The sequence below is a fragment of the Rhodobacter sp. NSM genome, from assembly GCF_052244495.1.
In the GTDB taxonomy this organism is placed as follows: domain Bacteria; phylum Pseudomonadota; class Alphaproteobacteria; order Rhodobacterales; family Rhodobacteraceae; genus Cereibacter_A.
Genome location: NZ_JBQPXH010000005.1, coordinates 277954 through 332473 on the forward strand (window position 1 = coordinate 277954; position 54520 = coordinate 332473).

Sequence of the window (54520 nt, forward strand, 5' to 3'; positions counted from 1 at the left end):
AGAGGACGAAGACGCCCGCCTCGGTCAGCGGCCCGGTGATCGCCATCTGCACGTTCGAATACATCGCGCCCACGACGACATCGACACCATGGGAGTCCACCAGTTCGCGCGCCCGATTCACGGCCACGTCGGGCTTCAGCTCGTCGTCCACCACCACGACCTCGGCCTCGAGGCCGCCGAGCTTGCCGCCGAGTTCCTCGAGCGCCAGAAGGAAGCCGTCGCGCCCCTGCTCGCCCAGAACCGCGGCCGAGCCCGAGAGCGTCACCATGACGCCCACCTTTATGCCCTCGGCCAGCGCCGGCGCCGCCGCGAGCGCCAGCCCCGCCGACAGGGCCGAAATCCTGGTGATCCGCTTCATTCCGTTTCTCCCTCGTTGGAACGGCCGCTTCTGGCGCCGCTCCGCGACGCAGGCCTTCCGCTTTTTCTGGGCGATCGGAACCCTTCGCGCAACATGGAAACGGAGAGGGCGACGGATCGCCCGGCCACAGAACGACCGGGACGCCCGAACAGATGGCAGGTGAGGCGGTTCACCCTCGGCAAAAGCTCTTCGGATGGAGGCACCGCCTGGAAACCCACATCGCCCTTTTCGTGCTCTTCGGCGCGATCACCCTGCTGACGGCCTGGCTACCCGTCATCCTCAAGGATGCTCCGCTCACGCTGCCGATCATCTGCATCGCCATTGGCGCGCTGATCGGCATGTCTCCCGCCCGCGACATCCTTCAGCGCAACCCGCTGGAGAACCTCAAGCTGACCGAGCGCCTGACGGAACTCGTCGTCATCGTGGCGCTGATGGGCGCCGGGCTGAAGCTGGACCGGCCCATCGGCTTGCGGAGCTGGATCCTGACGTGGAGGCTGCTTGGCATCGCCATGCCGCTGACCATCGCATCGGTCGCCTTCCTCGGGTGGCAGGTGCTTGGGCTTGCGCCTGCCGCGGCGCTCCTGCTCGGTGCCGTGCTGGCACCGACCGATCCGGTCCTGGCCAGCAACGTCCAGGTCGGCGCGCCGCGCGAGGGCGTCGAGGATGACGTCCGCTTCGCGCTTACCTCGGAAGCGGGCCTGAACGACGGCCTGGCCTTTCCCTTCGTCTATCTCGCCATCGCGCTGGCGGCGGGCGGCGGGCTCGCGGCGGAAGTCCGGGACTGGCTCCTGATCGACGTGGCCTGGCGCCTGCTTGCCGGGCTCGTCGTCGGCGGTGTGACCGGGGCGATGCTCGGCTATGTGACCTTCCGTCTGCCGGTTCAGGCCTCGCTTGCCGCGAGCCGGGACGGCTTCGTCGCGATCGGCGCCACCTTCCTCAGCTACGGGCTTGCCGAAAGTGTCGAGGGGTACGGCTTCATCGCGGTCTTCGTCGCGGCGCTCGTTCTTCGTGCGGTCGAGCGCGAGCACGAGTATCTGACGGAGCTGCATTCCTTCACCGAACAGATCGAGCGCCTGCTGATGATGGTGCTGCTGGTCTGCTTCGGCGCGGCCGTCGCCGAGGGTTCGGTCTTCGCGGCCATTGACGGCCGTGTCGTGACGGCGGCGCTCCTGATCCTCTTCGTGGCAAGGCCGGTCTGCGCCGGGCTGAGCCTCGTGGGCCACCGCTGTCCGTGGCGCGAGAAGATGGCCATCGCCTTCTTCGGCATACGCGGGTTGGGATCGTTCTACTATCTGGCCTACGCTATGGGAGCCGCAGAATTCGGTCAGGCAGGGTATCTCTGGATGACCGTCTGCCTCGTGGTGATCCTGTCCATCGTCATGCACGGCGTTCTGGTGACGCCCGTGATGCGGAGGCTCGACGACGTCCGGCAGCCGGGCGACCAGTAACGTCGAGGCCCTTCCGGAGCGAACCCGGACGCGCATCTGTAATCCCCTCGGCGCCTGACAGTTGCGCCCGGGCGAGCGCAATCAGGCTGTCAGGATCCGCCGGCCCGATCTCGCGTGTGAAGCGGCCAAGGCAGGGCTGGCCGACCAGGGAGGTGGGATCGTGCGACTCGATCGTGCCGGGCGGAAAGCGCCGGGCGTCGAGCAGCGGACCTGTGCCGCGGGGGGCACCGGTGAGCCAGAGCCAGTCACCACTGGCGCCGACCGTTTCCGCGGCCTCCGCCAGCGCGGCGGGGGTGTCGCGCTCTCCGTCGGTCGACACGGTGACGATCATCGCGGCCCGCCCGACACCCACGCCGAGGTCCGCACCCCCCTCGCCAAGGATCGCGCTGGAAATGTCACAGAGGCGCGCCGGTGTCATCGGCATCTTCGCAAAGGACGCGACGATCGTTCGCATCGTCGGGCCTCGACCGATGCGCGTCGAAGCTGCCGGCGCCCCGCTGCAGCGCGCCCGAAAGATCGGGAATCGCGCGAGCTTCGTATGCATTGGCTCAGCATGAGGCCATGACCCTCGGAGGAGTGCCCATGACCCGCCTTCAGGCTCGACCAAATCCCGCGACCGAACGGGCCGGCTGACTGGCTGAGGCCCGACCGCCAGACAGTTCAGACAACGGCCCGGGAACCAAGCGCCGGCTGGGCGAGAAGACCCGAGAGTTGCGCAAGCCCTTCCTCAAGCACGTCGCGATCGGGAGCTATGCCGAGCGAGATCCGCACGGCTTCGGCCGGTAGGGGCGAGACGGCAAAAGCAGAGGCCGGGACGATGGCGAGACCCGCGCGCTCGGCGTGGTCGGCGAACTCCGCCGCACGCCAGCGCTTGGGCAGGCGCAGCCAGAGATGGTGCCCTTCGGGATCGGCGGCAAAATCAAGCCCCACGAAGATCGACGCTGCCAGGTTCTGGCGCTCGCGATTTTCGGTGCGGATCGCAACGGCGAGGTCGTCCAGCGTCCCGTCGGTGATCCAGCGGGTGGCGAGGGCCGCCAGAAGCGGGGGAGCCATCAGCACGCTCGACCGCAGCACCGTCGCCAGCCGAACTGCCGCAATGGGGGTGGGAGCCAGGACGTAGGCCACGCGCAGCGCCGGGGTGGCGCATTTCGACAGGGTAGCGATGTGCCAAGTCAGCTCCGGCTCAAGCTCGGCCAGCGCAGGCAGGTGTTCGGTGCGAAGCGGCGCGTACGGGTCGTCTTCGATCAGCATGACGCCGTAGCGGCGGGCCACGGACGCGACCTCCCTGCGACGGTCGGCAGGCAATGTCGCTGTCGTCGGGTTGTCGATCGAGGGGATGAGGTAGAGCAGCTTCGGCGCCCGCTCGCGGCAAACCGCCTCGAACGCCTCGGGGAGGATTCCCCGCTCGTCCATCGCCACCGGCGCCAGGTCAAGTCCCTGCTGCGCCGCGACCGCCTTCAGGCCCGGATAGGTCACCGCGCCGGCCGCTACGAGATCGCCGGGCCCGAGCAGCAGCGCGCAGATGGCGAAGAGCGCGGCCTGAGCGCCGCTGGTCACCACGATCCTGTCGGCGGCGGCACCGGCCACGCGCCCGGCCAGCCAGGAGGCGGCGGCGGCGCGATCCGCCGGCGCGCCGGTGCTTTCCTGATAGTGCATGGCGAGAGTGCCGCGCGGGCTCGTCAGGATGGCCGCGATGCCCTGAGGCAGGATCCGCCTCAGATCGGGCTCGGCGGGTTGCGGCGGAATGTTCATGCTGAGATCGAGAGGGGTGCCGCCGCCCTCGTCGCCGGCGGGCTCGTCGCGCACGAAGGTTCCGCGGCCGACCTGTGCCGAGACGAGCCCGCGGCGCTGCGCCTCGTTGAGGGCTCTGGTCACCGTGGTCAGGTCAACGCCCAAGGCCTCGGCGATGGCGCGCTGGGGCGGAAGCCTCTCGCCGGGCGTGACCCGTCCGGCCCGGATGTCGGCCTCGAGCGCATCGACGATGCCCAGGTATTTCAGTCGCGCCGTGTCGACGAGATGCGGCCGCCACATGTGCCTCTCCTGTTGTGGGGTGATTGACCCTACGCCCGAAGCCGGATGTCGGGCAATCGGGCGCCAGGGTGCCGCAGCGCCGCACTGGGGCTGGACAGGCAGGACGGCCGCCCCCGGCGAGCGCGAGGCATCAGGACCCCGAGCCGTGAAACACCGCTTTCACTGCGGCGACCGAACCGCCCTTCGAACCCCCGGCGTCTTGCAGCCGGAACTCGATGTCGGTCAGGGCGCCGGCGGCCGGTTCCGAACCCGGCGCCGCGGTGAGGTAGAGGCGCACCAGCCCTGTGGCGTTGGCTGCGACAAGCACGTCCAGCCCCCCGCTGCCTTCGATGCTTGGCCGAAGCCCTGCGGGCCCGTCGACGGTCAGCCGGAACCGACGATCCTCGCCCCTCATGTTGCGCAGCCGCAGTTCGTATGCGTTGCGGATGCTTCCGTCGGACAGGGTCACGAACAAGGGATTGCGCACCGGAGCGACGGCCAGATCCACCGCGGGGCGCAGCAGCAGCGCCGCGATCAACATCACTCCGACACCTGCCCAGAGCGCGGCATAAAGCGACGTCCGCGGGCGGAAGAGCCGCTTCCAGACGGGTTTCGGGGCGTCACCCGCCCGCTCCAGATTCTCGTCGCTCAGGGCAAGATAGCCGATCAGCCCGCGGGGCCGCCCGATCCGGTCCATCGTGTCGTCGCAGGCGTCGATGCACAGGCCACAGGTGATGCAGGCCATCTGCTGACCCTCGCGGATGTCAATGCCCATGGGGCAGACGTTGACGCAGGCCATGCAGTCGATGCAGTCGCCGCTGGCCGTCTCGCTGCGCTTGCCTCTCGGTTCGCCCCGCCAGTCGCGGTAGGCCACGGTGATCGTTTCCTCGTCCATCAGGGCTGCCTGAATGCGCGGCCACGGACAGGCGTAGATGCAGATCTGCTCGCGCATGAAGCCGGCAAAGACAAACGTCGTGCTGGTCAGGACGAAGATCGTGATCCAGGCGACCGGGTGCGCCGTCAGGGTCACGAGCCCTTGCAGCAGGGTCGGTGCGTCCGCGAAGTAGAAGACCCAGGCGCCGCCGGTCAGCAGCGAGATCACGGCCCAGCCACTCCACTTCACAAGGCGCTTCCAGACCTTCTCGGCGGTCCACGCCTGCCGGTGCAGCCGGATCTGCGCGTTCCGGTCGCCCTCGATGCGGCGCTCGACGAGCAGGAAGAGGTCGGTCCATACCGTCTGCGGGCAGGCATATCCGCACCAGACGCGCCCGGCGGCCGAGGTGAAAAGGAACAGCCCGAGGCCGGCCATGATCAGCAGGCCGGCGACGAAGTAGAACTCGTGCGGCCAGATCTGGATCCCGAAGAGGAAGAAGCGTCGGCTGGCGATGTCGATCAGCACCGCCTGGTCGGGAAGGTTCGGGCCCCGGTCCCAGCGCAGCCAGGGCAAGAGGAGGTAGATCCCAAGGCTGACCGCCAGGATCCACCATTTGGCCGTTCGAAAGGCGCCGGAGACCTGGCGGGGAACGATGGGTGTTCGCGGGGCGTAGAGGGGCTCGCTCATGGTTCGCTTCTCGGTGCGGCCGGATCGTTCGGAACGCCGGCGGAGGATCGGGTGCCGCTTCCGGACGGATGGCGCACTGGGAACGCAGGCCGGACGCAAGGGCTGGGACCGCCAGTCGGATGCGTCAGGTTGAACAGAGACTCACGACACGGGCCATGCCTACACCCATACACAGCGCGGCGCAATGTATGGTTCCACCACTGCCCCCCCTTGACCGCAGGCTCGCGCAGAGACGAGTTTCTGCAACAGAAGCAGGTGGTTTATCGGCCATCAGCCGGGCATCGGTCGAAGTAGCGGCAAAATGTCCGTTGAAACAGCGGGTATTGTAGCCATACAAATAGCCGACGCGCGGCTGTCAGAACCATACAAGCCGCCATGCGTGTAACTCCAACATGAGGTGATCCACATGGAGTTCTCTCAGCACTTCCAGAAGCTGATCGACGATATGCGGCTGGACGGGCGGTACAGGACGTTCGCCGAACTCGAGCGCATTGCCGGGGAGTTCCCGACCGCGCTCTGGCATGGCCCGGACGGGCGGACCAAGCGCGTCACGGTCTGGTGCAGCAACGACTACCTTGGCATGGGACAGAACGCCGAGGTCCTTGCCGCGATGCACCGGTCGATCGACCTCTCGGGCGCCGGCACCGGAGGCACACGCAACATCTCGGGCACGAACCGGCAGCACGTCGCGCTTGAGGCGGAACTTGCGGATCTGCACGGCAAGGAGTCCGCGCTCATCTTCACCTCGGGGTGGATCTCCAACCTCGCCGCCTTGGGGACGCTGGGCAAGGTGCTGCCCGATTGTGCGATATTCTCGGATGCGCTGAACCACAACTCGATGATCGAGGGCATCCGCAGGTCGGGTGCCGAGCGCTTCATCTTCCGCCACAATGATCCCGGTCACCTCGACCAGTTGCTCTCGTCGATTGATCCGGCGCGCCCCAAGGTCGTGGCTTTTGAAAGCGTCTACAGCATGGACGGCGACATCGCCCCCATAGCCGAGATCTGCGACGTGGCCGAGCGGCATGGCGCGCTGACCTATCTCGACGAGGTTCACGCGGTCGGCCTCTACGGCCCGCGGGGCGGCGGCATCAGCGACCGCGACGGGCTGGCGGACCGGGTGACGATCATCGAGGGCACGCTCGCCAAGGCCTTCGGCGTGATGGGCGGCTATGTCAGCGGCCCGTCCCTGCTGATCGACGTGATCCGCAGCATGTCCGACAGTTTCATCTTCACCACCTCGATCTGCCCGCACCTCGCGGCTGGCGCCCTTGCGGCAGTCCGGCATGTGAAGGCCCACCCAGACGAGCGCCGCCGGCAGGCGGAGAACGCCGTCCGCCTCAAGGCCATGCTGCAGAAGGCCGGCATCCCGGTTCTCGACACGCCCAGCCACATCCTTCCCGTGATGGTGGGCGAGGCGCATCTCTGCCGTAGCATCAGCGAGGATCTGCTGGCGCGCCATGCGATCTACGTCCAGCCGATCAACTATCCGACCGTAGCTCGGGGTCAGGAGCGGCTTCGGCTGACACCGACCCCCTTCCATACCCAGTCCCACATGGAGGCGCTGGTCGAGGCGCTCCTCGCCGTCGGCAAGGATCTCGGGTGGATCCAGCCGAGGCGAGCCGCTTAGGCAGGACGGTCGAACGGCCGGTGGCGGCTCGGCCGCCACCTCTTTCACGCAACGCCAAGGCTCAGGCCGCAGCGCCATTACCTCGTCGACTGTCGTCATTGGGCAGCCGGCTTCGCAAATCGAGAGGATCCCGCCCCTCTGCCGGGGCAGGTGGACGACAGGTTTGCGAGAGTGTGCTGCCGGGTTAAATGGCGGCAAAAAAGTCTGCCTGAGTTTAGCGACGGATCTGCGGCACGCGCTCGCTCGGTTGCTTCGTAAGCGATGGGTTTCCCCATTGGGAACGCTGTTGCGGTGGCTCCCGGCGGGTCGGGCTGGCGATCGATTGCAGCTTAAGCTGAAGCTAGCCCGGCGGCCGTCGGTGAGGCGGTTGTAGCCCTGGTTGCCATCCACTTGCAGTATGCCACCGAAGCCCTTCAGCCTCTCTTCGGCGTGGATGCCGGCGCGGCCGGGGGCGTAGGCGAGTGAGGGATGCGCCGCCACTGGTTCGAGGGACATACCGAACGACGCCTGACAGATCCGATCCGCCCCATGGCCGGTCGTCCCGCAGCGTCGCCCAGATGAAGCCCTTCTTCGTCTTGCGAGCGCCGGGGTCCAGCGCCGGCATCGTGTCCTTCGGGCTTGCGCGGCGCCACTGGCGCCCCCTCGGCGCATCGGCGAAAAGCTGGCCCGAGAGCCTCAGGACCTCGGCCATCCGGGCGACGATCGGGGCGAGGTGGAAGCTGACCTTGACCATCCAGTCGGCGAGGGTCGAGCGATCGGTTCCGACGCCCCGCCGCGCGATGGTCTGCCTTTGGCGGTATAGCGGCAGGTGGTCGGCGAACCAGGCCACCGCCACATGCGCAAGCAGTGGTGAGCCATTGATGCACCATTGGTTCGAGCACAATGGCGAACGTCGCCAGGCCTCCCCCGATCAGCGCCGGTGCCGGCGGGGCCTGGCGGATGCCGACGCAGCCCTTCGGGCAGGCGTAAGCCAGGGGCGGATCGTGACGATCAGCCGGAACTGCGCTGGCGTCACATCGAGCCGCTCGGAGTGGTCTTCCCCGCCGCAGCTGCAGTGGCAGATGATGATGCCCGCCGCTTCAGGCCTGCAGATCCCGCCTCACGTCGGTCCTACCCGTTGCCGATGCCAGACATGGCGCCATGACGCTGACTTGCCTCCTCCCAGGCACAGCTTGGCAAGGAGGATCGCGCGGCTGTGGCGCATATCCGACCATTGCCGGTCTTGATCGGGACACGCGCCTGTTCCTAGGCTTGCGAGCGGCCAATGAGGGAGGGCGCCCTTGCGCGATATCGACCACGTTGCCGAGATAGATCGCGTTCTGAAGGGCATTGCGACCGGACGCGATGGCCTCGTGGCCGCGTCGTGGCGGCGCTGTGTCGAGACCTACGGCATGGACCCAACCCGCGCCGAGCCGGCCCACATCGTCACCGCGACCGAACTGCGTGAACACCGCGAAGAGGCCGAGCGGCTGATCGCCATCGCGCGCTCGGGACTTCAGGCGCTGTTCCGGCAGGTGGCGGGGCAGAACTACGTTCTGCTTCTGGCCAATGCCAAGGGCGTTACCGTCGATTTCTTCGGCGACCCGCGGTTCGAGGACGAGCTGCGCGCCGCGGGGCTCTATCTCGGCTCGCACTGGTCCGAGAACCTCGCCGGAACCTGCGGCGTGGGCGCCTGTATCGTGACCGGCGAGGCGGTGACCATCCACCAGACCGATCACTTCGGGCTGGCGCACACGCCCCTGTCCTGCACGGCGGCGCCAATCTACGACACCTGCGGGTCGCTGGCGGCGGTGCTCGACATTTCCCTGCTGCGCTCTCCGGCGCCCAAGGCCAGCCAGAACCTTGCGATGAACCTTGTCCGCGCCTCGGCACGGCGCGTCGAGATGGCGAACCTGATGGCGATGACGCGGCGCGACTGGGTGCTGCGGTTCTCGTCGACGCCAGAGTTCCTCGAGGTCGATCCCGAGGCGGCGGTGGCGCTGGACGGGTCGGGGCGGATCATCGGGGTGACGGGCGCGGCGCGCGGGTTCCTCGCGCCGGACGGGTCCAACCTGCCGCTGATCGGGCAGCGGATCGACGCTCTGATGGATCTGTCGGTCGACGACCTGCCCGATCTGATGCGCGGCCGCCCGACCGAGGAACGGGTGCTGCGGGTGAAGGACGGGCGGGGGCTCTTCGGCCATGCGATCGCGCCGCAGGCCGCGCACAAGCTAACCCGCCGGACCCTGCACGACCTTCCCGGCGCCCTGTCCAGCTTTGCCGGACCCGACCCCGCCCTGCAACGCCTGCTGGCCGAGGCCGCACGGCTGGCGCCCACGCGGGTGCCGCTGCTCATCGCGGGCGAGACCGGCACCGGCAAGGAACGGCTGGCCCGTGCGATCCATGTCTGCGCGGCGGGCGAGCGGCCGTTCCGGCATGTCGTCTGCGCGGGGCTCGATGCGGCGCGGCTGGCCGACACGCTTTCGGGGCTGGGCCGCCCCGCTACCCTGTTCCTCGACGGCCCCGAGGATCTGGGCTCCGAGGCGCAGGCGGCCCTGCTGTCGGCGCTGTCGGGAGCGGGGGAGCTGCGCGTGATCTCGGCCAGCCGTGGCGATCTTTCCGCGGCGTGCCGGCAGGGCGACTTTCGCGGCGATCTGTTCTTCCGGCTGGCAGGGGTGACGCTGCGCCTGCCTCCGCTGCGACACCGGCGGGATTTCGACTGGCTGCTGGATCGCCTGCTGGCCCGCCGGAACGCGGGCGACTGGCAGTTGTCGCCGGCCGCGCGCGCGGAACTGAAGGCGCGCCCCTGGCCGGGTAACATCCGCGAGCTGGAACATGCGCTGGATGTCGCGGTGGCGCTGGCCGAGGGGCGCGTCATCGACCTGTGCGAACTGCCGCCGCCCGCCCTGTCGCCCGCCGCGCGATCCGATCCCGACGACGACCTGCACGCGGTTCTTGCGGCCAGCGACTGGAACATGGCGCGCGCGGCCCGGCGGCTGGGCGTCAACCGCTCGACCGTGATGCGGCGGATGCGCCGGCTGGGGCTGACGCTACCGGACTAGGCGGCGCGTTGCGGGCCGTTGCGCGCGCAACGCCAGCGCCCGTTTCCGAAACCGGATGCGGCAGACTGTCGCGATTTTGCTGGCTGCCCTGCCCTGTCCTGCGTCAGCCTCATGATCGGGAGATTCATCAACGGGAGGAAAAGATGCTGGACACAACCGCTGCCGATCTCACGCGCGAGGTCCTGTCGGCCTTCGGCGATGCCCTGGAACAGGGCGACATCGAGCGCGCTGTCGCGATGTTCGCCGACGAGTGCTACTGGCGCGATCTCGTGACCTTCACCTGGAACATCAAGACCGTCGAGGGCCGCGAGCAGGTGGCCGACATGCTGCGCCACCAGCTTGCGACGACGAAGCCGCGGGGCTGGGACCTGGCGGAACACGAGATCCCCTCCGAAGAGGGCGGTGTCACCACCGCCTGGATCACCTTCGAAACCGATCTCGCGCGCGGCTATGGCCTGATGCGGCTGAAGGACGGCAAGATCTGGACGCTCTTGACCACGATGGCCGAGCTGAAGGGCCACGAGGAACCGAAGGGCTTTGCCCGGCCGCTCGGCGCCAAGCACGGCGCCGCCCGCAACCGCACCACCTGGAAGGAGGAGCGCGAGGCCGAGGAGCGCGAGCTGGGCTACACGAAGCAGCCCTATGTGCTCATCGTCGGCGGCGGACAGGGCGGCATCGCGCTCGGCGCGCGGCTGCGTCAGCTGGGCGTGCCGACCATCATCGTCGAGAAGAACGACCGCCCCGGCGACAGCTGGCGCAACCGCTACAAGTCGCTCTGCCTGCATGACCCGGTCTGGTACGACCACCTGCCCTACATCAAGTTCCCCGAGAACTGGCCCGTCTTCAGCCCCAAGGACAAGATCGGCGACTGGCTCGAGATGTACACGCGGGTGATGGAGCTGAACTACTGGACGCGCACCACCTGCCGGAAGGCGAGCTATGACGAGACCACGAAGGAATGGACGGTCGTCGTGGACCGCGACGGGCAGGAGGTCACGCTGAAGCCGAAGCAGCTGGTGCTGGCCACCGGCATGTCGGGCAAGGCGAACCTGCCCACCTTCCCCGGGATGGAGACGTTCCGGGGCGACCAGCACCATTCCTCGAAGCACCCCGGTCCCGATGCCTATGCCGGGAAGAAATGCGTGATCGTGGGTTCCAACAACTCGGCCCATGACATCGCCGCCGCGCTGTGGGAGCACGGGGCCGACGTGACCATGGTGCAGCGCACCTCGACACACATCGTGCGCTCGGACACGCTGATGGAGATCGGGCTGGGCGGGCTCTATTCCGAGCAGGCGGTGCAGAACGGCGTCACCACCGAAAAGGCCGACCTGATCTTCGCCTCGGTCCCCTATGCCATCCTGCACGAGTTCCAGATCCCGCTCTACGAGCAGATGAAGGAGCGCGACAAGGAGTTCTACGAGGGGCTGGAGCGGGCGGGCTTCTGGCTCGACTGGGGCGCCGACGGGTCCGGCCTGTTCATGAAGTACCTGCGCCGCGGATCGGGCTATTACATCGACATCGGCGCGAGCCAGCTGATCATCGACGGTGAGATCAAGCTGGCGCACGGCCAGGTCCGCGAGGTGGTCGAGGACGGGCTGATCCTCGAGGACGGCACGAAGCTCGAGGCCGACCTGATCGTCTATACCACCGGCTACGGCTCGATGAATGGCTGGGCGGCGGACCTGATCGGGCAGGACGTGGCCGACAAGGTGGGCAAGTGCTGGGGCCTCGGCTCGAACACGCCCAAGGACCCCGGCCCGTGGGAGGGCGAGCAGCGCAACATGTGGAAGCCGACGCAACAGGAAGGGCTGTGGTTCCACGGCGGCAACCTGCACCAGTCGCGGCACTACTCGCAGTTCCTCGCGCTGCAGCTGAAGGCCCGGATGGAGGGGCTGCCCGTTTCGGTCTACGGCCTGCAGGAGGTTCACCACCTCGGCTGACACCGCAGCACCCGGGCCGGTCCCGGCCCGGGTTCCCGCATCCACGAGGAGGCAGAGATGAGTGACAGCACCATGCGCGCAGCCGTCTGGCACAAGGCCCGCGATCTTCGCGTCGAGGACGTGCCGGTTCCGGAGCTGCGCGACCCGCATGACGTGCGGGTGAAGGTCGCCGCCTGCGGCATCTGCGGCAGTGACCTGCACGAATACGCCGCCGGGCCGATCTTCATTCCGGTCGAGGCCCCGCACCCGATCAGCGGCGACCGCGCGCCGATCGTGATGGGGCACGAATTCGCCGGAGAGGTGGTCGAGGTCGGCCCCAGGGTCACCCGCGTCAAGCCGGGCGACCGGGTGGCGATCGAGCCGATCCTGTCGCCCAACCGCGACGGCGCCTATCTGATGGAGCGCTACAACCTCAGCCCGCTGCTGGGCTTTCACGGCCTGTCGGGCGGCGGCGGCGGGTTCTCGCAGTTCACCGTGGTGGGCGAGCACATGCTGCACCGGATGCCGGATGACCTGTCATGGGAGCAGGGCGCGCTGGTCGAGCCGGCCGCCGTGGCGCTTCATGCGGTTCGCCAGAGCGGGCTGAAGGCGGGCGACACGGCCGCCGTCTTCGGCACCGGGCCCATCGGCCTCATGGTGATCGAGGCGCTGAAGGCCGCGGGCGCGGCCGCCATCCACGCGGTCGAAACCTCGGCCGTGCGCCGGGGCCGCGCGGAATCGCTGGGCGCGGCCGTTCACGATCCCGCGGCGGGCGACGTGGTCGAGGCGATCGCCGCGGCCTCGGGGGGCGGGGTCGATGTGGCCTTCGAGGTGGCGGGCGTGCCCTCGGTCCTGTCGCAGTGCATCGCTGCGACCCACCCCGGCGGCGAGATCGTCATCGTCAGCATCTGGGAGAGCACCGCCTCGTTCCAGCCCAACACGCTGGTGATCAAGGAACGCACGATGCGCGGGATCATCGCCTATCGCCATGTCTACCCGTCCGTCATGGCCTTGATGCAGCGCGGCTACTTCCGAGCCGAGGATCTGGTGACCGACCGGATTGCGCTTGACGACGTGGTCGAGAAGGGCTTCGAGAAGCTGCTGGCCGACAAGTCGCAGGTCAAGATCATGGTCACTCCCCCGGGATGAGCGGCCAAGCGCTCGGCTGGCCGGTCGTCTCGTGTGCGCGATGGCCGGCCAGCGTTCCGGGCATCTCCAGCAGCTTTCCCGCCAGCGTCGTCAAATCCTCCATCGGCAGGCCGCATTGGCCGTCGCCCATCCCCTTGGTCAGCGCGTAGGCGATGCCCGTACGGACGCGGACCTTCGCCGTGGGCTCGATCCCGAGCTTGCCCGCAATGATGTCGGCGGTGCGGAAGCCGATGCCGCGGATGTCCCCGGCCAGCCGATAGGGGTTTGCGGTCATCACCTCGACCGCCTCGCGGCTGCAGGTCTTGTAGATGCGGGCGGTGCCGACGCCGTGGTCGCGGAGGAAGACCATGATCTCGCGCGTGGCCTTCTGGTCCGCCCAGCCGGCGATGATCTTCGCCGCGCGCGGCGGGCCGATGCCGCCGACCTCGCGAAGGCGGTCGGGCGCGGCCTCGATGATGTCGAAGACCTCCTTGCCGAAGGCCTGCACGAGCCGCTTCACATAGACCGGGCCGATGCCACGGATCATGCCCGAGCCGAGAAACCTCTCGATGCCCGCCAGCGAGGACGGTGCCGCGGCCTTCAGGAACCGCGCCTTCAGCTGCAGCCCGTGGGTGCGGTCATTGATCCAGGTGCCGGCGGCGGTGATCCACGCGCCGGCCGAAACACCGCGCGGAGTGGACCATGTTACCTGTGGCACCAGGAGCGGCCGAGGGGCAGGGATGACAGGATACGAGCAGACAATCGTCAGCGTCGCGGGGACAGCCATGGGTCTCGTGATATGCCTCGTCGCCGCGCCACGCCGCGGAACCAGTCGATCGAACCGGATATGGAGCGAGTCGCGCGGTTCATCGCGTCCGCAGAGCGGTCGTGCGGCTCTGCCAGCAAGTCGGATCCGGATATTGAGATCGTGGCAAGGACCCTGCGAGGTGTTTACGCGGGATGCCCGGACCGCCGGGCTGGACCTGTCGACTGCAAGTGAGGCCGGTATACGGCACGCTCTGGAAGGTTGCCGTACCGCCATGAGAAAGTCGGAATCCTGGCGGTGCCAGCGCGGTAAAGGCGGACGAGGATCCGCACGGAAACCGCCGGCCAGCGCCTGATGCTCGATCACCTGACGCAGCCGCACGCGAGGTGCGGCAAATGTTGCGAGCAGCCTCGGGACGAAGCCGCTCGCGAACGTGCAGCGCTCAATACGTCCGCCGCACTCACCAGTGGTTGGTGCCCGGGCCGCCCTTGGGGATACCGTCGAGGTTGGGCGTAACCCAGCCGCCGTAGAAATCACCGGGCTGCGGCATGACGCGGGCGGTGCCGACGAAGCATGCGTCCATCAGGCGGCGGACGACAGAGCCAGCGGCGCATCGCGAGACATCGACGATCGCCAGGAACCTTCTTCTCGGCAACCGGCGCCCTCCGGTCCGTGCCATTTCATGTTCCCGCGTCGGTTGGGAAGAATGCCTCGATCGTCACCTCGGACAGGGCGATGTCGGTGGCGGTGCCGAAGACGGTGGTGGTGCTGAGATAGGACACCGGACCGGCCTCGGTCTGCAGCCGCAACGGGACGGCAATGCGGGCCTCCCGCGCCGGGGCGAAGTGCTCGGGGCCCTTGGCCGCCGGCATGGGCATCGCCGCCAGCTCCTCGCGCAGCGCCGCGAGCGCCGGATCGGCCGAGACCTCGATATCGTGGCTCAGCCGCGTCAGCAGATGGTGCCGCCATTCCCGCAGGTTCAGGATGCGCGGCGCCAGCCCCTCGGGATGCAGGCTGAGGCGCAGGACGTTCACCTCGCCCGCCAGCAGATGCGGCGCGACGCCGGCAAGCAGCGCCTGGACCGCAGCGTTCGCCGCGATCAGCGTCCAGTGCCGGTCAACGGCCAGCGCCGGATGCGGCATGTGGCCGTCGATCAGCCGCTGGATGAGGTCGCGGACCCTGCGCATCTCCGGGGCCGCAAGCGCGCTCTGCGGATAATAGGGTGCGAAGCCGGCCGCCGTCAGCATCACGTTGCGCTCGCGCAGCGGCACGCCGAGATGCTCGCCCAGATGCAGCACCATGTCCCGGCTCGGGCGCGACCGGCCGGATTCGACGAAGCTCAGATGCCGCTGCGAGATCGTCGCATTCGCGGCCAGCGCAAGCTGGCTCAACCCGCGGCGCTGACGCCACTGGCGGATGAGGTCCCCTGCGCTGTCGGTCATCCGGGCCATGATCGCAAAGCTAGCGCAGGCTCCCGGAGCGACAATTACCTGCAAGGTAATCGACCGATCCCGATGCGGTGCGGATGATCGAGGGGACGCTGCCGGAGTTGGCGACGATCCACAAAGGAGCCGATCATGAGACCCACCCCTTCGCTCTCGCTTCAGACGCTGCTGGCGCTGGATGCCGCGACCTGCACGGCCATGGCCGGGCTGCTGACGCTGGCAGCTGAGCCCATCGCGCAGCTGACGCAGTTGCCGCCACACCTGCTGTTCGGCGCCGGTCTTGCCCTGCTTCCGGTGGCCGGGTTCATGGCGCTGCAGGCCCGAAGGACCTGCGTGCCCCGCTGGGCGGCGCGTGTCGTGATCTGGGGCAATGGCCTCTGGGTCGCGATCAGTCTGCTGCTGCCCTTGACGCGCCTGGTAACGCCGAATGCAACCGGCTGGGCCTTCCTCGTCCTGCAGGCGCTCGCCGTCGCCGGTCTGGCCCTCGCAGAGGCACGGGCGCTCCATCGGAACGATGGCATCATACGTTCCGGCCGCAATGGAGAAACCGCATGACCGCCTATGCCATCGGACATCTGCACCGGGTCGAGACGGGCGCCGACATCGTCGCCTACCTCACCGGCATCGACGCCACGCTCGCGCCCTTCGGCGGGCGGTTCATCATCCACGGCGCCACGCCGCAGGTGCTGGAGGGGGCGTTCCCGGGTGATCTCATCGTCATCGCCTTCCCCGACCTCGAACGCGCCCGAGGCTGGTACGGATCGGACGCCTATCAGGCGATCCTGCCGCTCCGCCTGCGCAACAGCGAGGGCGACGTGTTCCTGATCGACGGCGTGGATGCGGATCACAGGGCGACCGACATCCTGTCGGCCGGACCGGTCGAGAGCTGAGCCTCGGGTCAAGCGGCCCGCGGCGCAGGACGTCCGCCGCCGGCCATGTTCATCAATCGCGTCTCTTTGCGTTGGGCGCCCGCTATGGTCCCCTCGCGGTCGCGGGGGGAAGCGCGGCATGGGTGTGGCCTGGCCCGACAAGCTCACCGACCGGCAGCGGCAGGCGGTGGAATTCGGGGTGGGCGGGCCGCCGGCCGGATCCGGCCCAGGGAGAGGGCCTGCACCGGGCCGCCGCCCCCCCCAAACTGCCGCCCGTGCCCGGCGCGTCAGAAATCCCAGGTTCCGGTGCCGACCTGGAGGAACGTCCTGTCCGCGCCGTTGGTCTCGCCGTTCAGTCTGACCTCGTCCACGTACAGGTTGCGGTCACGGCCGGGCCCTGCGTAACGGTCCTCGAGGAACCTGATGCCGACCTGGTCGCTGCCGTCGAGGTCCCAGTCGCCCGTGAAGGTGAGCGTCTGCCACTCCCCCGCCGCGCGGTCCGCCGTGACGATCGTGGACGGGGCGACCATCACGCCGTTGACGAGGAGCGCGAACGCAGGGTCGCCCTCCCACGCGTCGCCGCTCACCCGGACCGACACGGTGTCGGGGGCCGTGCCGCCCGTCGGGGCCCCGGACCGGACGAGAACGAAGTCGTCCAGGAGGGCGCCAAGGCCGTCGCCGCCCTGGGAGGCCACCTCGCGGATGATGAGCCGGTCCGTGCCGGCCGCGCCGGTGACGGTGGTCGTGAACGTGCCCCACTCCGTCCCGGGCGTGGCCGTGGCCACGACCCGGTCGTTCCACACCACCTCGACGCCCTGGCTCGATACGGGCACGCCGGGGCGCGCGCGCAGGTCGAAGCTCAGCGTGTGGGCCTGGCCCGTGGCGGCGTCGACGTCCTGAAAGAAGCCGTCGCGCGCGCTATGGAAGTCGAGCTCGACGAACTGCGAGCCGTCCGTGGCGGTCACGCCGCGGTGGGCGTCCCACACCTCCATGCGCCCGCCCTCGATGGCCGTCCAGCCGGCGGTCGAGCCGAGCTGGGCCCACTGCCCGGTCGCGACGGAGGGCCCCTCGAAGGACCCATCCCTCAGCAGGTTGCCGGCTGCCGGCGGGGGAGGCGTGGGCGTGGGAGGCGTGGGCGTGGGCGCGTCGCCCACATCGGGGTCCGTGCCGCCCGTCGGGGCTCCGGATCGGACGAGCACGAAATCGTCCAGGAGGGCGCCCAGGCCGTCGCCGCCCTGGGAGGCCACCTCGCGGATGATGAGCCGGTCCGTACCGGCCGCGCCGGTGACGGTGGTCGTGAACGTGCCCCAGTCCGTCCCGGGCGTGGCCGTGGCCACGACCCGGTCGTTCCACACCACCTCGACGCCCTGGCTCGAGACGGGCACGCCGGGGCGCGCGCGCAGGTCGAAGCTCAGCGTGTAGGCCTCGCCCGTGGCGGCATCGACGTCCTGAAAGAAGCCGTCGCGCGCGCTGTGGAAGTCGAGCTCGACGAACTGCGAGCCGTTCGTGGCGGTCACGCCGCCGTGGGCGTCCCATACCTCCATGCGCCCGCCCGCGATGGCCGTCCAGCCGGCGGTCGAGCCGAGCTCGGCCCATTGCCCGGTCGCGACGGAAGGCCCCTCGAAGGACGCGTCCCTCAGGAGGTTGCCGGCTGTCGGCGGGGCGGGCGTGGGTGTAGGCGTGGGCGTGGGTGTGGGCTCGGGCGCGTCGCCCGTCAGCCAGTCCAGGCGCGCGGCGAAGTCCGCAAGCCAGGCCGCGCGGTCCTCGTAGACCGTCATGGCGCCGTCGGTGTCGGGCCGGTTGAAGTCGAGCGCATCGTCGGGGTTGTCGGTGTAGTAGCGCCCCGGGCCGCCCGATGGCCGCTGGACGAACTCGCCGCCCCAGCTTTCCTTCGTGGGGTCGTTCTGATCGCCGTTGAGGAAGCGGAACACCGTGGGGCTGTCGCCCATCTTCACGCCCGAGACGTTGAAGATGTCGCCCGAAAGCTGCGCGAAGAGGTCCCCGAGCGCGCCATGGCCGCGCGCGTTCACCTCGTGCCAGCCCTTGATGATGTCCTGCGTCCATTCGCCCCCGGCCGGGCTGGCGTAGGTGCCCCTGAAGGTCGACAGGTTGTCCACCCACATGTCGAAGGCGCCCTTGAAGTTCGCCTTGATGTAGGCGTAGGCGGCCTCGTCCTGGTCGTCGATGCTGAAGAAGCGGATGTGCGGCGCGATGGACGGGTCGTCGTGGAGAGCCTGCGCGAGGTCGGTCTCGCCGCCCCAGGTGAGCACGTTGAGCACCTCCCCTGCGGCCGCGGCCTTCTTGGCCTCGACAATAATGGCACGGGAGGAGTCGGTGGGGTTCGACCAGCCCTGGCTCGGCGCCGTGTCGAGCGCGCCTTGCCAGCTGACGGCTTTCAACTGTTCGGCGGTCTTGAAGTCGCCGCTGCGCGCGGCGAGCTTGGCGTGGTCGAGGCCATAGGTGTCGATGATGCGGTCGATGTCGCCCACGAGGCCGTCCTGGGCGTTCCACTTGGACGCGGTGGCGGCGATGCCGACAATGTTCATCTTGTCTTGGTAGAGCAGCGCATGGATGAGCGACTGGGAGTCGTCCTTCTCCTCGGCGGCGAGCCTGAGGTCGGTCGATATGAAGACTCTGGGCAGTGGCATGGCGGGTGGTATCTCCGTTGTCGTTGCCTGGATCAGACTGCTGGCTTTGCAGAGGCGGCGGCGCGTGCCTCTTAGATGATGGCCTGGGAGCCGACGGTCGCTTTTAAGTATCCCGCTTTAGGCGCCACTGACGTTGCGCCCTGCCAGGAATTATCGCGCAATTCGCCTGCGTCCTTGAACTTGTCGCTTTTCGCCTGAAGCTTTGACTGGTCGCTCTCGCAGGTGTCGATTATGCCTCTGACATCACCAGCCCGACCGTCCTGAATACCCCACTTCGAGGCAGTGGCGGATATTCCGACGATGTCCATCTTGTCGCGGTAAAACAAGGCGCGGATCAACGCCGGAGCATCATCCTTCTCCACGCAACCCATATTGCGATCAGAAGAGATAGAAACTCTGGGTAAGTTCATTGGGCATTGCTTTCCACAAAGATCGTCCTTGTTCATTGTTTCAGCGTCAGCTTGCCTTTTGGCATGCTTTATTGCCTGGGCGAGATGCGGATCTAACCCGGCAGCCATGAGGTTTCGAAGCACGGATTTCATCGGTTGGGGCGGGGCATTAGACCTGAAGAAGGAGCCTCGGATCGTCCTGGAGCAAGGAGAACCCCCGCAAACTAAAGGCCATCAAGAGCCAGCGAGGACCCTCTATACTGTGGTTCCCTCGGACTCAAGAAAAAACTACCTTGGGTTGCGCTGGCTACACACGGTCCCGCTAGGGTTGCGAGGCCTCCGCGCGAATTATCCTTTAGAGGTAGGGCAGTAGAATGGCGGCATCAGACAACATGCGCCACCCACCTGTGTGCCTTGGCGGCAACAAACCGCCGAGATCGCGCATGCAACAGCCCCGCCGGGCGATTCGGAACAGGGCAGAGGCGATCCGACCGGAATATCTTTCCAAGGATGAAGGAAGGGTCGGCCGCGACGTCGCATGATGCGAGGGAGGTGCTGCAGGCACGAGTCTGACCGGACCGAGCCCGAGCGATGTTCAGCAGTCTGGGGGAAGCCGGATGGCCGAATCGACCATCCGGTGGTCTGCCCTTGGAAAGTGGTTTCCGTCACGAGCGTTGCTGCAGAAAGGCAGCCTGAGGCCGGGCTACCCCTTTCACCTCGGGGTTCAGGCGACGCGGATGAACTCTCGGCTGTGCCAAGGGCTGTGATGCGGTTCGTGAGGGCGATGCGGATGTGGATTTCGGCGGTCTGGCGCTAGGGGTCTCTTGCGGCGATGCGCTCGCCGAACGACTTGAGGCAGCGCATCCTGGTTAGGCTCAGGACTCGTTCTGGATCACAGCCAGAACATGACGGTTGCGGCGAGTGCGATGGCGGAGAAGAAGGTGTGCGGGCAACGGTCGTATCGGGTGGCGACACGCCTCCAGTCCTTCAGCCGACCGAGCACGATCTCGATGCGATTGCGGCGCTTGTATTTCCGCTTGTCGTATCTCACGGCCCTCTTGCGGGACTTCCGGACTGGGATGCACACCTTCATCCCCTTGCCTTTCAATACGTCTCGGAACCAATCGGCATCGTAACCTCTGTCCGCCAGAAGCCAGTCTGCTTTTGGAAGGCTGTCCAGCAGCGCCGCCGAACAGGTGTAGTTGCCGACCTGTCCCGCGGACATGAAGCACCCGATCGGCCGGCCCTTCGGCACGCAGCTTGGTGTTCATGTCCCCCGTTCTCAGGGAAACAGTCCCCGGACTGTTTCCTGATCTTCGAACTGCGCCCGATCTGGCGTCCACGCCCCGCTTTATGGATGGCCCGCCACCTCCGGCCGCCCTCTGTAGGATGTCGGTTTTCAACGAAGGAAGGAGAGCGAGCCATGAGCATTGTGATCCTGGGGATTGATCCGGGCAAGAACAGCTGCAGCGTGGTTGGACTGGATGCCAGCGGCAAGGTCGCCGTGAGACGGCGGATGCGTCGTGACGCGGTCATCACCTTCGCCGCGCGGCTGACACCGTGCATCATGGCGATGGAAGTGTGCTGCGGGGCGCATCACATGGGTCGTGCGCCGGCCGCGCTCGGGCACGAGATCCGGTTGATGTCGCCGGAGTATGTTCGCCCCCACGTCAAGGCGCAGAGTGAGACGGGAAAGCGAATGATCCAGTGGATCATTCGCCCGCCGAACGACGACCGGGACGCCGAGGCGATTGCGGAAGCGGCCGCCCGTCCGACCGTGCGCGTTGTCGAACTCAAGAGCGAGGAGCAGCTTGACGTTCAGACGCTGCACTAGGTACGCGATCGTCTGGTCGGGGAGCGAACCTCCCTGACCAACCAGATCCGCAGCCTGCTGCTGGAGCGCGGGCAGTGCCTGGTTGCGCGGGCTGCTGTCGCGTTCTCATCCCAATGTCGCCGTCGTCGCGCTTGCTGCCAAGATGGCCCGCACCGTCTGGGCGCTCTTGCGCCACGAACGAGTCTACGACCCTGTGCCGTTGGCGGTGGGCTGACGAAACGTGCGTCCCTCCAGTCCTCGGACGGACACGACAAGCTGCGAGCGGTGAGAGGAAGATGGCCTGACAGTTGAACGGCGTCTCGAAAGCCTCCGGTCAAAAATGGTCTCCGAGGCGGACCCCTTTATGAGGATCGAGACGCGCGGATCTCCATCTTGGCAGCGGCGCTGGCGCCGACATGCCGGATACGTTTGTGCAGACTGATCATGCTGTCGCCCAATCGGCGCTTGCACCGGGGCGGACCATACGTTTCACCCCAAGGCTCGACGCCGTGCGATGCGCCTTCACGTAGGTCGCGTCGATCATGATGGTCTTGTGCTCGGCCCTCTCGGCCGCCAGACCCATCATGATCCGTGCGAAGACACCATTGTCGCTCCAACGCTTCCAGCGGTTTTACAGGGTCTTGGCCGGACCGTATTCCCTGGGGGCATCGCACCATCGCAAGCCATTGCGGTTGATGAAGATAATGCCGCTCAGGACGCGCCGGTCGTCGACGCGTGGCTTGCCATGGCCCTTGGGAAGAGAGGAGGATCAGACGACAGTCCGGTGGACTGTCGTCCCGACGAACGGCTTCAGACCCTCCTGGGCGTCCGTCAGCCAGAAAAGGTTGCTCATCGGTCAGGTCTCCTTGCGAGGCCTGACTCACGCGAACTGTCCAAAGTCAATGGGCCTGGAGCCTAGGCTCCAAACGCTGTTCTCATTCCCGATATCGTGGAAGCCTTGAGACCGGCACGGTGTTGGTTCTATCCGCACACCAGACCTCCACGGGAGTAGTTATGCCGCAAGAGACGCGAACGTCTGGCCTGCCCCTATTGAGTGGTCCGGTTTCAATCTCAGTGCATGACGGGCCTCAGCACCACGGTCGGGGCGGCCGGTGTAGCAGGTGCGGGTGGCGAGGCCGGCCACTGCACTGCCCTTGGTGCTGGGGGACGCTAGCCGTGCTATGAATGCGGGCGCCTTGTGTTGCAATGCTGGCGCTAGGCCTCAATCACGATCCGGGCCTCGGCCAGGCTGTAGCAGATCTAGCCGTTCAACAGCTCGTCGCGGAGCTTCGAGTTGAAGCTCTCGCAGTAGCCCTGCCTCGGGAAGACGGTCCCCCAGACCGTTTTCCGGCCCTCAGCAGTCCCAAGGGCTTCCCGGCTCGATGAAGGCGCATCGGGCGCTGACCGCGGCGATCCATGTCCGCACAGCGGTCGCGATTAACTACGGCCCGTAGCACGTCGGGAAGAAGGGCTGTCGTGAGGTTATGGCCACGCGCGCAGCCCCCAGATAGCGCAGCGTGTGGCGATAACCGGGTCTCAGTCACGCCGATCAACCGAACCGCCTCAGCCACCGAGTGGCCTTGCGCACCAGCACGTCGGCCTGCCGAAGCTAGGCCACGATCTTCTCCGGTTTGTGCTTCTTCTGTCCCATCCTGCGTCCTCCATCGCGCCCGAAAGCCTACCTCAGACAGGACAACTTTTCCGGGGGCCGACCGACCGGAGGCAGTTCCCGCATCCTAGGGCAGATCGTCCAGCAGCATCGGATAAAGCAGGCCATCCGCACCCGGCTGGCCCAGGTAGTTCACCCACAGGTCCGAGGACGCATTGTACCGCCGGTAGCGCTCCAGCTTGTCGTAGAGGTCGTTCACCAGAGCCTGCTGCTCCGAGATCGACATCCTCACCCAGTCGTCGGAGGTGATCGTCATGATCCGCGAGCGATAAGGCAGCCCTTCGAGCAGTTCCGAAACCGCAACAGCACCGGCGAGCGTCTCGTCCTGCCGCCGCGACACCCGTTCCGGGCGGCGGCTCATGTCGGCGGCGGCGCCCAGCACCTGCTCGAAGAAGCGGTTGGGGTCGAGCACATTTGTCTCGGCCTTCTCGACGATGATCTGCAGCGCCTCGGCCAGATCCGACAGCTGCGCCTTCGACAACAGGAGCCGGATCGACACAGGCCGCAGCGCGGGCTGGGCGAAATCCCGGTCGGCAATTACCGCCTCGAAGACGTCAGGCGCCTGGGCCCCTTCCTGCCGTCCCAGCCAGGCCAGATGCAGCGTCTGCATCGCCTGCCCCATGGCCTCGGCGATCCCGTCGCCTTCGTCCGACGGGGCAGTCCCTGCAGACATCTGGCTCACCACGACCTGCCCGAGCCGCCGCGCCGCCGCCTCATAGGCCGAGGCCTGCCCCTGGGCTACCGGGAAGTAGAGCGGCGGAAGATTCGGAAAGCTCGTCAGCTCGCTGTAGAGCCGCTGCGCCCGGTCATGATCGCCCACCTCGCCGCCCTTCGGCGTCAGCAGATGCATTACGGCGATGTAGCCGCCGAGATCCTCATGCACCAGCCGGTTCAGCGCCTGTCCGCTGAGGCCGGTCCCGCTCAGGTCGTCCGTGGCCTCGCGGGGGCCGGCGTCGGTCACCAGCACCAGGAAGCGCACGTCATACCCGGACCAGTCGAGCGAGGTCACCGCATGGTCGATCCCCGTATAGCTGTCCTCGCGGAAGTTCCGGCTCGAGGCCCCAGCCTCGGTCATCTGCGCGATGCCGGCGAGGAAGCCCTCGGCCGTCCGCCCCTCCTCAAGGGTGACGAAGGTGCGCGCGGCGTAATCCAGCGCAGGCTGACCCTTCAGGCTGTCGCGATAGCCCACCAGACCGAAGGAAACCCGGTCGCTCAGACCCGCCGCCGCCACCTCGCCATAGACCTCGCGCAGCGCGTCGCGGGTGGCCCTGATGTAGGGCGCCATGGAATGCGTGGTATCGACGACGAAGACGATGCCCGCGCGCATCGGGTGGCCGATCGGTCGGGCGGCATCCGACGGCGCCTGCGTGCGCGCCACCGCCACCTTCAGCAGGTTGACGAAGGCGCCGCTTTCGAACAGCGCCTCCTCGGCCGAGAGGATCGGCAGCACGTGCAGCCGATGCCGCTGGTCGATCGCCTCGCGCGGCCCCAGCGCGACGATGCGGTCCGAAGGTGCCCCGCTCTGCTCGGCCGCCTCGGCCTCGGTGCGCAGCGCCGCCGCGTCGCGGCCCGGGTCCTCCGCCTCGACCACCTCATAGGCGGCGTCGAAATCGGAAAAGAACAGCGTACGCTCCAGCCCCGCCGTCACCTCCAGCGTGGCCACGATATTCTGGTTCCAGTCGGCCACCGCCTGCGCCGGCAGCCAGCCCAGATCGCGCCCGTCCTGTCCCGGCCCGACCTCGACCCAGCCGTCCTGCCGCGCGTAGACGTAGAACTGCTGCAGCGGCACGACCGGACCCAGCGACCGGCCGCCGGGCGCCTCCAGACGCTCGCCCCCCTCGCGCACCAGCACGCGCTGCGGCAGGGCGGACTTGCCCTCCATGACCAGCGGGCGGCGATCCCCGGCACAGACGGCGGTGGCGGCGAGGCTCAGAACCAGGACCAGCAGGCGCAGCATCGTCATTCCCTCAGCAGGACAAGGGCTTGCCGCGCCTCGGCCGAGCCGAGCTCCGCAGCGGCCTGATAGTGCCGCCGCGCCGCGGAGGCATTGGGCGCCTTGAACGGGCTGCGGCTGGCCTTGAAGCTGGCCGGATCGTACATCCGCCCGAGCGCGAGATAAGCGGCCCTTCGGGTCTCGGGTGGGCCTGCCTGGTCGTTCGCCAGCGCCATCAGGCTTGCGAAGGCCGTCTCGACATCGCCCGCGGCGAAGCGGCGTTCGATTTCATCAAGCGGATCCTCCGCGGCCAGCACCTCGCGGGCGACCTTCGCCACGCTGCTGCCGGCGGGCGCGTCGAGATAGGGCAGAGCGAACCAAAGCCCCGCCCCCGCGGCGGCCAGAACGCCCGCACCGGCCGCAAGCGCCAGACCCAGTCGGCGCGGCCCGCGGGCCGGCGCCGCCCGTTCCAGCACTGGCGCCGCCTCGGCGAACAGCTTCTGCAGATCGGCGGGGCGTTCGTCGGGCCGGGTGCGCAGCATCGCTTCGAGCAGCCGAGCCAGCGCCGGAGGCAGGCCCGCGTCGCGCGGGATCGTCACGTTCTCCCGCCGCACCTCGACCGCGGCCATGCCCATCCCCTCGCCCGGCACCTTCAGCCCGCAGACCTTCATCAGCACGAGGCCCAGCGAGTAGATGTCGGAGGCCGGCCCCACCCGCGCCCCGTGCAGCCCGAACTGCTCGGGCGAGGAGTAGGAGTACTTCCCCGCATAGCTCGACCCGATGATCGAGGCCTCGGTCCCCGAGGTGTTCGAGGCGAGCCCGAAGTCGATCAGCTTGCAATGGCCGATGTCGCCGTCGGGCAGCATGATGTTGTCGGGCGCCACGTCGCGGTGGACGATGCCGAGCGCGTGGATCGCCGCCAGCGCCCCCGCCATCCGCCGCCCCAGCCGCAGCACGTCGCCGGGCGCGAGCCGCGCCCCGCGCTCGAGGTAATGCGACAGCGGCTGGCCGTCGACGAACTCCATGATCAGGTAAAGCCGCCCCTCGCGGTCCTGGAGCGTGGTCTCGTAGCGGATCACCGCGTCGCTCTGGACCTTGCGCAAGAGCTGCGCCTCGCGGCGGAACAGTTCGACCGCCTTGGGCACCAACGCGATCTCGGGCGTCATCACCTTGATCGCCACCACGTCCTGCGTCGTCAGGTTCACCCCGCGCCAGGTCGTGCCCATGCCGCCCTGCCCCAGCCGCGCCTCGACGCGGTAGGTGTCCTGGATCACGTCGCCGGGCTGGAGTTCGCTCGCCATCGCCGTCACCCCGCCGTCACACCCGGCGCTGGTTCAGCGCGACATGCTTGGTGAAGGTGCGGATATCCATGATCTGGAAGCAGATGCCTGCGAAGACCAGCGACAGCGTCACGCCGAACAGGATGACGAGAAAGCCGTAGAGGATCACGGAGGAGTTGGACTCGTCAGGGGGTGCCTGCCGGATGATCATTGCTCCCTGATAACAGGACATTGCCACGTTGAAGCCGGTGGCGATCCAGATCAGGACCGCGAGCGATTTGTTCAGAAAATCCCGCATGAGCGATACTCCTTCAGGTTAGCGGGCCTGCGTGGCCGCGATCTGTTGCATGTCGGACCGGATGGCGGCGAGGTCGTTCATCCCGCTCTGGCCCCGCCGGTCGAGATGGGCCTGCACCGCGCCGAGGCAGGCGCCGCGTCGAGGGCCGCGGCTCTCGTGCTCGTCCCGCACAGCGGCGATCTGCGCCGCCAGCAGCTCCTGCGAGAATTCGGCCGAAAGCCCCTCGATCAGGTTGGCGTAGTCGACGCTTTCGCGACCGACCGCCTCCTCCATCTCGCGCAGCTTCGTCTCGGCCTCGGCCCGGGCCTCGGCCACTTCCTGCGCCAGCGACGCGTCGCCGCTCGCCTCGGCCTCGGCGGCCAGCCCGTCATAGCTCGGCACCAGCGCCGCGATGGCGAGCGCGTTCAGGTAGCGCTGCACGATCTGGTCGCAGGTCAGCACCGACGAGCCGAGGATCATGCGGATAGTCCGGTCGCGCTGCGCATTCGTCTCGGCGCGGGCTTCGCGGATCGTCCGGGCGATGGTGGCAAAGCGGCTGCGATCGGCGGCATCGCCGGCCTCGCGCTGAAGCCGGTCGAGCAGCGCCAGAACCTCGGCCTCCGAGGCCGCCGCATCCAGCGCAGGGTCGGCCCGCGACAGGGTCTCGAGCGCCGCCGCCACCGCCTTCGCCTGCTCGGCCGAGGTGATCGAGAGCGTGGAGAGCACGAGCCGCCCCCCGGTGAAAGCCTCGCGCGTCACATCCTTCGAATGCGCGTCGAAGGGCGGCACCTCGAACCGGGTCGCGCTGGTGATCTGGTCGAGCGGCGTGCGCGCGTCGCCGCCGCGCTTGACGTGGCCGCCGGCCTGCCCGTGCAGTCGCCCGTGGCGCACCATCGCGAAGGGGGGCAGCACATATTCCGAGACGTTGCCCAGCATGTCGTGCAGCCCGAGCGGGTTCGGCGCCAGCGTTCCGATCGCCTGCACCTTGCCCCCCGCGCTGTCGTTCCCGCCATGCCCGATATATTCGGACGCGGAGTGGCCGGGCGGGATCGGCGGCAGCGCGCCGCGGAACAGCGCCGGATCGACGGCAAGGCCGCCCCGCGCGGCGAACTCCCACTCCTCCTCGGTCGGAAGCCGCAGATAGGCCGGCGCCGCACCGGCGAGGGCGAGGCTTTCCGGCGCGTTCCGCATCAGCCAGACCGTCCAGGCCTGCGCGAAGGCGTCCAGCTCTGTCTTTGTCACCCCCGTCAGCGGCAGGAAGTCGCGTCGGCGCGGCTCCTTCTTCGGGCAGCCTTCCGTCACCGCACGGTACTGCGCCTCGGCGATCTCGTATTTCGCCATGTAGAACATGGCTTTGGCTTGCGCCTCGCCCGTCCCGGGAAACCCTCCCGAGACATAGGAGCGCCGCGTGCCGTCCAGATAGGGCTGGTCCTCGTCCTCGCGACCGAGGATGACCGGAACGTCGCCCACCGCACCGTCGGCATTGGGCGTCGCCACCGGGCGAAACGCCATCGCGCCGCCGCAGGGCATCGGCAGCACGAGGTCGCCCTCGGCCGACTGCGGGTTCCAGTATTTCTCGTCCACCGTGATCTCGGCCGCCGCGACGGGCGGCGCGGCCAGCAGGATCGCCAGCGCAAGACCCCATGTCCTAGCCATGACGCAACACCTCCTCGCTCGGGATCCGCAGCACAGCCGCCATGGCCCAGAGCGCGGCTGTCAGCGCCGTCACACAGGCAAGCGCGGCCGCGCCGCCCAGCTGGTCCGGCCTGAGCCGCGCGAGCGCCGCCCCTTCAGCCACGGAGGGAAAGCTCGTGTTGATCAGCGCCAGCGCCGGCAGAACGAGGGCGAGCGAGAGCCCGAGCCCCGCCCCGATCAGCACGAGGCTCTGGATCAGCGGAACCGTTGCGCGCTGCGTGGGCGTCAGGCCCAGCATCCGCAGCAGGCTGAAGGCCAGCCGCCGCCGCTCCACCATGCCGCGGAGATTGGCGCTCATCGCGGCCCAGAACCCAACGGCGGCCAGCGCGGCGACCGCGAGATACAGCCGATCCGCGCCCCGCCGCAGCTGCAGCAGCAGCGCCGCATTCTCCGTCCGCGGGCGCACCGCGACGCCACGCCCCTCCAGCGCCGCCGAGAGCGGGCCGAGATCCGCGAGCGTCCGCGCATAGAGGCGGAAGCTGGCAAAGGCCGCAGGCGGCGCAGCGATCTCCAGCCAGTGCTCCGGCGTGACGCTGGGATCGTCGCGGAACCGCTCGATCGCCAGCATGTCCGGCAGCGACAGGAACAGCGCCGGGCGGCCGTAGCGCTCGGGCGGAACGACGCCCGCCACCTCGATGCTCCGCCGCGCCGTCTGCTCGAGGCCGTCGATGCGCCGCCCGATCACCATCGCAAGCTCCCCGCCGGGCTCGACCCCCAGCGACTTCGCAAGCGGCGCGCTCAGCCAGACCCGGCCCGGCCCGACCTCCCCCGCAAGCAGCGGATCGCCCGCGGCCGAAACCACCAGCGGCACCTCCCGCACCACCACGCGGCGGGAGGAGGCGGCCACCACGGCATCCGCAAGCGCGTTGATGCTGCGCGTGGCGGGGACCACGAAACCGACCTCGGGCCGCGCCTCCAGCCAGCGGAAGAAGGCCTCGTCATGCGCACCGGCGCCCACCGCCAGCAGTTCGCGGTTCGCCGGGTCCTCGACCAGCCGATCGACCATCGAGTCGAGCGCGCCAGTCTTCAGCGCTAGCAGGATCAGCATGGGCGCCAGCACGCCCACCAGCGCCGCCACGAAGCAGAGCGCCGAGATCCAGTCGTGCCGCAGCTCGCGCAGCGCCAGAACGAGGGGCAGCGGCATCAGACAGCCTCCACCCGGAAGACCGAGCGCGTCAGCGCACCCGAAACCTCCACCCGATGACGAACGCGACGGCAGGCGGCGAAGGCACTTCCCGCGATCTGGTGACCCGCGAGCAGCACGGCCGAGTCCGCCTCCCCGGCAAGCAGCAGGATCAGGTCCTCCACCGCGCGGACATTTGCGGGGTCGAGCGCCGAGACCGGCTCGTCCAGCAGCAGCAGCCGCGGCCGCGCGAGCATCGCCCGCGCCACGGCCGCGCGCTGGCGCTGGCCCACCGAAAGCTGCGCCGGAAAACGGTCGAGCAGATCGGCAAGGCCGAGCGAGCCCACCACCTCCCTCGCCCAATCGGGCGCCACCCGCAGCCGCGCGATCCGTGAAGGCAGGCCGATGTTGTCGCCCATGGTCAGATAGGGCACCAGCGCATGTGTCTGAAGCACGAAGCCCATCGCCGCAGGCCCTGGCGGGCGCGGCGCCAGAGCCAGATCGTGCCCCGCCACCCGATGCCGCACCGGCCGCGCCTGAGGCGCAACCGCCCCCGCAACCAGCCCGAGCACCGTGCTCTTGCCGCTGCCGCTGGGCGCATCCAGCACCAGAACCTCGCCGGGGGCGACCGAGAGCCGCTCGATCGTCACCTCGAACCGCTCTCCCAGCCGGACCGAAAGATCGCGGATGTCGGCAACCGCGTCCGATGCCGCCACGTCGGGGGGCGCCAGATCTTTCATGACCCCGCCCTCAGCCGGATCTCGACCTCGCCGCCCAGCACCAGAACCGTGGCCTCGCCCACCTGCCGCGGCTGGTTCGGCGGCAGCGGCTTGCCATCCACCACCGTCCCGTTGGTCGAGCCGAGGTCCGTTGCCATCAGCCGCCGCCCCTCGAGCGTCAGCCGCAGATGCTCGCGGCTGATCCGCGGGCTGTCGATCGCCACCTCGGCCGCGCCGCCGCGTCCGATGATGACGCCGCGCTGCAGGCTCGCCCGTCCGATGCCGCGCCGCTGGCGCGATCCGCCCGCGCTGATGGTCAGCGTCAGCGCGACCCGGGGCGCCGTGGGCTCGCTGCCTCGGCTGCCGGCCGCGACCGCCATGGCGCCCAGGATCAGCGCCAGCGAGGCGCCCGTTCCGCCGAGGATCATCCAGAGCGGCACCCCGCCCTCCGCCTCCGCCGTGGCGGCGGGTGGCGCCGCGGCCGGCGTCCCGCCGCACCCGCCTCTCGCCGTCTGCACCGGAAGCCCGGCCTCGGCCAGGAACTCCGCAATGGTGCTGGCCGAAGAGGCGAGATAGATCCCCGCCACATCCGTAGCGCCCATCGTGTTCACCCCGATCACCCGCCCGCACTGGTCGAGCAGCGGACCGCCCGAATTGCCGGGGCTGATGGGTGCGGTGTGCTGGACGAGTTCCAGTTCCGCCTGCTGGCGCCCCGGCCACGACCCCATCAGCACGCGGCTGACGCTGCCGCCGGTCAACGTGGTCTCGAAGGCGGCGATGTTCATGTCGCGGCCCATGGTGGCGTCGGCCGCGCCCGGATAGCCGATGGCCACCACGGCTTCGCCCTTCTCCAGCCGTCGCGTGTCGATGGCCAAGGGCGGCGGCGGCGGCGTGCCGATCTCTTCGGGCGTGAGGCGCAGCGCCGCCAGGTCCTTCTCCGGAGACACGGCAAGGACCGTCCCGCTGTAGATCGAGATCGCCTCGCCCTTCTTGAAGAAGACGGCGATTCCGCCGCCGTCCTCGACGACGTGGAAGTTGGTCAGGTAGAGCAGCCCGCCGCCGGCGCTCTGGCCGAAGACCATGCCGGCGCCGGTCATCATTCCCCGGGGATGGTCGACGAAGATCCGGCCCACCGAGGCGTCGGTCAGCCGCGCGACGGCGGTGAAATCCTGTGCCGCGGCGGCCGCGGCCCAGAGCAGTCCGACAAGCGCGCCCAGAAGTCTCATCATCGGTAGGCCACCCAGTCGGGCTGGCGCGAGACGACGCCATAGGCCACCGCCGCCCCCGCGATCAGCAGCATCAGGAGCACCATGGCGATGGACTGGCGGTTCACGGGGCGTCGCTGGGTCCGCGGAACCGCCGAGGACGGCGAGGGCGTGGCCCCCGTGACGGTACGGCGCGGCAGCGGCGGGGCAGAACCCATCTCGACGCCGGCCATGTAGGCGAACTGCCGCACCGTCCGCGGCCGCGCCTCGGGCCAGAGCGCGCAGCCGGCATCGACGGCCGAGGCGAAGGCGGGCGAGTAGCTGCCGCGCAGCCGCCGCTGCGCCAGAAGCGCCGTCAGCGGCACGTAAGGGTCGGGGCCGCCCGCGGCGACCGCCGCCGCCCGGTCGGGCGCGTTGGGGGGCAGCTGCCGCGTCGCCATTTCGTAGAGCATGACGGACAGCGAATAGATGTCGCTCCACGGCCCCTCCTCCAGCGGCTGCGACGAACGCACCTGCGCGCGGGGGAACAGCTCGACCGGGGCATAGCTGCGGGTGAACATCGCCAGCGAGCCGCGCTGCCCCGAGGGACGCGCGGCGCCGAAATCGATCAGGATCGGCTGCTGGTCGCGGCGCGAGATCATGATGTTGGCGGGCTTCACGTCGCGGTGGACAAGGTTCGTGGAATGCACCGTCTCGAGCGCAAGGCAGATCGGGGCGAGGAAGCTGCGCAGCAGATCCTCGGCGATGAAGCCGGTGCGCTGGATCGTGGCCTGCACGAGACGGCTGAGCGGCTCGCCCTCGATGAAGTCCATTGCGCAATAGGCGGTGCCGAACTTCTCGAAGGCGCCGCGCACCCGCACCAGCCCGGCCTGCTGCGGCAGCGCCTTCAGGATGTTCGCCTCGGTGATGAAGGCCCGCAGCCCCTCCTGGTACATCCGCTCGGCCTTGGGCAGCGGACGGACGAAGCCCTGCGCGTCGCGGTGGGCCATGTCGCAGGGGAAGTACTCCTTCAGCGCCACGATGGCGCCGGTCTCGAGCACGCTCGCCCGGTAGGTGATCCCGAACCCGCCCCGGCCGATCTGGTCCACGATCACATGACCGGCGATGCGCGTGCCGTTGGGAAGGCGCGGCTCGGTCATAATGTCTCGTCCGCTCTGGCCGGCGCGTCGTCCTTGACCGGGCGCCCCTCGCGGGCGGCGGGTCGCCGTGCCGGCGCCGGGCTCGCCTCGGGTGCGGAGGGCTGTCCGGGCTGCGCCTCGGGCTTTGCGGCGGAACCCTCTGGCGGCGGAGGCTCGGCGACCTCGGGCTTCGCGGCGGGCGCCTCCTCGACGGGGGCCGGAATGGCGCGCATCTCGGCAGCGCCCGGCGACGGCTCGGGCTTCGGAGCGGCTGGTGGGTCGGAGAAGCCGCCCATCCCGGCATAGACCGCCAGTCCCGCCAGCGCGAGCACAGCCCCCGCCCCTGCCGTTGCCGCCAGCCTGCGCGGAAGCGTCCGCGCCGAGGCCGCGCCCTGCCCCGCATGGCGGTAGAGGATCACCGAGGTGTTGTCCTGCGACGGGTTCGCCTTGCGCTCGACCGCAGCCAGCAATGCCTCGGTCACGGCGCGCGGCCCGGCCCGCAACCGCTCGCCCACGATCTCGACCACTTCCGCCTCCGACAGCGCGTCCAGCCCGTCGGAGGCGATCAGCACCACGTCGCCCGGCTCCAGCGTAACCGAGTTCAGGTCCACCAGCGTCAGCGGCCCCCCCGTCAGCGCCGAGCGCAGCACGTTGCGGCGCGGATGGCTCGCCGCCTCGGCCCGCGTCATCCGCCCCGCCTCGACCAGCGTCATCAGCTCGCCGAAGATCGAGTGGTCCGCATTGATCCGCCGGATCGTCCCCCGCCGGAGCAGGTAGATCGCGCTGTCACCGACGCTGACCCAGACCAGCCGGTCGGGCAGCTTGATCGCCGCGATCAACGTGCAGCCCATGCCCCTCAGGCTCGCGTCGCGCGCCAGCGCGCCGCGGATCGCCTCGTTGGCGGCCTCCAGCGCCTCCTGCAGCCGGTCGGCGGGGCGCGGGGCGCGCGCGACCTGCGTGAAGTGATGGGCGAAGGCGCGCAGCGCGAGGCCGCTCGCCACCTCGCCCCCCGCATGCCCGCCCATCCCGTCCGCCAGCAGCATCAGGACGTCCGACCGCGGGTCCGTCTCGCTCTGGAGGATGATGTCGAACGCATCCTCCTGCGTTTCCCTGCGCCCGAGGATCTGCTGGCCGTGGACCTGTGCCATCGTCGTCTCAGGCCTCGGGCGGGGCGATGTCGCCCCAGTCGAAATCCTCGTTGCAGAATGCGACGAAGCGGACGGTGGTCTTCTTGCTCAGCTCCAGCGTCGAATGGGTGGGTAGCGGCAGCGTCGCGGTCACCACCTGCCCGTTCAGCCGAGTGATGTTCTTGCCGCTGCCCGGAACGACCAGGAACGACCGGCTCACGTCGTCATAGACAATCCGCAGGTGATCCTCGCCCGAGATGGTCATGTCGCCGTAGGGCAGACTGACACGGCAGCTGCTCTCGCGGCCGACGATGTTCATCCCCGCGCCGATGTTGACCGAGCGTCCGAGCCCCGGCCCCTTCGTCACCACGAGCCAGCCCACCACGGGATCGAGTTCCTCCTCGAATGGGATGGCCTCGACGATCTCGATCCGCGTGCGCTCGTCCGCCACCTGCACCATGCGCGTGGCATCCAGCGCGGTCGGCGCCGCGCCGAACCCGGGCGCAGGCCCCAGAAGGCTGGTATCGTCGGGGCCGAGGTCGGTGAAGTCGCGCTGGCGCGCCGGTCGGTCGTCGGATTCGAAGATCCACTTGGTCTTGTCGCTCGGCATGTCAGTCTCTCCTGTATCTGCTCACGGCGCGACGAGCCGAAGGCGGATCTGGCCGAACCCGATCTGGTCGCCGTCCTTCACGCGCGTCCCCTCCTTGATGCGGCGGCCGTTGACGAAGGTGCCGTTCAGGCTGCCCATGTCGCTCAGCATCAGGCCGCCGCCGGACAGCTTCAGCTCGGCATGAAGGCGCGACACGCTGTCGTCGGGAATGGGGACGGCATTGGTTCCGGCTCGCCCGATGGTGGCCGCAGGTGAAGGCACCACCAGCCGCTCGCGCGTGTCCTCGCGCACCAGCGTCGCCATGGCGCGCACCGGGGCGGCGGGGGCCGCCATCATCGGCCGACCGGGCGCGCCGAGGTCCAGATCGTCGTCCTCGCCCAGCGGAAGCTCGTCCTCGCCGCCATCACCGCCGCGACGGACGAAGATGACCAGCGCGACAAGGCCGATGAGCAGCAACAGCGCGCCGGCCCCGCCGCCCAACACCAACATCGTCGGATAACCTAAGATCAGCCCCGGCTCGGCCTTCGGTTCCTCCGCCGGCCCGACCTCGGCCTTGTGCGGCTCGAAGCGGACACGGTGGGTGATCGTCTCCGTCCCGCCCGGCGCGCCGACCTTCGGCGCCTCCGTCTCGACCACCACATCGGCGGCCTCGGGCTTGCCCTCGGGGACGATCAGGCCCGACTGCTGCAGCGCCGACACGTAACGCCCGGCGAATTCGTCCACCGCTGCCAGCGCCTGCGTCCGGTTGCGCAGCATGACGGTCGTCGTCAGGCCGAAGCCCGGCGTGGTGATGCGGGTATCCAGGTAGTCCTTCGCGCGCCCGATCTCGGCGCTGCCGGTGCCGCGCCAGAAGAAGCCGAGCGACGACACGGCGATCCGTTCCTCCACCGCGCGGGCGTGGACCGTGTCGTCGAAGAGCCCCTCCTCCTCGCCGTCGGTCACGACGACGATGTTGCGGTAGAGAACATCGTCGCGCTCGGACAGGATCTTGATCGCGTCGAGCAGGTTCAGCGCGATATGCGTGTTGACCCCGCCGGCGACGAACCCATCGAGCCCGGCAATCGCGCGCTGGCGCAGGTCGGTGAAGGGCACGAGCGGCTGGAGAGTGCCGCCTTCGTCGAAGGTGTAGATCGCCACCAGCTCCTGCGGCGGCAGCGCGCCGATCAACCGCTCGACCAGCTCCTTCTCGAACCGGATGAAAGGCTTGCGCGCCCCGCCCGGACCCGGGGTACGGTCGATCAGCAGCATTGTCGCCGAGGGGAGGACCGCGGCCGGGAACCGGCTGTCCGCGGGCCGGATGAACGAGAAGCCAGAGCCCGAGCCGCGCATGTCGCCGCGCGAATGCAGCGGCGGGATGCGCAGGGTGCAGCTGTCCTGCGGCGCGGGGGCCGCTGGCTTGCAGTCCACCACCGCAAGCCCCGTCGCGGGCGAGCGGGTCTCCGCCACGCCGTCCGCGCCAGCGCCGGTTGCGGCGAACGCGAGGCCCAGCCCGAGGACGACACCCCGCCCCAGGCCGCCAATTGCCTGCATCATGCTGCTGCTCCGCTCAGTTGGCCAAGGCTCGGATCGAGGCGCGGATCCGCGCGACCTCGCCCTGCAGCACCGCCGGATCGCTGCCGGCCGAGGCTTCGCGCTCCACCGCAGCCAGCTGGCGCTCGTACCCGTTCAGCTGGCCGAGCCGGATGCTGTCGCTGCCCAGCTGGCCGCGGACCGAGGCGGCCTCGGACCGGGCCGAGGCGATCTGCTGGTTCAGCCCCGCGATTGTCCGGCGATTGACGTTCGACTGCCGCTGCATCGAGTCGATATCGCCCTGCATCCGCTGGTTCGAACGGACGATGGCCGCCGCCTCGGCGTCCTTCTGCGCGATCTGCCGATCGTATTCGCCGGAATTCAGGTTGGCGATATTGTCAAAAAGATGCGCCGTCGCGGGATCGGTCGATCCCGAACATCCGGCAAGCGCCGTGCCGATCAGAAGTGCGACGACGGGCAAGGAATTGGAACGCATGCAGGCTTATCCTCTGCGGGCAAGGAATAGGCCGGCACTCCGCGCCGGCCCCGCTTTCTTCATTTCGTCGGAATGAGCGAGACGGTGCTGCGCAGGCTTGCCAGCCGCTTCTCGGTGCTCGATGCGGCCGAGCGCAGCGTCGACAGCGACTGCCCGCCCTGTTTCTCCAGCGAGACGAGTTCAATGCGCTCCTTGTTTACGTTCGTCTCCGCCGTCTGCAGTCCCTTCACGACCGCCGTCCGGTTGGAGTTGATCGCCCGCACCCGCCTGTCATAGGCGCTTTGCGTGATCTGGTTGGCGCCGACCTGCCGCCGCAGCGAGGCAATCTCGGCATTCTGCGAGCGCAGGACATCGCGCAGGTTCGTCTGCACCGAGCCGAGCGAGGCGTTGATGCCCTTCAGCTTCGCCAGCACCTCGTCGCGCTTCACCAGGTCGCGGTTCTTCTGCGCCGCCTGCTGGCCAACGGCATTCCCGCCGACGCCGCCGACGATCGCACCAGCCGCCGCGCCCTTCACGCAATCGTCGCCGTTACCGCCAAAGAGCAGCGCCACACCGCATCCCACCACCGCACCGGCCATGGCACCCTCGACCGTGTTGCGGACCACGATGTCGCGAGATTGCTGGTTGAGCGACTTCACCTGCTTCTCGAGCGCGACTTCCTTCGGGGTCTTGCTGCTGACCGAAAACGCGGATGGCGCGGATTTGGTGGAGTGGCCGACCGATTCCGTCGTGCATCCGCTGGCAAGTGCAATCATGCCGACAAATGCGGCTGTGAGGAGCTTACTGGTCAAAGGCATCACCGTTCAAAAACATGTGAGGGCATTACCGACGAACCGAAACTGATTCGCAAGTCCGGGATGGCTTCGATTTTATCCTTGCAGCAATTCGGCCCGCCCCCTGCTTCAACAGGTCGCGGCCTTTATGCTGCAATACTTCATCTTGATAATTAACCAAACTTCCGCATTGCTAAAATCACCGGCGCGCAATGAACGGGTGTCCCGGCGATAGCCGGTTTACAGGCACCATGACCCTTTCCTATTCTTGGCGGCGCAATCGTTAGAGGTGCCGCCTTGCGCAGCCGTACCATTCCGCCCAAACCCCGCCGCGCGCGCGCCCTGCCGTGGATCGCCCTCGCAGCCCTGCTGCCAGTCGCGGCCCCGGCGCTGGCTGAAAGCGCCATCCCCCTCTCAAACGTCATCGCGATCCCTGAAGACCTGTCCCTTCCCCCGGCGCCCTGCCACAGCTACGCAGGAACGATGACGCTCAGCGGCACCATCGTCCGGCGGACATGGCACACGCCCGACCCTATGAGCGACGGCTACCGCAACGTCAGCGGCGAGGTGCTCAAGCTGCCATCGCCGATCTGCATCTACGCCGATCCCGATCCCGACGAACCGCAACCGGCCATCGTCGGCGTGACCGAGATCACCGTCACCCGGCTCGAGGGCGTGGCGGGCGATCGGGTGACCGTCACGGGCTCTCCCTACCATGCCCACACCGCCCACCACATGACCCGCCTGCTGCTGGACGGCGGGGTGACGGACCGGCCGCCCGCCGCCCCCCGGCAGGAACCCTTGGTCACCGTCACGCCCGTTCCCTATCAGCTGCCCTTCCGGGACGCCCAGAGTGCGCGGCTCTTCCCGCAACTCGTCCTGTCCGACCCGCCGGTCTGCCGGACGACCGAGGCCGACGGCACCACCTGTTTCGCCGGCGACAGCGAGAACGTGATCGCGCTGCGCACGGCGCCCAGCCGCGATGCGATCGCCCTCGGCTGCCGGCTCACGCTCAACTCCGCCAGCCTCGAGGCGGGCATCCGAAGCTGCGCCAACGCAGCAGCGGCAGCCGGCGTCGCACCGGGCCTCGTGCTGAGCTGCGCGCGGGAAGGCGGCCTTTCGCGACCGGCGGGACAGGCGCGGATCGACTGCCGCTGGAGCGCCGACGCGCGGACGGCTGTGCTCGACCTGGTGATCAGGAAATGAGGCGCCCTGGCATGAGATCGCTGGCCGCTTGTCTGATGACGCTTCTCCTTGTGACCGCGGAGGCGCAGGCGGAGGACCGGCCCTTCGACCCCGCCCGCCTCTCGCGCGCCGAGATCCGCTTTCTCCAGGCCGCGCTGTCCTTCGCGGACGTCTATGACGGCATGCTCGACGGAGAGTGGGGCGGCATGAGCCGGCGCGCGCTTGAACAGGCGCTCGGCTGCGCCCCGCCCTGCCGCCTCACCGCCGCCGAGGTCGAGAGCTTCCTGTCCGACGCGGGCCAACGGCTCGCGGCCTCGGGCTGGCAGGTCGACTATCTTCCGGCGCTGGACGGCTCGCTGCTCGTGCCTGGCGACTCCGCCACCGGCCGCGCGATCGGGCCGGACTTCACGCAGACCCACGCCGGCCCCGAGGTGGCGATCTATGCCGCGCGCGGGCCGGTGGAAGCGGCCGAGGCGGTCGGAGACAACATCCGGCGCAACGCCCAGCCGAACAGGAACAGCTACTTCCCCGCGCCGAAGTCCCGCCTGCGGGTCTGGTCAGCCTACGCCCCCTTCCACGCCATCTTCGGGGACGGGGATTTTCGGCTGGGCGTGTTCTACCTGCGCTCGGATCTCCGCGACGGAGCGTGGTCGAGCGTGCTGGTCGCCGCACCGGCCGACCGGATCAACGTGCTCAGGACGGTGGCCAACAGCATCTCGGCCGGCAGGGGAGAGCCGCTTCTCTACCCCGTGCCGCCAGCCGTCGCGAGCGTGCGGCCCCCCCTGTTCCATGAGACAGCGGGCGCCGATGATCCCCGCCTGATTGATGCCGAGCGGGGCAATACCGACGACTACACCAGTGTCGTGCCCTCCGACGTGCCGGATCCCGAGCCCGCTTCGGCCGGCGCGCCCCTGCTCGCCGAGTTCGAGCGCATCCTCACGCCCCTCTCCCTGCCCGGCCCTTGAAGGCCCGGGCCCCATCATGCCGTCCGTCCGTGCTCCGCTCCAGCGCCGGAAGCGACGCGAGCGGATCGGCCGGGCGGAAAATGCCCGGCACCAGCGCGCCACGCCTGCACGAGCGCCGCCGCATGGCAGGCCCAGGGTGGTAGCGCTAGCAGTCCGCCAGACGACCCGAGCGCCCCAGCGCGACCACCAGAGCCGGGTCGGTGCGGCGCGCGATCCTGAGCGGTAACGCCCCGCGCGAACAACGCACCCGGTTCGGGTCCAGAGGCCCAGAAGGAGTTTGTTGGGCCGTGGAGAGGTTTCCGTCGGCATCGTCGCGAGACGGATCGTGATGCGCGTCAATCTCTATGCCGGGAAACAACCACCGCCTCCCATTCAGATCGAGCCATCCTCGCCAACAGCCGTCATTCGTGCCACCAGCCCGCCTTCGGCCCCGTGCGGGCTCGCCGCGGCATCAACAGCCGGACTGATCGATGAGAAATGTCGTCTGCAGAACTCAGCGGCCTTGTTGGCAGCTCCACCCTGGGTAGATTGTGGGAGCCGTCTTCACGAGCCATCTTGTCCGACCATCTTGCTCTAACCTTGCCATTGCGGCCTCAAGAGACCGCGTACTCCTTCGTGTCGCGCCTTGCAGCACGGAACAGCATCTGCACCCGCGAGTCCGCGAGCGACATGGGCGTCGTGTTCGGAACCGTCGTCGATACGAAATGTGCGGCGCTCGAACGGCTTGCGCATCTGTCGGGTGCTGCATGGGCCAATCTGATGGCGTGGAGCCTCGTCCGTCCGGTCTGAACAACAGCGAAGTGGTTGATCTTGCGCCTGAAACCGGCGGCTTTTGTCGCCATGGGCTGCAGGATGTCACAGGATTCGGCCAGAACCCTGCGATTATGGCCCGCCGCATGAAGCACCGTCCGCGCCCGCCCGAGCAGAATGACCTCTTCCGGCCGCGCCTCGTCGACATGATCGACCTGCGCCACAAACTGGCGGCGCTGATCGACTGGGAGTTCTTCGCGCGAATGGGCTGGCTTCTTCCCGTCCACGATCGGTCAACCGGCTACGTCGCCGCGGCTCGTGGCGGGACTGCTTTACCTCCAGCATGCGTTCCGGCTTTCCGATGAGGCGGTGGTCGCGCGCTGGGTGGAGAACCCGTGCTTTCAGCACTTCACCGGCGAGACCTTCTTTCAGCATCGCCCGCCGATCGCCCCACATCGAGAGGGCCTCAGAAGGGCCGCTCCGTCCTGTTCCGTGGTGCCGATGGAGAGGTTGGCCTCGTGCTGCTCAGGACCTTGATCACCCGCGTCCGGAAATTGCGGTACTCCTCGATGATGAAGAACCGCTTGTAAAGTCCGGCGATGACCTCGGCCGATTTCTTGATGCGGCGCCCGCGTTCGATGTCGTCTTCCGTCATCATCCGTCATCGCTCCAGTCCTGAACGGCCCTGCGCCGCGATTTCGTCTTCTTGCCGCGGAAACGATCGGTGCCGGTCGACGCGTCCAGTTGGTCCTCGGCCTTGGCGTTCATCGAGGAACTCTTCCACCAGCTGCGCGGTCTCGTAGCCGACGGTCAGGGGATCCTCGTGCTCGTCGCGCCCAACGAACGGCTTTTCGTTGCGCCCCTTGCCGTTATCCAGCTCGTAAGCGCCCCGGCGGATCTCCTTCACGGGGCTCTGTTGCACAAAATCGTGCTGGATTCATCTCGTGAATCCAGCGTGGCAGCCAGGCTTCATGAGCAGACCAACACCCCCGACCCACAAGACCAAGCTGGCCCGCCCATAACGAAGCGCTGAAGCTCCGTGGCTCGCTGACCATCTGGTTCGACGCTTTCGATGACCTGGGAGGCCACCCCGATCGGCAAGCGCGGGCGGCAGCCCGACTAAAGCGACACCGCCATCCAGACCTGTCTGACGATCAAGGTGCTGTTCGCCATGGCGCTCAGGCACACGACCGGGTTCGTAGGGAGTCTGTTGCGGCTGATCTGCATGGACTGGGCCATGCCTGACTTCAGCGCTCCCAGCCGCCGCCAGAAGACCCTGAAGGTGAACATTTCTACCGCGGTTCGGACGGCCCGCTGCACCTGCTGATCGACAGCACCGGCATCAAGTTCGAGGGCGAAGGGGAATGGAACGCCCGCAAACATGGCGGCACGAAAAGGCGCGTCTGGCGCAAGATCCACATCGGGATCGACGAGAGTGAGGAGGATCGGGAAAGGCCCCGGTGGGGCGTTTCCGCGACGAACACTGGAGATCCGAGCCGCCGAGTTCACCACCAGCGACGTTGGGGACGCGCCCATGATGCCTGAGTTGCGGGACCAGATCCCGCTCGAACAGGAAACGCCACCGTCACAGCCGATGGCGCTTTCGACACTCCGCAAGTGTCGTGACGCCAGCGCCGCCCGAGGTGCCGCCGCGTTCGTCTTCGACAGGGCGTCCTCCGCCAAGCGGATCTTCGGCGCCGACGGAAACCGCCACGATCACCCAGGCGAGCCACGAACTGGGGTTTTCGCCGCGCTCACTTGTTGCTCGGGCACCTTGCGCATGAGATCAGGGCGACCAGAGGACGGCCGCAGGGACAAGGGAAGCCGGGTCCGGACCTGGGCCTCCGACTTTGCCGGGCAGTGAAGCAGCGGTGGTTGCGGGTATATCGTGGTCGTCGAAATCGCGTCTCCTCGTTTCCGCCTGGCCTTGCAGACGGTGCGATCGCCTCGGCAGCGGTTCAGGGTCTGCAGGCCGGTCTGGTGCCATGTCAGCGGCACGAGAAGGATTGGTCTATTTCCGGGTGCCCTCAGCCGTTTCTGCAGGACCTTTCAAGAGGACGCCGTGAGCTTTATCATCCCCATGTCTCAGGCAGGATGCGGATCCACAATGGGTGATGACGCGGGTGCACCTTTCATACGTGCAAGACAGATGCACGGCCGGACAACCGGCGCTCTTCAATGCGGGGATGGTCAGGAAGAGGCATACGGACACCGGACATGGCGCGGCCGGAATGGACATCGGCATCGTCGTCGACTGGCAGCAAAACGTAATTGGTGGAAAAGATGACCTTCACATCCGAAGACTTGCGTGCCAGCGTCGCCGCCGGATATCTGACCGAGATGCAGGCATCGGCTGTCGTTGCCCTTGCCCATGACCGAGCCGGACGGCGTATGGCGCTGCCGGCCGAGGACGAGCCTTTCGAGTTCTTCCGCGGCTTTGCCGAGATCTTCGTCGCGGTTGGTCTCGGAATCCTCTTCGCGGGAGTTGTCCTGCTCGAAGCTGTGCTCGGCGGCGGTGGCTGGGTCATGTTCATGGTGTCGGCAGCCTGCGCCGCCATGGCATGGGGAGGTGCCGAGTACTTCACGTTGAAGCGACGCATGACGCTGCCGAGCATCGTCCTCGTCTGCGTCTTTGGCGGCGCGATGTTCCTGCTGTCCGCCCCGCTGATGTTCCAGGCAGGAGACCATGGCGGGATCGTGCTGTCGGCTCTGGCGACGGCCGGCGCGCTCTTGTTGTGGTACGGGCGGTTTCGCCTGCCCTTCACCATGTTCGCGCTGGGCCTCGCGGTTCTTGTGGCGCTCTACGCGCTGACGGCGGGTTTTGCAGGTGCGGGGGGCATCTCGGCCGGCTTTCACAGTCTCGTCTTCGATCTCCAGAAAAGCCCGGTCTTTTCGATGACCACGCTGGTCTTCGGTCTCATGGCCTTCGCGGCGGGCATCTGGTTCGACAGCCGCGATCCCTATCGGCTTGGCCGCCATTCCGCGACCGGCTTCTGGCTGCACCTGCTGGCAGCCCCGGCACTGGTCAATACCGTCGCCATGACCCTGTTCAACATGGGCGGCGCCATTGGCGTCCTGGCGACCGCGGCCGCTCTCCTGGTCGTCACGGCGATCGCCCTGATCATCGACCGCCGCTCGTTCCTGACCGCCGGCATTGTCTACTTTGCGCTCGTCATCGCGTGGCTGGTGCAAGGAGGTCAACAGGTTGGCGGACCGGTCCACAAGGCGGTGGTCCTGCTTCTTCTCGGGATCCTCATAACGTCGCTCGGCACCTGGTGGACATCTTTGCGCGCCCAGTTGATGACCGCTCTGCCCGCCTTCCCCGGGAAGGAGCGCCTCCCTCCTTACGCGCGATCGGCATGACCCGGCCTGTTTCGTCGGGCACACTGCCACCGGATTTCGGGCAGGATCGCCCACCATGTGTCGCGGCGGTTCCACTCGACGACCGCATGGATCCGGGCGTCGCGCCAACCGGTTTCCGTAGATTGCCGGACTCTGCGCGTGACCCGCCCGAGATGTCCATTCACGAGCGTCGTTCCGTTGATGCAGATATTAAGGTCTCCTCCGGGTGAGGATCGGACAACCGGCGGCATGAAGGTCATCTGGCTGGCGACCGAGGTGCGACGCATTCCGGCCTCTGGGTCACGATCCGCGGCATGGCGCCGGCGATCAGCAGAGCCGGCAAGGTGTTCTCGGCCCAAAAAGCCATCGCGCTGCCGCTGAAAAGCGACGCCTTCCTCGAGAAGCGCAGCGGTGATCTCGCAAGGACGGTGATGCTCATCGAGCACGCAGCGGTCCGGCCGGAGCATGCGACGCACCGCATGGCCGAAGGAGTGCCCGGCGGGCTGGTGATCGGGCTGGTCTCCGACATGTCGAAGACCTTCGAGACGAGCAGGAAGGCGTGGCAGCCAACCCGAGAGGAGCTGGCAGCCTCCTTCGGTCTCGCGACCATGTTCGCGACGCCGGATGGTGATCTTCCGGGGCGGTCGTGCAGGCGGTCCTTCCACTGGAAGGCCCGCTTGTCCTCACGACCGCCCCGCAAGGACACCCAACCCTGGAAGCCCGGCACCGCCGGCGCGATCGCTCGCAACGAAATCCAGCGCACATCGAAGCGCGTCGGGAGGACCATCTGGCGACGATGGAGCGGATATTACCGCCGAAGCCGCGCCGAGACCAAGATGCATTGCGTCAAGCTGCTGGGGCAGCGCCTGTCAGCCCGGGACTTCGACCGTCAGGTCGCCGAGTTCCAGGTGCGCGTGGCCGCCCTTAACGGCTTCACAGCGCTCGGAACACCCGTCACAGAGTACGTGGGATAGGTCTGTCCGGGGACAGGGGAACTCCGGCCGTCACCAGATTTGTGCACAGAGCCCATCAAGCCGCCTGACGTAACCAGTGTGGGACATATGTGTACAAGAACGGGCCCCGACACCCTTATCCCTGCCACCTGAAAAGGCGCGGCAGGATGGCGGCGTGCGTGCGGAGGACGAAAGTTGAGCAGCCCTAAGGAAGTAAGGGACCTGCATGCCGTGCAACTGCTGCCAGGCCACACCAGGGTGGACGGAGCGGTTCGCCACCTCAGTGTCGACCTTGGGAATGCCCCTCTCGGAGAGCGTGGACCTGTGATGCGTCCGGCCGATGCCTGACGCGTCGGCCAGCCGGCAGCAGGTGGTCATCCACCACGCGGCACCGCTTTGGGACGTCGTTGAAGCGGGCAAACCCGTGGCCGTGCAGCCTTGGCTCTCACGCCGTGGGCACCGTTCCCCCGTCGATCACATATTCCGCCCCGGTGATGCTGCTCGCGCGGTCCGAGGCGAGGAAGGCGATGAGGCTGGCGATCTCATCAGGGGTGGACGGGCGGCCGAGAGGGATGCCGCCGAGCGAGGTCATGATCATGCGCTTGCCGCCCTCGAGATTGGTGCCCGCCTCGGCGGCCAGACGTTCGGCCAGCCGGAGCGAGGCCTCGGTCGCGATCCAGCCGGGCGCGACGCGCAGCACGCGCACCCCCTTGGGCGCCACTTCCTTTGACAGGCTCTTGCTGTAGGCCGACAGCGCGGCCTTGGCGGCAGCGTAGCCCGTGGTCGCCTCGGGCAGCGGCAGGAGGCGCTGGATTGACGTGACATGGACGATGACACCCGCCCCCTGCGCCACCATGCCGGGCAGCAGCGCGCGGTCGAGGCGGACGGCGGGCATGAGGTTCAGGTTCAGCTCCGCCTGCCATTCCGCCTCGCCCAGAGCGGCGAAGCCTCCGCCCGGCGCGGAGGATCCGCCAAGCATATGGACCATGATGTCCACCCCGCCGAAGCGGTCGCGCACCGTCGCGGCCACCGTCTCGCAGCCCTCAAGCGTCGTCAGGTCGGCGGGGACGAACATCTCCTCGGGAAGGTCGCCGGGGCGGTTGCGCGCGGAGGTCAAAACCTGCGCTCCGAGCTCGCGGAACAGCGCGAGCGTGGCCGCGCCCGCTCCCTGCGTCCCGCCGGTGATCAGGGCGCGCTTGCCCTGCAGCGTCAGGAACCCGGTCATCACCCGATCCTCAGATCGGTGATGCGGTTGCCCGAGAGGCCGAAGGTGAAGGTCAGCACCGCCGGACTGCCGGGGAAATCGCCGCTGACGCGCGCGCGGACCACGGTCTTGCCGTTGGCCTCGGTCACCTGCAGGGGTTCGGCGCGGTGGCGATAGGTCGCCTTTGCGGCCTGCCACCAGGCCTCGATCTCGGCGGGGCCGTGATGGCTTCTCGCTTCGTCGAGGACGATGGCTTCCGGGGCGAAGGCCGCGGCAAAGATCTCTCCATCCTGCGGGGCCTCGGCGGTGAAGTAGGTCTGGATCGCGGTGGGAAGGGTCATGGGATGCTCCTGTCTGGTGTGATCCCAGGATAGTCCTCGACGGACGGCGCGATAATCGGGATAGATCGGCATCTGGTGATGACAGGATCGGGACAATCATGGAGAGCGGATTGAAGGGACTGGAAGCGGTTCTGGCCATCGCGCGGAAGGGCTCGTTCCGTGCGGCGGCGCTGGATCTGGGCGTCTCGACCACCGCGCTCTCGCATACGATCGGGCGGCTCGAGGCCAGCCTCGGCGTGCGGCTCTTCCACCGCACCACCCGCAGCGTAGCGCTCACCGAGGCCGGGCGCGATTTCGTCGCCCGCATCGCCCCGGCGCTGACCGAGATCCGTGCGGCAATGGAGACGGTCCGGTCGCAGCGCGCCACGCCCTCGGGGATGCTGCGGATCAACGCCTCGGTGCAGGCGGGGCGGGCGGTGGCGCCGCTCGTGCTGGCCTTCCTGCGCCGCTACCCCGAGATGCGGGTCGATCTGGTGACCGAGGGGCGGCTGGTCGATATCGTGGCGGAAGGCTTCGATCTGGGCATCCGGCCCGCCGATCTGGTGCCGCGGGACATGATCGCGCTGCCGCTCGGCCGCCCCGCGCGCCATGCCGTGGTGGCGTCCCCCGCCTGGCTGGCCCGGCATCCGGAGCCTCACTCGCCCGCCGATCTGGATCCCGGACAGTGCCTCCGCGTGCGCCTGCCGAACGGCGCGCTGCTGCGCTGGCCCTTCGAGAAGGACGGGGTGCCGCTGCCCTTCGAAGCCAGGGGCCGCCTGACGGTGGACGAACCCGCCATCGCCCGCGCCGCAGTGCTGGACGGTGCCGGGATCGGGTATTTCATCGAAGCGGATGTGGCGGAGGATATCGCCGCCGGCCGCATGATCCGCCTGCTGGAGGAGTGGACGCCGGAACGGCCCGGCTTCAGCCTCTATTACTCCGGCCGCCGCAACCCCTCGGCGGGGTTCACCGCCTTCCTCGCCATGGTCCGCGAAGGGAGAGGGCATGACGCGGGAGGAGCGACGTGACATGCGCGTTTGTCCGGGTTCGCGTCCGAGGAATTGGTGATTTCATAGCCGCCAGCGGTGTGATCCCGGGTCGCCATCGAGGTGGGGCTTGGCGACTTCAACCACGGACCTTACGGCGACCCCGATGACCAAGACGAACATGGACTGTCCGAGCTTCTGGCCAAGCAGGACCAGGGCCTTGCGACCCACCTCAAGGTGTGCCAGCGCAGTCGCATCGTGCCGGTCGCGGCGATGATAGCCGTGGCCGCCAATACCGCAGGGCGCCGGGAGATCATCGGCCCGTCCGAAGCCGAGACCTTCCGGACCGGGTTCCCGCGATCGCTGGGGTCCACCTCTTCAGCGGTCGAGAGCTTCTTCAGGGTCGCTCCGCTGGCCCTTGCCGGGTGACGGCGTCCCGGGACCTCCCGCGGAACAGCTTCAGGACAAGGTGTTCGAGATCGTCGATGAAGGTATACATCACCGGGATCACGAGCAGACTGAGGAAGGTCGAGGTGACGAGACCGCCGATCACGACCGTGGCCATGGGCCGGCGGAAACTCGGATCCCCCTCCACCAGGCTGAGGGCCGCGGGCAGCATGCCGGCCGCCATCGCGACTGTGGTCATGATGATCGGACGCGCCCGCTTGTGGCAGGCATCGACCAGCGCCTCGAACCGGGTCATGCCGTGGCGCCTGATTTCGATGGCGTATTCGACCAGCAGGATCGAGTTCTTCGACACGATGCCCATCAGAAGGAGGAGCCCGATGACCGCCGGCATCGAGAAACTCGTGCCGGTGACGACGAGCGGAAAGAGCGCCCCGCCTAGCGCCAGTGGCAATGCCATCAGGATCGTGACCGGCTGCAGAAAGTCGTGGAACAGCAGCACAAGCACCGCGTAGACGCAGAAGATGCCGATCGCCATCGCCGTCCCGAAGCTGGAGAAGAGCTCTGATTGCCGTTTCAGATCCCCCTGCTCCACGAAATGCACGCCCGACGGCAGGTTCCGGTAGGCATCGAGCTGGCGAGCCTCGGCCATGACCTCGGACAGGTTCCGACCGTTGAGCTCCAGCGTGACGGTGACGTTCCGCGACCGGTCGAGACGGTTGATCTCCGATGGTGATGACCCGATGGAGACCTCGGCTATGGCGCCGAGCGTGACGTTGTCATCTGTGCCCGCGACGGGGATCATCTCGATCTCGTCGATGGATTGGCGCGCGGACTGGTCGAGCAGCACACGGATCGGGACCTGTCGTTCGGGCAAATTGAGTTGCGACAGTGCGGAATCGTAGGCACCGGCGGTCGCCACTCGGATCGTGTCGGAGATCTCGGTCGAGGTCACGCCGTAGGAGGCCGCCCGCGCAAGGTCCGGCGTAATGACGATCTCGGGCGACTGGAGCGCGGCGGAGGAGGTGACGTTGCCGATGCCCTTGATGTGAGCGCGGACGTCGTCCTCGAGCGCGGCGGCGGCCTCCTGCAGGAGCTCCGAGTTGTCGCCGGCGAGCGTCAGCTGAAGCTCGGTGCCGTTGCCACCCGAGCCGACCTCGATCCTGGCGCCCGCGACATCGGCGACGGCCTCGCGGATGCGGGCCTCGATCCAGGTCTGGCTGACGTCCCGGTCGTCGATGTTGGTGAGATCCGCAACGATGGTGGCCGAGGTCACGGAGCTGGTGTTGCCGCCGCCGTCCGGCCCGTCGCCGGTCGAGGCGGTGCCGGTCACCTGGAACACGCCGGTGACGTGCTCGACCCGCGCGACCGCGGCGGCCGCCCGGCGCGCGATCTCATTGGTCTCGTCGATGCTCGTGCCCGGTGGCGTGGTGATGCTGACCTGGGTCTGGCTGTTGTCCGAAGCAGGAAAGAAACCGGTCGAAAGCTGCCCGAGAAGAAGGACGGTCGCCATGAAAAAGGCCATCACGCCAACAACCGGAAGCCACCGATGCTTCAGGGCGCCCCGGATCGTGGCCAGGTACTGGCGCATCGCCCAGCCGTCGGCTTTCGTCGCTTCGGCCTTGGTCCTCATCATGTAGGCCGCCATCATCGGCGTCAGGAACCGCGCGACGAGCAGCGAGCAGAAGACCGCGACCGAGGCGGTAATGCCGAACTGCTTGAAGATTATTCCGACGATTCCGCCCATGAAGGCCGTCGGCAGGAAGACGGCGATCAAGGTGAAGGTCGTGGCGATCACCGCGAGGCCGATCTCGTCCGCCGCCTCCATTGCCGCATCATATGCCTTCTTGCCCATATGCATGTGCCGCTCGATGTTCTCGACCTCGACGATGGCGTCATCCACCAGAATGCCGACCACGAGCGACAGGGCGAGCAGGGTGACGGTGTTGAGGGAATATCCCAGCAGGTCCATGACAAGGAATGTCGGGATCACCGAGAGCGGCAGCGCAATTGCGGCAAGCAGCGTCGCGCGCCAGTCGAACAGGAACAGGAACACCACCAGCACGGCGATGGCCGCGCCCTCGTAAAGCATGTCCATCGAGGCGTGGTAGTTCTGTTCTGTTGGCAGGATGGTCGTATAGGCCTGCCTGATCGTGACCTGGGGGTTCTCAGCGGCAAAGGCCTCGACTGCCTCCTGCACCTTCTCGGTCACCTCCAGGTCGGAATAGCCCTTGAGCCGCTTGATCTGCGCCGCGATCACCGGCTGACCGTCCTGGTAGGCCAGCGAGGACAGATCGGAATGGGTGTCCGTCACGATGCCCAGCTCGTCGAGGCGCACCCAGCTGCCGGTCGGCAGGGGAATGGGAGTCGCCCGCAGGTCTTCCACGCTGTCGGCCGCGGCGAGCACGCGCACGGATTGCGAAGCGCCGCCGACGTCCGCCTGGCCGCCGGACAGGTCGCGCTGCACCTCCTCAAGCCGCGCGTTCACGTCCGACGGGCTGAGGCCGAGGCCGTTCAGCAGATCCGGGTTGAGGTCCACCCTGATCTCGCGGTCGATGCCGCCCAGCCGGCCCACCTCGCCGACGCCCTCGACCGCCATCAGCGCGCGCTCGAGGTCGTTGTCGATGAACCAGGACAGTTCGGCATCGTCCAGCTTGTCCGAACTGACGACATAGGTGACGAGGGGCGAGCTGCCGATATCGCTCTTGGAGACGGTGGGCGCGTCCATGTCCGTGGGAAGATCGCTCTGGGCCTGGTCGACAGCGTTCTGAACCTCGTCGAGCGCGACCTGCACGTCCTTGCCGACCTGAAAGGCGACAGAGATCGAAACGGAGCCGTCGGTGATGGTCGTCGTGACGGAGTCGAGCTTGTCGAGCCCGGTCAGCTGGTCCTCGATCTTGCGCGCGACCTCGGTTTCGAGCTGGGCTGCGGCCGCTCCGTCGAGCGAGGCCGAGATCGAGATCGTCGGCAGGTCCATGTCTGGAAAGTTCTGAACATCCAGCCGCTGGAACGCCATGAGCCCGGTGACGGTAATCAGGATGAAGGCGAGGATCGGCGGAACCGGGTTGCGGATGGCCCATGCGGAGAAGTTCATTGCCCGGCCTCTTTGTCTGTGGCGACCCCGGTCGCCTCTTCGGGGGCTACCCGCACGCGCGTTCCGTCCGACAGGAAGGCGCCACCTGAGCGGACGACATCGGCATCCACCGGAAGATCGCTCATGATCTCAACGCGGTCGTCCTGACGCCGTCCGGTCTCGACCCGGCGGCGGTTGACGGTCGTCGGGGCGCCTTCGTTCAGGACGAAGACGTAGGAAAATCCGTCCTGCAGCACGACGGCCGAGGACGGGACGCTCAGTGCCTCGCGCTCTCCGGTGACGAAGACGCCGCTGACCATGATCCCCGTCTTGGGCTGCGGTCCCTCCTTGGGCTGGTCGAGCGCAACGTAGACAATGACGCGGCCGTTGGTTTCCGAAACTGACGGTGCGACTTGACGGACGCGGCCCTGGATCGCGCCGATCGGGGTCGGGATGCGGACCTGCGTGCCGACCTCGATCTGGCGCAGCTTGTTCAGCGGTACCTCGGCCTGCCACTCGACCCGCCCGTCGCGGATCATGCGGAACAGCTCCGCTCCCGCGGTCACCACATCGCCAATGGCAGCATTCGCTTCCGAGATCACGCCGTCGCTCACCGCGACGATCCGCGTCCGGTCGAGGTCCAGCCGTGCTGAAGAGAGCGCCGCCTCGGCCGAGGCGACGTCGGACTTGGCCTTGCGCTCGGCTATGAGGTATTCCGAGATCTGCTGCTGCGAGATCGACCCGCCCCCTTCAAGTCGCCGCGCCCGATCGGCATCTGCGGAGGCCTGCTCCAGCTGCGCCTTGGCGCTGTCAAGCGAGGCCTCGAGCTGCTCGATGTCGTTCTCAAGGGTCTTGCGGGACAGCGAGGCCAGAAGATCGCCCTTCTTCACCGTATCACCGACATCGACATTCACCTCCTCGATCCGCTGGCCACCGACCTCGGCGGAGATCACCGCCTCGCGCCAGGCCGCAAGCCAGCCGCTGGCGTGGACTTCCACCGGCCAGCTGGCCAGTTCGGGGGTGACGACCTCCACGGTCAATGCCGTGGTGGCCGGAACCTCTGCCGTCTGCGTCGTCTCGCTGGCCGCCGACGCGTCCTCGTCCGGACGTATGAGGGTCATTGCGCTGACGATCCCAAGAAGGCCGGCAAGGAGCACGCCGATCATGATGAAGGTACGGGCTTTCGGCATCTCAGGCTCCATTCGTTGTCTGCGTGCGACCGGACCAGCCGCCACCGACAGCCTTGTAAAGCGCGATCCATTGGCGAAGCAGGTTCTCGCGCTGGGTGATGCGGGTGATCAGCGCGGATTGCACCTGCCGGCGGGCATCTTCCCGGTCGAGCAGCGTCGCGCCCCCGGCCTCCCAGTCGTTGTCGATCGCGTCGAAATAGTCCTGGTATTCGGCCACGAGCGTGCCCGCATTCGACAGGTTCTTCTCGCTGGCTGCGAGCCGGGTCAGGGCCTCCTCCACCTCGCCGACGGCGGTGAAGACGGTAGCGCGATAGCTTTCCGCGGAGGCAAGCGCCTCTGCATTGGCCGATCTCACCGCGGCACGGCGACGGCCGCCATCGAAGATCGGCAGCGACAGCGCCGGGCCGAAGCTCCAGCTCGAGGCATCCGTCGCCGTTACCGTTCCGCCCAGGGTCAGCGAGGGATACAGATCTGCCTTGGCCACATCGACATCGAGAAGAGTTGCCGAGAAGTCGAGCTCGGCCGCCACGACATCCGGGCGCTGGCGCAGCAGGTCGGCAGGCACCGACGACACCTTGAACGGCCGTGCGGAGGGCAGGCCGCCGCCCGAGGCGAGGATCGCCCGCCCCTCGGCCTGCGGAATGCCGGCCGCCGTTGCGATGGTCTGCGCGATCACGGTGCAGTCGGCCTTCTGTGTCTCGAGTGAAATTCGCGCGCTGGCGACATTCGCGCGCGCGAGCGACCGGTCCGCCGTGGCGCTCATGCCCGCCGCGACAAGGTCCTCCGTCGATCGAAGCGTCTGGATCTGGGAGGTCACGGCATCGCGATACACGTCCTCGACCATCCGGCAGGCCCGATACCGGACGTAGCCGTCTGCGATCTCGGCTGCGAGCGAGACATAGGCCCCAGCGAAGGAGGCTTCTTCCGACCTGGCGCGCAGGGTGTCGGCCTTGGTCGCGTCGCGGGCCCGTCCGAAGAGATCGACCTCCCAGCTGGCATCGACGAGACCCGTCCGGGACGTGATGCGCGAAGTCTCTTCGCCGCCGCTTACGGTCGCCGAGACTTCGCCCGTCACGCTCGGGTAGAGGTCGGCACCCGTCTGCCCGGCCGTCGCCCGCGCCGCCAGCACATTGGCCGCCGCCGTCTTCAGATCGGGGCTCGAATTGCGGGCCAGCGTCAGAAGCCGGGTCAGTTGCGGGTCGCCCACCTGCGACCACCACCCCAGGTCAAGCGTCGCGGAGGCCTCCGGCGTTGCTGTCCCGTAGTGCCGTGACACCGCGGCCGCGGCATCCGGCTCGATGGTGGCCACGCCGCAGGCCGCGAGCGCGACGGCCGGAAGAAGGACGATGAACCGCATGAAGATCCTCGGTGGTTACCGCGCCCTTCTGCCCTGCCCCAATGTAAAATTGTATTAAGATTTGGGTAATAAACGTAAAAACCATCCCAACAGACCGGAAACGCGGTATGGCTCCGGCCACAAGACACGGGAGGCCCCGATGACTTCGGTCCTTTTGATTGATGACGACGCGGAACTGACCGCGCTTCTGGCTGAGTATCTCGAACAGGAGGGCTTCGAGGTGTCCGTGGCCCATGACGGCGAGCGGGCGCTTGGTCGCATTGTGGAGGCACGGGCCGAGATCGTCGTGCTCGACATCATGATGCCAAAGGTCGACGGGCTCGAGGTGCTGCGCCGCATCCGCAACGAAAGCACCATCCCGGTGCTGATGCTCACTGCGCGCGGTGACGAGGTCGACCGGGTCTCGGGCCTCGATCTGGGCGCCGACGATTACCTTGCCAAGCCCTGCTCTCCCCGCGAACTCTCGGCACGGCTCCGCGCGATCCTGCGCCGGGCGCGGGGCACGCCCTCGAAGGCCGGAGACGGGGTGACCCGCGGCCCGCTCCGGATGGACGGAATGCGCCGCACCGCCTCCTGGCGAGGGCAGGAACTCAGGCTCACCGGGATCGAATTCAACCTTCTGGAGGTTCTGGCCGGAGACCAGGGGCGTCCGGTATCGCGCGCAGATCTGTCGCTTCGCGGCCTTGGCAGGCCGCTGGCCCGCTACGACAGATCCATCGACGTGCATATCTCTTCCATCCGCCAGAAGCTCGGCACCTTCGCGGACGGCCGCTCGCCGATCATGAACGTCAGGGGTATCGGTTACCTTTTCGTGGAGGAATAAGCCCGTGACGCTTCGCTTCTTTGCCGTGATCTGGGGAGCGCTTCTGGTGACCCTCGTTCTCTTCGGGCTGGCTATCGCCACGCTGGACTGGGGGCCGCCCGAGGAGGCGCAACGCAGATTCGAATGGCGTGTCCTCTCGCGCCAGATGGCCCACCTGGTTGAGGTCGAAGGGGTCGCGACCGCGCTCTCCATCTGGGCCGACCTCGCGCCGGCGCACGAGGATTTCATGGTTGCGGCCGATCCCTCATGTCTGGCCGACGGGGTCCTGCGGGACGAGGCCGGCAGGTGTTTGTTCATCCGCGACGAGCGGGCCTCTCGCAGCTTTGCGGAACTGGCGAAGTTCGAACCGATGCTCACCCCGCTCGCCCTCGGCGCGGTGATCTCCTCCATCGCGGCCATCCTGCTGTCGCAATGGCTGGCGCGCCCGATCCGCATCGTGAGCCGAGGTCTCAAGACACTCGCCGGCGGAGACCTGAGCGCGCGGCTACGTCAGGATCTGCGCACCTCCAACAGCGAACTCCTGGAGCTCGGCGCCGCCTTCGATCACGCCGCCGCACGTCTTCAGGAGCTGTCGGAGGGACGCCAACGGCTGTTTCACGACATCTCGCACGAGATACGCTCGCCGCTGGCCCGGCTCCGCGCCGCCGTGGAGCTCATCGAGTCCGATCCGCGCCGCTGTGCCTCCATGCTGAGCCAGATGGAAACCGACATCCGTCGGCTCGACCAGCTCATAGAAGAGATCCTGACTCTGGCGCGCTACGAAAGGGCCGAGGCCCCGCTACGGATCGAAACGATCGACCTGGTCGAGCTGATCGAACCGATCGTGGCCGATGCCGCCTTCGAGGGCCACGACCGCAGTGTGAGTGTCGAGATCGAGGGCGCGGAGACCCTTCCGATCAGGGGCGACGCCGAGCTTCTCTACCGGAGCTTCGAGAACATCATTCGGAATGCGCTCAAGTACTCAACTGAACACGGCAGGATCGTCGTGCGGGTGGTCCGCGCCAACGACAGCGCGATAATAGAGGTGGAGGATGAAGGTCCCGGCGTCGCCGAGGAAGATCTTCCCCGGCTGTTCACGCCATTCGTTCGCGTCGGACCGCCGAACGAAACCGCGGGCGTCGGGCTGGGGCTTGCCATAGCATACCGGGCCATTGCTCTGCATGGTGGCCAGGTGACGGCGGCCAATCGACCCGGCGGAGGTCTGGCCATGATCGTGAGCCTTCCTTTCGAGTATGCCGGCACCGGCCTGCCCGCGGCAGAGGGGCCTTCCATCCCGACTTTCCAGACAAATTCCGTCGCCTGACTCTTGAGGTCTCTGACCGATGAAAATGGAACCCCAGGCAGCCGAGAGGCGGTCGCGTCGAGGCGCGCAGGCGGGTCTCGTGCAGACAGAGCGAGCGAATAC

The 54520-nt window shown here is 67.9% G+C and carries 44 protein-coding genes and 10 pseudogenes (1 of these 54 cut by a window edge); 19 read left to right on the forward strand and 35 right to left on the reverse strand.

Annotation, left to right across the window (positions count from 1 at the left end; genetic code table 11):
* Window positions 1-358 carry the start of an ABC transporter substrate-binding protein gene (locus ACTVZP_RS12900; RefSeq protein WP_443212555.1) on the reverse strand. The gene continues 806 nt to the left of window position 1, outside the view, so only the first 358 of its 1164 coding nucleotides appear in the window; the start codon lies at window positions 356-358; the stop codon falls past the left edge of the window.
* Between the two features lie 152 nt (window positions 359-510).
* On the opposite strand from ACTVZP_RS12900, the gene ACTVZP_RS12905 reads away from it, so the two are divergent.
* Window positions 511-1806 (forward strand): cation:proton antiporter, encoded by a 1296-nt coding sequence (locus ACTVZP_RS12905; protein WP_443212556.1) that lies wholly within the window; start codon window positions 511-513, stop codon window positions 1804-1806.
* Here ACTVZP_RS12905 and ACTVZP_RS12910 read toward each other — a convergent pair.
* The 3 genes from ACTVZP_RS12910 to ccoG all read right to left on the reverse strand — a co-directional run bounded on the left by ACTVZP_RS12910 (window position 1736) and on the right by ccoG (window position 5377).
* A complete protein-coding gene (locus tag ACTVZP_RS12910; protein ID WP_443212557.1) occupies window positions 1736-2260 on the reverse strand; it encodes a hypothetical protein in 525 nt (174 codons plus the stop codon). The genes ACTVZP_RS12905 and ACTVZP_RS12910 overlap by 71 nt on opposite strands.
* A gap of 206 nt (window positions 2261-2466) precedes the next feature.
* Window positions 2467-3837 carry an aminotransferase-like domain-containing protein gene (locus ACTVZP_RS12915; RefSeq protein WP_443212558.1) on the reverse strand — a complete coding sequence of 457 codons (1371 nt, stop codon included), beginning with the start codon at window positions 3835-3837 and terminating at the stop codon, window positions 2467-2469.
* A 130-nt stretch (window positions 3838-3967) separates the two neighbouring features.
* On the reverse strand, window positions 3968-5377 hold the full coding sequence (gene ccoG, locus ACTVZP_RS12920) for a cytochrome c oxidase accessory protein CcoG (protein ID WP_443212559.1): 1410 nt from the start codon (window positions 5375-5377) through the stop codon (window positions 3968-3970).
* Between the two features lie 406 nt (window positions 5378-5783).
* Between ccoG and hemT the strand changes: the two genes are divergently transcribed.
* Window positions 5784-7007 carry a 5-aminolevulinic acid synthase HemT gene (hemT, locus tag ACTVZP_RS12925; RefSeq protein ID WP_443212560.1) on the forward strand — a complete coding sequence of 408 codons (1224 nt, stop codon included), beginning with the start codon at window positions 5784-5786 and terminating at the stop codon, window positions 7005-7007.
* A 340-nt stretch (window positions 7008-7347) separates the two neighbouring features.
* On the opposite strand, the gene ACTVZP_RS12930 is transcribed toward hemT, so the two are convergent.
* Window positions 7348-7842: an IS66 family transposase gene (locus ACTVZP_RS12930; RefSeq protein ID WP_443212606.1), complete on the reverse strand. Its 495-nt coding sequence runs from the start codon at window positions 7840-7842 to the stop codon at window positions 7348-7350.
* A gap of 445 nt (window positions 7843-8287) precedes the next feature.
* On the opposite strand from ACTVZP_RS12930, the gene ACTVZP_RS12935 reads away from it, so the two are divergent.
* The 3 genes from ACTVZP_RS12935 to ACTVZP_RS12945 all read left to right on the forward strand — a co-directional run bounded on the left by ACTVZP_RS12935 (window position 8288) and on the right by ACTVZP_RS12945 (window position 13119).
* Window positions 8288-10048 (forward strand): sigma-54-dependent Fis family transcriptional regulator, encoded by a 1761-nt coding sequence (locus tag ACTVZP_RS12935; RefSeq protein ID WP_443212561.1) that lies wholly within the window; start codon window positions 8288-8290, stop codon window positions 10046-10048.
* Window positions 10049-10191: 143 nt separating this feature from the next.
* Window positions 10192-11991 (forward strand): NAD(P)-binding domain-containing protein, encoded by a 1800-nt coding sequence (locus tag ACTVZP_RS12940; RefSeq protein ID WP_443212562.1) that lies wholly within the window; start codon window positions 10192-10194, stop codon window positions 11989-11991.
* A gap of 57 nt (window positions 11992-12048) precedes the next feature.
* Window positions 12049-13119, forward strand: a complete 1071-nt coding sequence (locus tag ACTVZP_RS12945) for a 2,3-butanediol dehydrogenase (RefSeq protein ID WP_443212563.1) — start codon at window positions 12049-12051, stop codon at window positions 13117-13119.
* Here ACTVZP_RS12945 and ACTVZP_RS12950 read toward each other — a convergent pair.
* From ACTVZP_RS12950 to ACTVZP_RS12960, 3 genes are all read right to left on the reverse strand, one after another.
* Window positions 13103-13816 carry a helix-hairpin-helix domain-containing protein gene (locus ACTVZP_RS12950; RefSeq protein ID WP_443212564.1) on the reverse strand — a complete coding sequence of 238 codons (714 nt, stop codon included), beginning with the start codon at window positions 13814-13816 and terminating at the stop codon, window positions 13103-13105. The two genes, ACTVZP_RS12945 and ACTVZP_RS12950, sit on opposite strands and share 17 nt — an antisense overlap.
* Window positions 13817-14324: 508 nt before the next feature.
* The gene (locus tag ACTVZP_RS12955; protein WP_443212565.1) at window positions 14325-14519 is read right to left on the reverse strand and encodes a hypothetical protein; all 195 of its coding nucleotides are present in this window, start codon (window positions 14517-14519) and stop codon (window positions 14325-14327) included.
* A 25-nt stretch (window positions 14520-14544) separates the two neighbouring features.
* Complete coding sequence (locus ACTVZP_RS12960; RefSeq protein ID WP_443212566.1) at window positions 14545-15306, reverse strand: helix-turn-helix domain-containing protein; 762 nt, start codon at window positions 15304-15306, stop codon at window positions 14545-14547.
* Between the two features lie 135 nt (window positions 15307-15441).
* Here ACTVZP_RS12960 and ACTVZP_RS12965 point away from each other — a divergent pair, with 135 nt between their 5' ends.
* Complete coding sequence (locus ACTVZP_RS12965) at window positions 15442-15864, forward strand: hypothetical protein (RefSeq protein ID WP_443212567.1); 423 nt, start codon at window positions 15442-15444, stop codon at window positions 15862-15864.
* Window positions 15861-16199, forward strand: a complete 339-nt coding sequence (locus ACTVZP_RS12970; RefSeq protein ID WP_443212568.1) for a DUF1330 domain-containing protein — start codon at window positions 15861-15863, stop codon at window positions 16197-16199. Before ACTVZP_RS12965 ends, ACTVZP_RS12970 begins: the two co-directional genes overlap by 4 nt.
* Before the next feature lie 266 nt (window positions 16200-16465).
* On the opposite strand, the gene ACTVZP_RS12975 is transcribed toward ACTVZP_RS12970, so the two are convergent.
* The 4 genes and pseudogenes from ACTVZP_RS12975 to ACTVZP_RS12990 all read right to left on the reverse strand — a co-directional run.
* Window positions 16466-18826 (reverse strand): nucleoside hydrolase-like domain-containing protein, encoded by a 2361-nt coding sequence (locus tag ACTVZP_RS12975; protein WP_443212569.1) that lies wholly within the window; start codon window positions 18824-18826, stop codon window positions 16466-16468.
* Window positions 18827-18897: 71 nt separating this feature from the next.
* Window positions 18898-19359, reverse strand: a complete 462-nt coding sequence (locus ACTVZP_RS12980; protein ID WP_443212570.1) for a nucleoside hydrolase-like domain-containing protein — start codon at window positions 19357-19359, stop codon at window positions 18898-18900.
* Window positions 19360-19959: 600 nt separating this feature from the next.
* A pseudogene (locus ACTVZP_RS12985) lies at window positions 19960-20082 on the reverse strand (IS5/IS1182 family transposase); the annotation flags it as partial.
* A gap of 25 nt (window positions 20083-20107) precedes the next feature.
* Window positions 20108-20461, reverse strand: a pseudogene (locus ACTVZP_RS12990) (IS5 family transposase); the annotation flags it as partial.
* A 177-nt stretch (window positions 20462-20638) separates the two neighbouring features.
* Between ACTVZP_RS12990 and ACTVZP_RS12995 the strand changes: the two are divergent.
* Window positions 20639-21121: pseudogene (locus ACTVZP_RS12995) on the forward strand (IS110 family transposase); the annotation flags it as partial.
* A 391-nt stretch (window positions 21122-21512) separates the two neighbouring features.
* Here ACTVZP_RS12995 and ACTVZP_RS13000 read toward each other — a convergent pair.
* From ACTVZP_RS13000 to ACTVZP_RS13075, 16 genes and pseudogenes are all read right to left on the reverse strand, one after another.
* Window positions 21513-21881 (reverse strand): annotated as a pseudogene (locus ACTVZP_RS13000) (transposase); the annotation flags it as partial.
* A gap of 218 nt (window positions 21882-22099) precedes the next feature.
* Window positions 22100-22466, reverse strand: a pseudogene (locus ACTVZP_RS13005) (integrase core domain-containing protein); the annotation flags it as partial.
* A gap of 97 nt (window positions 22467-22563) precedes the next feature.
* Window positions 22564-22679 (reverse strand): annotated as a pseudogene (locus ACTVZP_RS13010) (IS3 family transposase); the annotation flags it as partial.
* Between the two features lie 85 nt (window positions 22680-22764).
* Window positions 22765-24654 (reverse strand): vWA domain-containing protein, encoded by a 1890-nt coding sequence (locus ACTVZP_RS13015; RefSeq protein WP_443212571.1) that lies wholly within the window; start codon window positions 24652-24654, stop codon window positions 22765-22767.
* A 2-nt stretch (window positions 24655-24656) separates the two neighbouring features.
* Window positions 24657-25931, reverse strand: coding sequence for a serine/threonine-protein kinase (locus ACTVZP_RS13020; RefSeq protein WP_443212572.1), 1275 nt, complete (start codon window positions 25929-25931; stop codon window positions 24657-24659).
* Between the two features lie 16 nt (window positions 25932-25947).
* A complete protein-coding gene (locus tag ACTVZP_RS13025; protein WP_443212573.1) occupies window positions 25948-26208 on the reverse strand; it encodes a hypothetical protein in 261 nt (86 codons plus the stop codon).
* An 18-nt stretch (window positions 26209-26226) separates the two neighbouring features.
* Window positions 26227-27843, reverse strand: coding sequence for a formylglycine-generating enzyme family protein (locus ACTVZP_RS13030; protein WP_443212574.1), 1617 nt, complete (start codon window positions 27841-27843; stop codon window positions 26227-26229).
* Window positions 27836-29026, reverse strand: a complete 1191-nt coding sequence (locus ACTVZP_RS13035; RefSeq protein WP_443212576.1) for an ABC transporter — start codon at window positions 29024-29026, stop codon at window positions 27836-27838. Before ACTVZP_RS13035 ends, ACTVZP_RS13030 begins: the two co-directional genes overlap by 8 nt.
* Window positions 29026-29745 (reverse strand): ATP-binding cassette domain-containing protein, encoded by a 720-nt coding sequence (locus ACTVZP_RS13040; RefSeq protein ID WP_443212578.1) that lies wholly within the window; start codon window positions 29743-29745, stop codon window positions 29026-29028. Before ACTVZP_RS13040 ends, ACTVZP_RS13035 begins: the two co-directional genes overlap by 1 nt.
* A complete protein-coding gene (locus ACTVZP_RS13045) occupies window positions 29742-30953 on the reverse strand; it encodes a trypsin-like peptidase domain-containing protein (protein ID WP_443212579.1) in 1212 nt (403 codons plus the stop codon). Before ACTVZP_RS13045 ends, ACTVZP_RS13040 begins: the two co-directional genes overlap by 4 nt.
* Complete coding sequence (locus tag ACTVZP_RS13050) at window positions 30950-32068, reverse strand: serine/threonine protein kinase (protein WP_443212580.1); 1119 nt, start codon at window positions 32066-32068, stop codon at window positions 30950-30952. The genes ACTVZP_RS13045 and ACTVZP_RS13050 overlap by 4 nt, the downstream gene beginning before the upstream one ends.
* The gene (locus tag ACTVZP_RS13055) at window positions 32065-33195 is read right to left on the reverse strand and encodes a PP2C family protein-serine/threonine phosphatase (RefSeq protein ID WP_443212581.1); all 1131 of its coding nucleotides are present in this window, start codon (window positions 33193-33195) and stop codon (window positions 32065-32067) included. The genes ACTVZP_RS13050 and ACTVZP_RS13055 overlap by 4 nt, the downstream gene beginning before the upstream one ends.
* Before the next feature lie 7 nt (window positions 33196-33202).
* Window positions 33203-33784: an FHA domain-containing protein gene (locus ACTVZP_RS13060; RefSeq protein ID WP_443212582.1), complete on the reverse strand. Its 582-nt coding sequence runs from the start codon at window positions 33782-33784 to the stop codon at window positions 33203-33205.
* A gap of 21 nt (window positions 33785-33805) precedes the next feature.
* Window positions 33806-35317, reverse strand: a complete 1512-nt coding sequence (locus ACTVZP_RS13065) for an FHA domain-containing protein (protein WP_443212583.1) — start codon at window positions 35315-35317, stop codon at window positions 33806-33808.
* Window positions 35318-35330: 13 nt separating this feature from the next.
* Complete coding sequence (locus ACTVZP_RS13070) at window positions 35331-35789, reverse strand: hypothetical protein (RefSeq protein WP_443212584.1); 459 nt, start codon at window positions 35787-35789, stop codon at window positions 35331-35333.
* A gap of 59 nt (window positions 35790-35848) precedes the next feature.
* Complete coding sequence (locus ACTVZP_RS13075) at window positions 35849-36580, reverse strand: hypothetical protein (RefSeq protein ID WP_443212585.1); 732 nt, start codon at window positions 36578-36580, stop codon at window positions 35849-35851.
* 279 nt (window positions 36581-36859) lie between these two features.
* On the opposite strand from ACTVZP_RS13075, the gene ACTVZP_RS13080 reads away from it, so the two are divergent.
* The 4 genes and pseudogenes from ACTVZP_RS13080 to ACTVZP_RS13095 form a co-directional block, all read left to right on the forward strand.
* Window positions 36860-37768, forward strand: a complete 909-nt coding sequence (locus ACTVZP_RS13080; RefSeq protein ID WP_443212586.1) for a DUF4431 domain-containing protein — start codon at window positions 36860-36862, stop codon at window positions 37766-37768.
* A gap of 35 nt (window positions 37769-37803) precedes the next feature.
* Window positions 37804-38712, forward strand: a complete 909-nt coding sequence (locus ACTVZP_RS13085) for a hypothetical protein (protein WP_443212587.1) — start codon at window positions 37804-37806, stop codon at window positions 38710-38712.
* A 555-nt stretch (window positions 38713-39267) separates the two neighbouring features.
* Window positions 39268-39501, forward strand: coding sequence for a TniQ family protein (locus ACTVZP_RS13090; RefSeq protein WP_443212588.1), 234 nt, complete (start codon window positions 39268-39270; stop codon window positions 39499-39501).
* 107 nt (window positions 39502-39608) lie between these two features.
* Window positions 39609-39915 (forward strand): annotated as a pseudogene (locus tag ACTVZP_RS13095) (transposase); the annotation flags it as partial.
* Between the two features lie 13 nt (window positions 39916-39928).
* Here the strand turns inward: ACTVZP_RS13095 and ACTVZP_RS13100 are convergent.
* Complete coding sequence (locus tag ACTVZP_RS13100; protein ID WP_443212607.1) at window positions 39929-40117, reverse strand: hypothetical protein; 189 nt, start codon at window positions 40115-40117, stop codon at window positions 39929-39931.
* A gap of 6 nt (window positions 40118-40123) precedes the next feature.
* On the reverse strand, window positions 40124-40369 hold the full coding sequence (locus ACTVZP_RS13105; RefSeq protein WP_443212589.1) for a hypothetical protein: 246 nt from the start codon (window positions 40367-40369) through the stop codon (window positions 40124-40126).
* 64 nt (window positions 40370-40433) lie between these two features.
* Between ACTVZP_RS13105 and ACTVZP_RS13110 the strand changes: the two are divergent.
* From ACTVZP_RS13110 to ACTVZP_RS13120, 3 genes and pseudogenes are all read left to right on the forward strand, one after another.
* Window positions 40434-41140 (forward strand): annotated as a pseudogene (locus ACTVZP_RS13110) (IS5 family transposase); the annotation flags it as partial.
* Window positions 41141-41745: 605 nt separating this feature from the next.
* Window positions 41746-42825, forward strand: coding sequence for a hypothetical protein (locus ACTVZP_RS13115; RefSeq protein ID WP_443212590.1), 1080 nt, complete (start codon window positions 41746-41748; stop codon window positions 42823-42825).
* 665 nt (window positions 42826-43490) lie between these two features.
* Window positions 43491-43778, forward strand: a pseudogene (locus ACTVZP_RS13120) (IS5/IS1182 family transposase); the annotation flags it as partial.
* Between the two features lie 424 nt (window positions 43779-44202).
* On the opposite strand, the gene ACTVZP_RS13125 reads toward ACTVZP_RS13120, so the two are convergent.
* On the reverse strand, window positions 44203-44982 hold the full coding sequence (locus ACTVZP_RS13125; protein WP_443212591.1) for an SDR family oxidoreductase: 780 nt from the start codon (window positions 44980-44982) through the stop codon (window positions 44203-44205).
* Window positions 44982-45302: a nuclear transport factor 2 family protein gene (locus ACTVZP_RS13130; protein ID WP_443212592.1), complete on the reverse strand. Its 321-nt coding sequence runs from the start codon at window positions 45300-45302 to the stop codon at window positions 44982-44984. The genes ACTVZP_RS13125 and ACTVZP_RS13130 overlap by 1 nt, the downstream gene beginning before the upstream one ends.
* Before the next feature lie 98 nt (window positions 45303-45400).
* On the opposite strand from ACTVZP_RS13130, the gene ACTVZP_RS13135 reads away from it, so the two are divergent.
* A complete protein-coding gene (locus ACTVZP_RS13135; RefSeq protein WP_443212593.1) occupies window positions 45401-46309 on the forward strand; it encodes a LysR substrate-binding domain-containing protein in 909 nt (302 codons plus the stop codon).
* A gap of 180 nt (window positions 46310-46489) precedes the next feature.
* Window positions 46490-46633: pseudogene (locus ACTVZP_RS13140) on the forward strand (IS256 family transposase); the annotation flags it as partial.
* Between the two features lie 31 nt (window positions 46634-46664).
* Here ACTVZP_RS13140 and ACTVZP_RS13145 read toward each other — a convergent pair.
* Genes ACTVZP_RS13145 through ACTVZP_RS13155 form a run of 3 tightly spaced genes read right to left on the reverse strand, consistent with a single transcriptional unit; the run spans window position 46665 to window position 52292 of the window.
* Window positions 46665-49766 carry an efflux RND transporter permease subunit gene (locus ACTVZP_RS13145; RefSeq protein ID WP_443212594.1) on the reverse strand — a complete coding sequence of 1034 codons (3102 nt, stop codon included), beginning with the start codon at window positions 49764-49766 and terminating at the stop codon, window positions 46665-46667.
* Complete coding sequence (locus ACTVZP_RS13150; protein ID WP_443212595.1) at window positions 49763-50935, reverse strand: efflux RND transporter periplasmic adaptor subunit; 1173 nt, start codon at window positions 50933-50935, stop codon at window positions 49763-49765. Before ACTVZP_RS13150 ends, ACTVZP_RS13145 begins: the two co-directional genes overlap by 4 nt.
* A 1-nt stretch (window position 50936) precedes the next feature.
* Window positions 50937-52292, reverse strand: a complete 1356-nt coding sequence (locus tag ACTVZP_RS13155; RefSeq protein ID WP_443212596.1) for an efflux transporter outer membrane subunit — start codon at window positions 52290-52292, stop codon at window positions 50937-50939.
* A gap of 139 nt (window positions 52293-52431) precedes the next feature.
* On the opposite strand from ACTVZP_RS13155, the gene ACTVZP_RS13160 reads away from it, so the two are divergent.
* Together ACTVZP_RS13160 and ACTVZP_RS13165 are read left to right on the forward strand one after the other, a co-directional pair.
* Window positions 52432-53115: a response regulator gene (locus ACTVZP_RS13160; protein ID WP_443212597.1), complete on the forward strand. Its 684-nt coding sequence runs from the start codon at window positions 52432-52434 to the stop codon at window positions 53113-53115.
* A 4-nt stretch (window positions 53116-53119) separates the two neighbouring features.
* On the forward strand, window positions 53120-54418 hold the full coding sequence (locus ACTVZP_RS13165; RefSeq protein WP_443212598.1) for a HAMP domain-containing sensor histidine kinase: 1299 nt from the start codon (window positions 53120-53122) through the stop codon (window positions 54416-54418).
* Window positions 54419-54520: the final 102 nt, after the last annotated feature.

What these genes read in the sequence shown, in the direction of transcription:
- ACTVZP_RS12905 (WP_443212556.1), top strand. Translation starts at nt 511, where the DNA reads ATGGCAGGTGAGGCGGTTCACCCTCGGCAAAAGCTCTTCGGATGGAGG.
- ACTVZP_RS12910 (WP_443212557.1), bottom strand. Translation starts at nt 2,260, where the DNA reads ATGCGAACGATCGTCGCGTCCTTTGCGAAGATGCCGATGACACCGGCG.
- ACTVZP_RS12915 (WP_443212558.1), bottom strand. Translation starts at nt 3,837, where the DNA reads ATGTGGCGGCCGCATCTCGTCGACACGGCGCGACTGAAATACCTGGGC.
- ccoG (WP_443212559.1), bottom strand. Translation starts at nt 5,377, where the DNA reads ATGAGCGAGCCCCTCTACGCCCCGCGAACACCCATCGTTCCCCGCCAG.
- hemT (WP_443212560.1), top strand. Translation starts at nt 5,784, where the DNA reads ATGGAGTTCTCTCAGCACTTCCAGAAGCTGATCGACGATATGCGGCTG.
- ACTVZP_RS12940 (WP_443212562.1), top strand. Translation starts at nt 10,192, where the DNA reads ATGCTGGACACAACCGCTGCCGATCTCACGCGCGAGGTCCTGTCGGCC.
- ACTVZP_RS12945 (WP_443212563.1), top strand. Translation starts at nt 12,049, where the DNA reads ATGAGTGACAGCACCATGCGCGCAGCCGTCTGGCACAAGGCCCGCGAT.
- ACTVZP_RS12960 (WP_443212566.1), bottom strand. Translation starts at nt 15,306, where the DNA reads ATGACCGACAGCGCAGGGGACCTCATCCGCCAGTGGCGTCAGCGCCGC.
- ACTVZP_RS12965 (WP_443212567.1), top strand. Translation starts at nt 15,442, where the DNA reads ATGAGACCCACCCCTTCGCTCTCGCTTCAGACGCTGCTGGCGCTGGAT.
- ACTVZP_RS12970 (WP_443212568.1), top strand. Translation starts at nt 15,861, where the DNA reads ATGACCGCCTATGCCATCGGACATCTGCACCGGGTCGAGACGGGCGCC.
- ACTVZP_RS12975 (WP_443212569.1), bottom strand. Translation starts at nt 18,826, where the DNA reads ATGCCACTGCCCAGAGTCTTCATATCGACCGACCTCAGGCTCGCCGCC.
- ACTVZP_RS13015 (WP_443212571.1), bottom strand. Translation starts at nt 24,654, where the DNA reads ATGCTGCGCCTGCTGGTCCTGGTTCTGAGCCTCGCCGCCACCGCCGTC.
- ACTVZP_RS13020 (WP_443212572.1), bottom strand. Translation starts at nt 25,931, where the DNA reads ATGGCGAGCGAACTCCAGCCCGGCGACGTGATCCAGGACACCTACCGC.
- ACTVZP_RS13025 (WP_443212573.1), bottom strand. Translation starts at nt 26,208, where the DNA reads ATGCGGGATTTTCTGAACAAATCGCTCGCGGTCCTGATCTGGATCGCC.
- ACTVZP_RS13030 (WP_443212574.1), bottom strand. Translation starts at nt 27,843, where the DNA reads ATGGCTAGGACATGGGGTCTTGCGCTGGCGATCCTGCTGGCCGCGCCG.
- ACTVZP_RS13035 (WP_443212576.1), bottom strand. Translation starts at nt 29,026, where the DNA reads ATGCCGCTGCCCCTCGTTCTGGCGCTGCGCGAGCTGCGGCACGACTGG.
- ACTVZP_RS13040 (WP_443212578.1), bottom strand. Translation starts at nt 29,745, where the DNA reads ATGAAAGATCTGGCGCCCCCCGACGTGGCGGCATCGGACGCGGTTGCC.
- ACTVZP_RS13045 (WP_443212579.1), bottom strand. Translation starts at nt 30,953, where the DNA reads ATGATGAGACTTCTGGGCGCGCTTGTCGGACTGCTCTGGGCCGCGGCC.
- ACTVZP_RS13050 (WP_443212580.1), bottom strand. Translation starts at nt 32,068, where the DNA reads ATGACCGAGCCGCGCCTTCCCAACGGCACGCGCATCGCCGGTCATGTG.
- ACTVZP_RS13055 (WP_443212581.1), bottom strand. Translation starts at nt 33,195, where the DNA reads ATGGCACAGGTCCACGGCCAGCAGATCCTCGGGCGCAGGGAAACGCAG.
- ACTVZP_RS13060 (WP_443212582.1), bottom strand. Translation starts at nt 33,784, where the DNA reads ATGCCGAGCGACAAGACCAAGTGGATCTTCGAATCCGACGACCGACCG.
- ACTVZP_RS13065 (WP_443212583.1), bottom strand. Translation starts at nt 35,317, where the DNA reads ATGATGCAGGCAATTGGCGGCCTGGGGCGGGGTGTCGTCCTCGGGCTG.
- ACTVZP_RS13070 (WP_443212584.1), bottom strand. Translation starts at nt 35,789, where the DNA reads ATGCGTTCCAATTCCTTGCCCGTCGTCGCACTTCTGATCGGCACGGCG.
- ACTVZP_RS13085 (WP_443212587.1), top strand. Translation starts at nt 37,804, where the DNA reads ATGACGCTTCTCCTTGTGACCGCGGAGGCGCAGGCGGAGGACCGGCCC.
- ACTVZP_RS13100 (WP_443212607.1), bottom strand. Translation starts at nt 40,117, where the DNA reads ATGACGGAAGACGACATCGAACGCGGGCGCCGCATCAAGAAATCGGCC.
- ACTVZP_RS13115 (WP_443212590.1), top strand. Translation starts at nt 41,746, where the DNA reads ATGACCTTCACATCCGAAGACTTGCGTGCCAGCGTCGCCGCCGGATAT.
- ACTVZP_RS13125 (WP_443212591.1), bottom strand. Translation starts at nt 44,982, where the DNA reads ATGACCGGGTTCCTGACGCTGCAGGGCAAGCGCGCCCTGATCACCGGC.
- ACTVZP_RS13130 (WP_443212592.1), bottom strand. Translation starts at nt 45,302, where the DNA reads ATGACCCTTCCCACCGCGATCCAGACCTACTTCACCGCCGAGGCCCCG.
- ACTVZP_RS13135 (WP_443212593.1), top strand. Translation starts at nt 45,401, where the DNA reads ATGGAGAGCGGATTGAAGGGACTGGAAGCGGTTCTGGCCATCGCGCGG.
- ACTVZP_RS13145 (WP_443212594.1), bottom strand. Translation starts at nt 49,766, where the DNA reads ATGAACTTCTCCGCATGGGCCATCCGCAACCCGGTTCCGCCGATCCTC.
- ACTVZP_RS13150 (WP_443212595.1), bottom strand. Translation starts at nt 50,935, where the DNA reads ATGCCGAAAGCCCGTACCTTCATCATGATCGGCGTGCTCCTTGCCGGC.
- ACTVZP_RS13155 (WP_443212596.1), bottom strand. Translation starts at nt 52,292, where the DNA reads ATGCGGTTCATCGTCCTTCTTCCGGCCGTCGCGCTCGCGGCCTGCGGC.
- ACTVZP_RS13160 (WP_443212597.1), top strand. Translation starts at nt 52,432, where the DNA reads ATGACTTCGGTCCTTTTGATTGATGACGACGCGGAACTGACCGCGCTT.